The 51,962-nt window shown below is 36.4% G+C and carries 35 protein-coding genes and 3 pseudogenes (1 of these 38 running past the window's edge); 31 read left to right on the top strand and 7 right to left on the bottom strand.

All coding sequences use genetic code 11. The features are described from left to right. Nucleotides 1-83: 83 nt before the first annotated feature. Both ACHZEU_RS11490 and ACHZEU_RS11485 read left to right on the top strand, forming a co-directional pair. Nucleotides 84-1,214, top strand: coding sequence for a LuxR C-terminal-related transcriptional regulator (locus tag ACHZEU_RS11490; protein WP_048393322.1), 1,131 nt, complete (start codon nucleotides 84-86; stop codon nucleotides 1,212-1,214). A 303-nt stretch (nucleotides 1,215-1,517) separates the two neighbouring features. Beyond that, nucleotides 1,518-2,066, top strand: a complete 549-nt coding sequence (locus tag ACHZEU_RS11485; RefSeq protein ID WP_404804550.1) for an RNA polymerase sigma factor — start codon at nucleotides 1,518-1,520, stop codon at nucleotides 2,064-2,066. Between the two features lie 106 nt (nucleotides 2,067-2,172). On the opposite strand, the gene ACHZEU_RS11480 is transcribed toward ACHZEU_RS11485, so the two are convergent. The 5 genes from ACHZEU_RS11480 to ACHZEU_RS11460 all read right to left on the bottom strand — a co-directional run bounded on the left by ACHZEU_RS11480 (nucleotide 2,173) and on the right by ACHZEU_RS11460 (nucleotide 6,515). Then, nucleotides 2,173-2,619, bottom strand: a complete 447-nt coding sequence (locus ACHZEU_RS11480) for a MarR family winged helix-turn-helix transcriptional regulator (protein WP_009371643.1) — start codon at nucleotides 2,617-2,619, stop codon at nucleotides 2,173-2,175. Between the two features lie 23 nt (nucleotides 2,620-2,642). Continuing rightward, complete coding sequence (gene spx / locus ACHZEU_RS11475; RefSeq protein ID WP_004225558.1) at nucleotides 2,643-3,047, bottom strand: transcriptional regulator Spx; 405 nt, start codon at nucleotides 3,045-3,047, stop codon at nucleotides 2,643-2,645. 437 nt (nucleotides 3,048-3,484) lie between these two features. Then, nucleotides 3,485-5,056, bottom strand: coding sequence for an ABC-F family ATP-binding cassette domain-containing protein (locus tag ACHZEU_RS11470; RefSeq protein WP_404804549.1), 1,572 nt, complete (start codon nucleotides 5,054-5,056; stop codon nucleotides 3,485-3,487). Nucleotides 5,057-5,090: 34 nt separating this feature from the next. Then, complete coding sequence (locus tag ACHZEU_RS11465) at nucleotides 5,091-5,276, bottom strand: SE1832 family protein (RefSeq protein WP_004225556.1); 186 nt, start codon at nucleotides 5,274-5,276, stop codon at nucleotides 5,091-5,093. 126 nt (nucleotides 5,277-5,402) lie between these two features. Continuing rightward, nucleotides 5,403-6,515, bottom strand: coding sequence for a PseG/SpsG family protein (locus ACHZEU_RS11460; protein ID WP_404804548.1), 1,113 nt, complete (start codon nucleotides 6,513-6,515; stop codon nucleotides 5,403-5,405). 318 nt (nucleotides 6,516-6,833) lie between these two features. Here ACHZEU_RS11460 and ACHZEU_RS11455 point away from each other — a divergent pair, with 318 nt between their 5' ends. The 5 genes from ACHZEU_RS11455 (at nucleotide 6,834) to ACHZEU_RS11435 (ending at nucleotide 14,223) form a co-directional block, all read left to right on the top strand. After that, the gene (locus ACHZEU_RS11455; RefSeq protein ID WP_048393330.1) at nucleotides 6,834-7,664 is read left to right on the top strand and encodes an oxidoreductase; all 831 of its coding nucleotides are present in this window, start codon (nucleotides 6,834-6,836) and stop codon (nucleotides 7,662-7,664) included. A gap of 128 nt (nucleotides 7,665-7,792) precedes the next feature. Next, the gene (locus ACHZEU_RS11450) at nucleotides 7,793-8,347 is read left to right on the top strand and encodes an NADPH-dependent FMN reductase (RefSeq protein ID WP_054549088.1); all 555 of its coding nucleotides are present in this window, start codon (nucleotides 7,793-7,795) and stop codon (nucleotides 8,345-8,347) included. A 112-nt stretch (nucleotides 8,348-8,459) separates the two neighbouring features. Beyond that, a complete protein-coding gene (locus tag ACHZEU_RS11445) occupies nucleotides 8,460-12,242 on the top strand; it encodes a DEAD/DEAH box helicase (RefSeq protein ID WP_404804547.1) in 3,783 nt (1,260 codons plus the stop codon). Nucleotide 12,243: 1 nt separating this feature from the next. Then, nucleotides 12,244-12,996, top strand: a complete 753-nt coding sequence (locus tag ACHZEU_RS11440) for a hypothetical protein (protein ID WP_279493779.1) — start codon at nucleotides 12,244-12,246, stop codon at nucleotides 12,994-12,996. A 156-nt stretch (nucleotides 12,997-13,152) separates the two neighbouring features. Next, nucleotides 13,153-14,223: a glycosyltransferase family 2 protein gene (locus ACHZEU_RS11435; protein WP_259949339.1), complete on the top strand. Its 1,071-nt coding sequence runs from the start codon at nucleotides 13,153-13,155 to the stop codon at nucleotides 14,221-14,223. Between the two features lie 265 nt (nucleotides 14,224-14,488). Here ACHZEU_RS11435 and ACHZEU_RS11430 read toward each other — a convergent pair whose 3' ends face one another. Next, complete coding sequence (locus tag ACHZEU_RS11430; RefSeq protein WP_257961666.1) at nucleotides 14,489-15,430, bottom strand: NAD-dependent epimerase/dehydratase family protein; 942 nt, start codon at nucleotides 15,428-15,430, stop codon at nucleotides 14,489-14,491. 386 nt (nucleotides 15,431-15,816) lie between these two features. Between ACHZEU_RS11430 and ACHZEU_RS11425 the strand changes: the two genes are divergently transcribed. The 5 genes from ACHZEU_RS11425 to ACHZEU_RS11405 all read left to right on the top strand — a co-directional run bounded on the left by ACHZEU_RS11425 (nucleotide 15,817) and on the right by ACHZEU_RS11405 (nucleotide 30,126). Beyond that, nucleotides 15,817-21,306, top strand: a complete 5,490-nt coding sequence (locus ACHZEU_RS11425) for a type I polyketide synthase (RefSeq protein WP_279493780.1) — start codon at nucleotides 15,817-15,819, stop codon at nucleotides 21,304-21,306. 2 nt (nucleotides 21,307-21,308) lie between these two features. Further along, entirely contained in the window at nucleotides 21,309-27,800 is a 6,492-nt protein-coding gene (locus ACHZEU_RS11420) for a non-ribosomal peptide synthetase (RefSeq protein WP_279493781.1), read from the top strand. A gap of 102 nt (nucleotides 27,801-27,902) precedes the next feature. After that, nucleotides 27,903-28,658 carry a thioesterase II family protein gene (locus ACHZEU_RS11415; protein ID WP_257961663.1) on the top strand — a complete coding sequence of 252 codons (756 nt, stop codon included), beginning with the start codon at nucleotides 27,903-27,905 and terminating at the stop codon, nucleotides 28,656-28,658. A gap of 3 nt (nucleotides 28,659-28,661) precedes the next feature. Then, nucleotides 28,662-29,357: a 4'-phosphopantetheinyl transferase superfamily protein gene (locus tag ACHZEU_RS11410; RefSeq protein ID WP_279493782.1), complete on the top strand. Its 696-nt coding sequence runs from the start codon at nucleotides 28,662-28,664 to the stop codon at nucleotides 29,355-29,357. Between the two features lie 109 nt (nucleotides 29,358-29,466). Beyond that, nucleotides 29,467-30,126: a DUF2306 domain-containing protein gene (locus ACHZEU_RS11405; RefSeq protein ID WP_257961661.1), complete on the top strand. Its 660-nt coding sequence runs from the start codon at nucleotides 29,467-29,469 to the stop codon at nucleotides 30,124-30,126. 252 nt (nucleotides 30,127-30,378) lie between these two features. Here the strand turns inward: ACHZEU_RS11405 and ACHZEU_RS11400 are convergent, their stop codons facing one another. Continuing rightward, nucleotides 30,379-32,571: a DNA topoisomerase III gene (locus ACHZEU_RS11400; protein WP_404804546.1), complete on the bottom strand. Its 2,193-nt coding sequence runs from the start codon at nucleotides 32,569-32,571 to the stop codon at nucleotides 30,379-30,381. Nucleotides 32,572-32,805: 234 nt separating this feature from the next. On the opposite strand from ACHZEU_RS11400, the gene ACHZEU_RS11395 reads away from it, so the two are divergent. From ACHZEU_RS11395 to ACHZEU_RS11305, 19 genes and pseudogenes are all read left to right on the top strand, one after another. Further along, nucleotides 32,806-33,675: a MurR/RpiR family transcriptional regulator gene (locus tag ACHZEU_RS11395; protein WP_404804545.1), complete on the top strand. Its 870-nt coding sequence runs from the start codon at nucleotides 32,806-32,808 to the stop codon at nucleotides 33,673-33,675. A 5-nt stretch (nucleotides 33,676-33,680) separates the two neighbouring features. Then, a complete protein-coding gene (locus tag ACHZEU_RS11390) occupies nucleotides 33,681-34,796 on the top strand; it encodes a M20 peptidase aminoacylase family protein (RefSeq protein WP_404804544.1) in 1,116 nt (371 codons plus the stop codon). A 23-nt stretch (nucleotides 34,797-34,819) separates the two neighbouring features. Further along, nucleotides 34,820-35,632: a GNAT family N-acetyltransferase gene (locus ACHZEU_RS11385; RefSeq protein ID WP_404804543.1), complete on the top strand. Its 813-nt coding sequence runs from the start codon at nucleotides 34,820-34,822 to the stop codon at nucleotides 35,630-35,632. A gap of 1 nt (nucleotide 35,633) precedes the next feature. Continuing rightward, on the top strand, nucleotides 35,634-36,740 hold the full coding sequence (menC, locus tag ACHZEU_RS11380) for an o-succinylbenzoate synthase (RefSeq protein WP_326141429.1): 1,107 nt from the start codon (nucleotides 35,634-35,636) through the stop codon (nucleotides 36,738-36,740). 39 nt (nucleotides 36,741-36,779) lie between these two features. Beyond that, nucleotides 36,780-37,832, top strand: a complete 1,053-nt coding sequence (locus tag ACHZEU_RS11375) for a hypothetical protein (protein WP_404804542.1) — start codon at nucleotides 36,780-36,782, stop codon at nucleotides 37,830-37,832. Nucleotides 37,833-38,137: 305 nt separating this feature from the next. Beyond that, complete coding sequence (locus tag ACHZEU_RS11370) at nucleotides 38,138-38,755, top strand: TetR/AcrR family transcriptional regulator (RefSeq protein ID WP_036078131.1); 618 nt, start codon at nucleotides 38,138-38,140, stop codon at nucleotides 38,753-38,755. A gap of 120 nt (nucleotides 38,756-38,875) precedes the next feature. After that, nucleotides 38,876-40,018, top strand: coding sequence for an acyl-CoA dehydrogenase family protein (locus ACHZEU_RS11365; RefSeq protein ID WP_404804541.1), 1,143 nt, complete (start codon nucleotides 38,876-38,878; stop codon nucleotides 40,016-40,018). 43 nt (nucleotides 40,019-40,061) lie between these two features. After that, nucleotides 40,062-41,696 (top strand): annotated as a pseudogene (locus ACHZEU_RS11360) (AMP-binding protein). Between the two features lie 15 nt (nucleotides 41,697-41,711). Continuing rightward, a complete protein-coding gene (locus ACHZEU_RS11355; protein ID WP_048393349.1) occupies nucleotides 41,712-43,070 on the top strand; it encodes an acetyl/propionyl/methylcrotonyl-CoA carboxylase subunit alpha in 1,359 nt (452 codons plus the stop codon). 67 nt (nucleotides 43,071-43,137) lie between these two features. After that, nucleotides 43,138-43,350 (top strand): acetyl-CoA carboxylase biotin carboxyl carrier protein subunit, encoded by a 213-nt coding sequence (locus ACHZEU_RS11350; protein ID WP_004225532.1) that lies wholly within the window; start codon nucleotides 43,138-43,140, stop codon nucleotides 43,348-43,350. A gap of 14 nt (nucleotides 43,351-43,364) precedes the next feature. Next, the gene (locus ACHZEU_RS11345) at nucleotides 43,365-44,282 is read left to right on the top strand and encodes a hydroxymethylglutaryl-CoA lyase (protein ID WP_404804540.1); all 918 of its coding nucleotides are present in this window, start codon (nucleotides 43,365-43,367) and stop codon (nucleotides 44,280-44,282) included. Next, nucleotides 44,279-45,061, top strand: a pseudogene (locus ACHZEU_RS11340) (enoyl-CoA hydratase). Before ACHZEU_RS11345 ends, ACHZEU_RS11340 begins: the two are co-directional and overlap by 4 nt. 53 nt (nucleotides 45,062-45,114) lie before the next feature. Further along, a complete protein-coding gene (locus ACHZEU_RS11335) occupies nucleotides 45,115-46,653 on the top strand; it encodes an acyl-CoA carboxylase subunit beta (protein ID WP_404804539.1) in 1,539 nt (512 codons plus the stop codon). Nucleotides 46,654-46,698: 45 nt separating this feature from the next. After that, entirely contained in the window at nucleotides 46,699-47,352 is a 654-nt protein-coding gene (locus tag ACHZEU_RS11330; RefSeq protein ID WP_404804538.1) for a VanZ family protein, read from the top strand. A 344-nt stretch (nucleotides 47,353-47,696) separates the two neighbouring features. Then, a complete protein-coding gene (locus tag ACHZEU_RS11325) occupies nucleotides 47,697-48,404 on the top strand; it encodes a hypothetical protein (protein ID WP_404804537.1) in 708 nt (235 codons plus the stop codon). 24 nt (nucleotides 48,405-48,428) lie between these two features. Beyond that, entirely contained in the window at nucleotides 48,429-48,923 is a 495-nt protein-coding gene (gene ybaK, locus ACHZEU_RS11320; protein WP_404804536.1) for a Cys-tRNA(Pro) deacylase, read from the top strand. 119 nt (nucleotides 48,924-49,042) lie between these two features. Continuing rightward, nucleotides 49,043-49,678, top strand: a complete 636-nt coding sequence (locus tag ACHZEU_RS11315; protein WP_054549099.1) for a YitT family protein — start codon at nucleotides 49,043-49,045, stop codon at nucleotides 49,676-49,678. Between the two features lie 101 nt (nucleotides 49,679-49,779). Then, entirely contained in the window at nucleotides 49,780-50,856 is a 1,077-nt protein-coding gene (locus ACHZEU_RS11310; RefSeq protein ID WP_112117226.1) for a nucleotide kinase, read from the top strand. A 58-nt stretch (nucleotides 50,857-50,914) separates the two neighbouring features. Further along, a pseudogene (locus tag ACHZEU_RS11305) lies at nucleotides 50,915-51,962 on the top strand (glycine C-acetyltransferase) (it continues 152 nt past the right edge of the window).

Here is a 51,962-nt window from a genome sequence, read left to right as displayed (position 1 = left end):
ATCCTATAAGATGCTGTATAATATAGTGAGTGAATATCCTCCATTTATAGGGGTATTTTTAGTGTGAAGGAGAAGAATTTCCTATGACGCATCCATTTCAATCAATTGAAGAAGTAACACTTCAAGAGTTTGTGTTGTTTATTAAAATCCATCATCAGCAAATTGAAGAGAATACAATTATTTACCTTAATCTAGAACCTTCTATAACTGGGGCAGATCGAAAAAGAACAGCAATGCTATTAGATTCATTTTTGCGTTTAATGACACATGCAAATATCGATGAATTAAATAATGATGAGAAGAGTTTTTTCAACACATGGCTTCAATCACAGTTGTCCATTATTGATAGGAAGAGCTTTAATTTATTTCAATTAATATTTGAGAAATCGTTGATTACTTTTATGATTCAACAGAAGAGTAGTCGAACGAACGCCATCTTCATGTATGTATTATCGACATTTACGTTACTTGTAGAGCTTTATTATGACTGTGAGGGAGATAACCAAACTAGTAACATAGCTAGCGAAAATCAGAAAATTAGGCACTTACAATTATTAGATAGGCTTGATAAATTGCTTATTAGTTCCTCAGGTTATCAGGATTTAGCGCTGATTTTAAAAAAATGTGAAGAGTATTTTAGTTATAAAAGATGTGTATTTTACGCATATGTCCCATGGTCCAATCAATTTTATGGAGTTATTGGCGCAGAGCTGCCTAAGGTGCAAAGCATGAAAGGGGAGTTGACTGGGGAAAACACGATACTTAGTTCAAGAAAGCCCATTTATTTAAAAAATCCTAAAAATTACGTGAAAGAAGAGCATATCCAATTATTTAATTTATCCTCGATTATTTTTATTCCCATTTTGCGTCAAGAGCAATTATTTGGATGGCTAACATTTGATCAGCTAGGGGAGGAGTTTGATTGTACAAAGGAAGAATTAACACTCCTTGAGGAAGTAGGGAAGCGTTTAGGTTTATTTTTATCACGTAAGGGCGAGAAGGTAGAAAAGAATACAGTGCTTCATTTAACTGAAAGGGAATCGATGATACTTGGCCTGCTTGCCGAAGGATATGATAATAAAAAAATTGCTGGTTTATTATTTTTAAGTGAGCATACTGTCAGGGATTATGTAAGCAGTCTTATGACAAAGCTCAAAGCAAAGAATCGAACACAGGTCGTTGCCTCAGCCTTTCGTCTAGGACTGTTAAGCTAAAACACCAATGCACTTCTATTAGGAGTGCATTTTTTGTTTCTTCAAATGACAATAAATTACTAATTAATATTCTGACAATAAATACTATTAAAAATATAGTTTAAATAATAGGTAACTATTGTCATCAAAAGCTTTTTTGGAGGGAAAGCAGTATAGTAGTAAAACAATTTTTACGAATATTACAAGTGAAAGCGATTAAGCTTACACGATTGTAATGAAATTGAAAGCCAATGCGATAGAGTGTAATACATTATTTTGCGAGAATGTGTATAGAAGCAAGAACAAGAAGCGGAGGCATACACAATGAATGAAAAATTAGAAGGCGTATACGAGGAATACAATCGTTATATATATCATTTATGTTTAAAACTAACTCGCAATAATATAGAAGCTGAAGATTTAATGCAAGAAGTTTGGGTTAAGGTTGTACGCTATGAAGATAGCGTGGCCGAAGTAGAGCATATTAAAGCTTGGCTGACAACTATTACAATGAATACATTTAGAGATCGCTATCGTAAAAAAGTACGACGTAGCAAATATATGATGAACCAACCTGAAACATTAGACGTGCCGATTCTAGATTTGGTTCCCAATAACGATATTTCTACAGAAGAAAAAATTGAAAAGGACATTGTAACAAAACTAGTCCAGGATAAAATGGAGCAATTAGATGCTATTTATAGAAAGACTTTATGGTATTTCTACATAGACCAATACTCACTTGCAGAAATCTCTACAATTATGAAAGTTTCCATTGGTACTGTGAAATCTCGTTTATTCCGTSCAAWGGCTCGATTAAWAGAAATGCTCATGTCAGMTACAGCTATTKTGGAATMTGTVCTACCAGCGTAATAAWGCARAWKGGTYGCACATCACAGTACTTAGACGGAAGTATTTGGTCGACTAATCAAAAAAGATGCATTCGCAAACAGTTGCAAATGCATCTTTTTATTGTGCTTTAATCTGGTCGATTTGTCTCCACATCCAATAAACATTTAGAGAAAATAGTTCGTAAGGTTTGCAGTTCCTCCGCTGTTAGCATACCAAACATATTATTAATGATTTCGCTCACTTGTTGACGAGATTCTTTTAATATGTTTTCACCGTCAGCCGTAATGACTAGTTGAGAAGCACGGCGGTCTGTGGCATGCTGTGTTTTTTCAATAAAGCCACCATTTATCAGCTTGGTTGTTAAAACAGTGACACCACCAGTAGTTACTTTTAACCGCTCAGCAATAGCAGAAGGGCGTTTTGGGCCCTCCTGCGATAAGTAGTCTAAAATTAAAATATGGGATTTTGAAAAGCCGAGTACATTATGATTATTCCACTCGTTTGCCCACTTACGCTCAATAGATGAAACGACTTCAAACAACGAGGTAATGGCTTTTTGTTTTTCTTGGTCCATAGAAGGTCATCTCCAAAACTGTTTTAACTTTCTTGTGCCAATCTTGTCATCGCATTTAATTCGTAAGCACGTACTTTACGTGGGATAAAACGACGGATGTCCATCTCATTGTAACCAACTTGAATACGTTTTTCATCTATTATAATAGGGCTACGCAACATTCTTGGGTGTGCCTGAATGATAGCAAATAGCTCTTGAATAGAAAGTTGGTCGATGTCGATATTTAAGTTTTTAAAGTCATTTGAGTTTGTTGCAATGATTTCATCTGTGCCATCTTCAGTCATACTTAGAATTTCTTTGAATTCTGCAAGTGTAAGTGGGTGAGATGTAATACGTTTTTCTTTATATTCTATGTTGTGATCTTTTAACCATTTAAGTGCTTTTCTGGATGAAGAACAGCTCGCTTGTGAGTAAATTGTAACTGTCATTCTTCATTCCTCGCTTTCTTTTTTAGATTATATTTTACAAATAGCATATTAGTAAGTTAATAGTTTACATATATATCTTACTAGTAAGCTATATATAAATCAATAGTTAATTGAAAAAATTTCTCAATCGAATTATTATTTTTTCAGTTATCTGCAAATATACGAAGATAAGCGTAAAAAGTTTCGTTTATTCAGCTTACAATGATGTAAGTTATGTTAACTCTATAGAAAATGTCTTTTTAAGCTATAAAATCGATGTTGAATTGATAGGGACTACTAGAATTCTAAGTTGTCTCGTAGGAGAGAGTTAGATGGAAGTAGGGGTAAAATTGTTAGTCCACTGATTATAGTATGTTTAAATGAGGCTATTTATACATAGAACTTAAAAAAATTTAAAAGAGCAGCCCCATAACATGTTGGAGCTGCCCTTGAAATAATTAGTCTTGGCCTTGTTGTCCAGAAGTAAACCAATCTTGAACATTCCAGACTTTTGTTACGAGTCCTTCATAGAAATCAGGTTCGTGACTTACTAGCACAATGGTACCTTTAAATTCTTTCATGGCACGTTTTAATTCATTTTTTGCATCTACATCTAAATGGTTTGTCGGTTCATCGAAGAGAAGCCAGTTAGCTTCCTCCATCATTAATTTACATAAACGCACTTTAGCTTGCTCGCCACCAGATAAAGAATTAAGCGGACGTGTAATATGGTCAGTTTTTAGGCCAGCTCTTGCTAAAGCTGCACGTACTTGGGCTTGTTCCATAGAAGGGAATGCATTCCAAACATCATCAATTGGCGTGATTTTCTCAGCTTTTACTTCCTGTTCAAAATAGGAAGGATATAGGTAGTCACCACGGACTACTTTCCCACCAAGCGCATTAATTTTWCCTAACATTGTTTTTAATAATGTGGATTTAACAACACCATTCATACCGACTAAAGCAATTTTTTCTCCTCGTTCAATCGCAAAAGAAAGTGGATGAAGTAATGGCTTGTCTTTATCGTAACCAATCACTAAGTTCTCAGCCTCTACAACATAGCGGCTAGATGAACGGGCTTCTTTAAAACCGAATTCTGGTTTTACAGCTGTTTCTGGGCGATCAATTCGCTCTAAACGATCAAGTTGCTTAGCGCGTGATTTTGCACGACCAGTAGTGGAGTAACGAGCCTTGTTTTTGGCTATAAAATCTTCTTGCTTCTTGATGAACTCCTGTTGCTTTTCATAGGCTTCAATATGCTGACGTTTATTGATTTCAGCAAGTTCAAGGAATTTTTCGTATGTTGCAGTATAACGAGTTAATTTAGAAAATTCCAATTGGAAGATGACATCCACTGTTTCGTTCATAAATTCTGTATCATGTGAGATTAGAAGGAAAGCATATGGATAGTTCTTTAAATAAATTTTCAACCAAGTAATATGTTCCTCATCAAGATAGTTCGTCGGCTCATCTAATAAAAGTACTTTTGGCTTTTCTAATAAAAGCTTAGCGAGTAGTACTTTTGTGCGTTGTCCACCAGAAAGAGCAGCTACATCACGTTCTAAGCCAATGGCATCCAAGCCAAGTCCACGTGCCACCTCTTCAATTTTCATATCTAATGAATAAAAATCTCCTGCATCTAATGCATCCTGCACTTCTGCCATTTGTTCTAAAAGTACTTCTAATTCTTCAGGCGTTGCGTCTGCCATCTTGCCCGTAATTTCATTCAGTTCTTCTTCTTTTTTATATAATGGTAAAAAGGCATCGCGTAACACTTCACGCATTGTTCTACCAGCCGTTAGTACGGTATGCTGGTCTAGATAACCATAGTGTGTACCAGGCAGCCACTCAACTTTTCCTGTATCGTGGATCGTTTGACCTGTAATGATGCCCATTAATGTAGACTTACCGACACCATTAGCCCCTACAAGTCCAATATGATCACCTTCCACTAAGCGAAACGATACATCTTTAAAGAGTGTACGATCACCGAAAGAATGACCTAAATTATCTACTGTTAATATTGCCATATCTGTTCCTCCAACTATCTTTCTTGTTTACATTTTATAGTTCTGCAAGCTGCTTGTTAAGTTCTGCTAATTGAGCTTCCATATTCGCAAGACGTTGCTCTGCCTTAGCTACCTGATCGTTGTGTCCAGTAGACTCCAACTTTTCTATATCACCTTGTAAATTCATATAGTCCATTTTTAACTCTCTAATTTGGTATTCAATATCACTTTTTGTTGGCATGAAGACTACTCCTTTTGAGAATATTTTTATAGTGAATGCGTGTAAAAGCGATGGAGGTTTTAAGAATCCCCCACCGCTTATTCTTTAAAATCAATCGGGTACTTGTTGAATTTATTTATGTCCCAACTACTGTAAGAGCTGTTGGAGTGAAAAATTCTTATATATTGTATCATAATCATCTTCGACGTAGCACTCAGTAGAAGCGATATTATGACGAGCGTAAGCAAAATCTAAGAGTAAAGCTTGAAGTGTTTCATTATTACCAGCAAGATTGAGTTGTCGCTGTTTTCTCACTGCTCGTTCACTGCGAGCTTCGTGTAAAAGAAATTCCATGACAGCATTTTGGATTTGTGATTGCTTCATTTTACGACCAAGTCCTAGATGGATAAAGCCATTATGCTCACGAGGAAAAGCATGTAAAAGCTCAGCTTCAGTTTGCGCAAGTGTAATGCATGGCACGCCATAAGAGGCAATTTTATAAGGTGTATAGTTAGCATTACAAATAATGACATCTGCTTTAGGTAGTAGTTTGAGGAGTGCATCTTTATCTCGAAGAATAGCAGTATTGCGACGACTAAGTACCATCATTTGCAAGTCATCCGTTGCATGGCGATAGCTGTCGTCAATCATAACTGTAATTTGTAGTGGTATTTGTAGCTGAGTTAGGTGTCGAAGTGTTCGATACGTTAAATTATGCTCGTCCCCATCCTCGAAAGCGACAACGATATGAGGCGGATTTTCAGGTGTTTTACTATCAGGTATATTATCGAAATGTTGATAGGCATCTGGCAAGGCAAAAACAAAGCTTCCACCAATATAATGCGATGGTAAATAATCTTTCACTTCTTGATAGAGTGCTAGTAATACACAATCACAGGCTTGGCCACCTTCACCAAAATCATCAAAATGAATAATTGTTTTGCAGAAAKGTCGTAATTCCTCTACTTGCCAGCCTTCAGAATTTCGCCCATCTCTAACAATTAAATCAGGTTGAAGTCCTTTGATTTGCTTAGGTAATTCGTTAAAGTGATCAAATAGAATAGGAGTAACTCCTTCATTCATTAAAATTTGGATTCCGTCATTTGAAGGAGTCTTTACAAAGATAAAAACCTTCTCATTCGAAAGTAGTTTAGCTAATGTTGAAACCCGTTCAAAAGGATACAGCCCTTTATCAATACAGCTTTCAATAATGAAAACAATCGTTTTTTTTGGTTCAATTGCGTGTGTTTCGTTTTGCAAATGTATCCCATCCTTTCCTCTGTCTCTTTAAATTATGGCGAAGAAAGAGCAAGTATGTGTAAAATTTAGGATTTGATCATGATTGTCTCTAGCGGTATCTTCTAAAATAGCTATCTTTAATCAGTTTTAATCATCAAAAAAATGGTCGATATATATAGTAAGGCGAATTGTAGGAATATACATAACAATTGGAAGTTCTTTATCTTGGTTCGAAAAATCCCTCTACAAATGGAGATGATGGGATGTTTTGTTTAACTCCGATGTGTCAAGATAAGCGTAATTGATATACTATCAATAAGTAGAAGGACGGGAGAAAAAATGAGTATGCGTGCAGCGATTGTTGTAGGGGCGACTGGTTTAACCGGCTCCGCTCTAGTTGAACAATTATGTGAACATGATGAGTATATTTCAGTAACAGTTATTGCACGAAGAAAGCTAACTTATACGCATCCAAAGTTAGAAGTGAAAATTCGTGATTTTGATAGAATAGAAGAAAACGATATAGGATTTGCTCATGAATTGTATTGTTGCTTAGGTACAACCATTAAAAAGGCAGGCTCTCGTGAAATGTTTGAAAAGGTAGATTTTGAATACCCGTTAGCAATTGCCTCTTTAGCAAAAAAACGGGGAATCCCTCATTTTCTTGTGATTACTGCAATGGGAGCTAATGAAAATTCTCCATTTTACTATAATCGAGTTAAAGGTAAACTTGAGCGTGATTTAGAGGAACTAGGCTTACAAAGGCTTTCCATTATTCGCCCATCACTCTTAGTAGGGAACCGTGATGAATTTCGATTAGGAGAAAAGGCAGGAGAAAAATTATTAAAGCTTGCACAGCCTTTATTAATTGGACCTTTAAAACGTTCTAGAGCAATTGAAGCCACACAAGTGGCAAAGGCTATGATTATCATTGCCCTATATGGTAAACAACAGCCAGTCACTATTTATCCATCAGATGAGTTAGCAACATTAGAGTATCCGGAAGTACCAGAAGAGGACATTTCAAGAGAGATATTATTTAATTGGGATAAGCTGAATGAAGGCGAGAAAGTTAATCGTGAGGTTGTCATTAATCGAGATAAATATAAGCTTGAGGAAACGGTCATTGATAAGGAAGTCCATTTCCGACAACGTGATCAGGATAATTAATTTAGGGATTAAATTTGTCGTTCCGTCTAAAGACTGAATTTATATCAATTGTCATGACAATCCTTTCCGAGCCACTTTTCATTTGTTACAATATTATTGTAGAAGATGAATGTGGAGGCAAAGTAAAGATGAAAATTTTACTCGTAGATGGCACGATGTTTGGTCGTAAAACTGGTGCTATTTTAGAGCAAGTAGAGCAATATATTAAAGAATTAGATGCTAGTTTCGAGTTAGAAATGATGCATTTTAGTCAATATAAGCATCAAATTGTGGATGGTTCTCCATTAAATGATGATATGAAAAAAATGATTCAACAATTTGAGGAGGCAGATGCTTACATTATTGCAACGCCTATTTTCCAAGCGTCTATTCCAGGCGTTTTGAAAAATGCCTTTGACTTCTTACACCCTAAAACAATGCGCTATAAGCCCGTATCCATTGTTGCAAATGGAGGCACATATCAGCATCACCTTGTAGTCGAAAATCAGCTAAAACCTATTTTAGACTACTTCCGAGCGCTTGTTACGCCAAATTATGTGTATACACATACATCACATTTCGATGCAAATAATACTATTGTAGATGCAGACGTTCATAGTCGTTTACGTGAATTAGCTCGTGTATTTGTTCAATACTGTGAAATGAGCAAGAACTTGCCCAAAGAAACAATTGACCAACATTAAGATAGCCCTTGTACGGTGGTAAGAAATCACTGTGCAGGGGATTTTTCTTTGTAAGTATTGTTTTAGTATGTGATAAAATAAAACTTTAGTGACTCAGGAAGGAKGGCTGCTCATGCAGGACATCGCTTTACTAGAAAAACAACGCTGTAATCTTATTTTGACCAATAAGGCGAAGGAAGCGGTAGAGGAATGCTCAGCAAACGAGCATGCCTTTTTTGCGTTACAAAGATCTTTTACCGTCTATATTGAAAAACGAAAAGCAAAAACAGTTGGTGAAACCTTTTTATCCATCTATTTTAATGCGGAGGACAATGAAAAATTAAGCGATATTCTTACTGAGAAAACGGTTATTATGGATTGTGTGCTAAAGGTGGAAGGATTGCTGGCAACCAATATTCGATTTGTCCATATGCGTGGACCTATTAACACAAATCGTCGCTTAGCAGCCGCATTACAATTTGTGACGAAGCCTAATAATGGAGCAGGTATTCCACTTGAGCTTCACACCAAAATAAGACAGCTACCGATTGCAGAGGAACGTACAGAGTATGTAAAAAAACGTATAGCCAGCTGGGAAGGCTATTTAAAAATACAAGAACGAGATGCAACCTTTGATGATATTCATACAGAATTTAAGCAAAGCTATTTCAATGAAGATTTTACACGCTTAACCATTGTATGTCCCTACATAAAGAGTAAAAAATGGAAAAAGCTAGAGGGGTTAAGTGTTAGCATTCAAGGAATTCGAGGCGAGATAGGACAGGTTATTAAGGCTAATGCAGGAAAGCAAACGGTAGAAATTGATGTAAAGCCTTTTATACAGGATTTGGCTCGCAAGGACCAGCTGAATCTTCGTTCCAAACAAGCGAGCTTTAGTAATTTTGCAACATTAAGCCAAATTCGACGACTACGTAATGGTTTTACAAAGCTAGAAAAGGGTGAGGCAGTAAACCCTAATTTAGAAACCATACTGTTTGAGCGGCGTCCTGTAGTTCGGGCATCTAAGCTACGCGAAGATATTGAGTTTCATAATAATTTAAATGAATATCAACGACGAGCCGTTTTAGGTGCACTATCTKTWGAGGATTTGTATGTCATTCAGGGTCCACCTGGTACGGGGAAAACAACTGTCATTTCAGAGATTTGTCAGCAAAATGTTAAAGCAGGCTTAAAAACACTTGTTGCCTCACAGTCTAATTTAGCTKWAGATAATGCATTAGGACGCTTACTGTCCAATCAAGAAATTCGAATTTTACGCTATGGTAGAACGGAAAGTATTGAGGAAGAGGGTAAAAAATTCATAGAGGAAAATGTTGCGCTTCAATGGCGTGAGCAGACACTTGCTGCGATTGAAGAAGCAATTACAATATTTCCAGAACTTCAGCAAGAGCTAGAAGCAAACCTTGTAAAAGCAAAAGATGAGCTAGAGAAATTAGAGCTATGGCTAGAGCAATTAACACAGGAAATTGCTGCAAAAGAGCAGGCAGCTATGGAAGAACCCATTTTACAGCAAGAGATTCAAGCATTAAAAAAAGAATTGAAGGCTGTTAAAACAGAGCAACAAACATGTGAGACTCAAAAAGAGCATTATGAAAAACAGCTCGCACAAATTGAGCCAATTGTACAGCAGCTTGAACAGACACTTGCTGATTACCCTTCAGTCGAGCAACTACAGCGTACGATTGAGGAAACTACTGAAAAAGTGAAACATCTAGAGGCTGCTGCTCAATATAAAGAACTACAAGAACAAAAGCACCAGTTAACACAGCAATTTGAAGAGATACAGCAGAAATATGAAATCGAAAGTAATCGTCTAGTAATCATGAAGGAAGCGCAAAAATATATATACACCTTAACCTCATTTGAGCTTATTCAGCGTTTTTTACAACATTATCAAATTCGCCCTTCTCATGTACTTTCGCAACAAATAGGTCGCTTGCAGCATTTAGAGGATGCGAAAGATTTAGAGGCATGGTCAACGATTAATGCTCGTTTACAAAAGGCAATTGTGAAGCTAGAGGCTTTGGTTACGCATGAAGTCAAGGAGCGTGCCCTTGCTAAAAGTAGACTACAACCAGTACAATCGTTTTCTTTGCAAAACCTTACTGGTGTATTTGCACAATTAAACACGGCTTTTCAAGATGGTCAAGCACCAGCAAGTGATGTTATTGAAAGTTATTTGCTCGGGCTATATATGCGTCGTGATTTTGTTTGGCAAAAGGGAATAGCACTAAAGCAACAGCAAGAGCATAAAGATCAGGAATACGAAACTTTTCGTAAAAATCTAGTAACTTTAATTCATCAGGAGTGTGCAATAACTAGCTTCGATGTGCAAAGTTACCAGCGGCAGCTCCAACCATTTATACAGCATACTGAGCGGTTACAACAATTAGCAAACGCCTTTCAAATTACTGAAGAACCAGAAGAATCTGTAGAATATTTAAAAATTCTTGCCTCACAAGCTAGAGAGTCTCTTCTACAAGCAAAGCAGCAACTGGAGGCAGTGGAACAGGCTAAAGTACAACTCATTCCTAAACAAGCCTCTTTACAGACTGTCCAAACAAACTTGCAGGAAGTAGAACAGCAGCTAACGCTTATAGAAGAACAAATAAAAGATATTAATATAGCAGGATTGAAGAAAGAAAAGCAACTAGCTACCTATACAAAGCTCTTACAATCTATGCCAGAACGAACGGCTGAAGAGGTGAAAGAAGCTATTCAAACTGCAAAGCAAGCAATCGAAGCATTCCAACGTCAGGAAAAACAGCTACCTCTTCACAAAAAACTACAAGAACAATGGCGTGAAAAATTACAAAACGCAACAGAATATGATTTAGATGAAATTCGAAAATTGTATGTGCGTCATGCGAACGTTATTGGTACAACATGCGTAGCTTCTGCCAGTAAGGAGTTTATGGAAAATTATCCGACCTTTGATGTGGTTATTATTGATGAAGTTTCAAAGGCAACACCACCAGAATTGCTCTTACCAATGCTAAAGGGGAAGAAAGTTATTTTAGTAGGTGATCATCATCAGCTACCACCATTACTTGGGGATGATACGCTGGAGGAAACATTAAAGGCAATGCTAGAAGAAAATCCAAACTTTGAAGGCGCACAGGAATTAAAAAATCTGTTGCGTGAATCATTATTTGAGCGTTTATTTAATAATTTGCCACCAACACATAAGCAAATGCTAGCATTGCAATACCGCATGCATGAGAAAATCATGCAAAGTATCACACCGTTTTATGCGGAAGAAGAAAATGGCTTGCAATGTGGTTTACCAGATTCGGATGCAGCAAGAGATCATGGCTTAGAAGGGCAGTTTATAAAACGTGATGACCATTTACTGTGGATTGATATTCCAACAGAAAAACCTTATTTAGAGGAGCAAGTAAAAGGGGGAACGAGTCGTTTTAATGAAGGAGAATTGCTCACAATTAGACGTATTTTACTAGATCTCAATGAAGCTGTGAAGGCAGCAAAAGAAGCAGGCCGTATGCCGCAGGATGCTCAAAAAAGCGTTGGTGTCATCAGTTTCTATGGTGAGCAGGTAAAGAAAATTAATCGCCTTCTTCAGCAAGAATTACAGCTACCACATCTGCAATTTAGAACAGGGACTGTTGATAAATTCCAAGGGATGGAAATGGATGTCATTTTAGTGAGCATGGTTCGTAATACACCTAAAGGCGGGGATATTGGCTTTGCCAGAGATTATCGTCGATTAAATGTCGCGCTATCTCGTGCCCGTGAGTTACTACTGCTTGTTGGAAGTGCAGAAATGTTTGCAAAACGTGCAAAACATCAAGAGACAAGAGAGATGTATGCGAATTTGTTAAAAACAGTAAAATCCTACGATGGCTTACGTAATCATGAAGGATTGGTGATATAGATTGTCAAAATTACAACAACGACTAATGCGTGAGCTTCAGCAGAATCGTAATATTAAGATTGTCAAAACGGCTGAATGGTGTATTCCCATTCGAACAGTTGATGTGACCTATGAGCCTGTTCGTCGTTCAACAATGGATGTCTTAATGACAATGCTTCTGCTTAGTATTCAAGAGGCGGATTTTAGCAACGCACAGGAATTGAGCGAGTTATTGCTTGTAGACCCGTTATTTATTGAAGACTTGGTTTCTTTAATGATTCGAGTAAACCTTGTGAGGAATGAAGATGATTTCTATAGGCTAACTGAAAAAGGACAGAGGCAGCTAGAAAGAGGTATTTTTGAAGAAGAACTAGAGAAAGAAACCTCCACGCTTTACTTTAGTCCTTGCCATCAATCGTTTCTCACAGTCGATACGAATAATGATGAATATGATGAATTGCCAGAGCTTTATCGTTATATTGACAAAGAGGCAGAACAACAGGAACAATTTGAGGAGTCCATGGTGATTGCAGCTTTACAGGAAGCGGATGAAGAAGAGGAAGGTAGCTCTCAGAAAGTCATCGCAAAAATTGTTCAAACAGAAGCTCAACAAATTAATGATAGCCCATGTTTAGAGTTTGTTCTTTATGATAAGGAACAGGATATAGTATTTGTACGAGTATGGAATACATTACTCAATCAATGGGATCATCATTTAGAGCAACAGCTTACAGACAAAGAACAATTAACATGGCGTGAGCAATATTTATCTTGATTCAATAGGATTTCAATTGCTAGAAAAAACGAACGTAAATCGCGTTCGTTTTTTTTGTTTTACATTATAAATTTACAGAGTTAGGTGATAATCGAAAAATTTTTTCGATAAAATACTACATTAGCATAAATTAAACCATTGCTAAGGAGGGGACAGATGTTAACGATTAGTTTATGTATGATTGTTAGAAATGCACAATGTACGATTGAAAGATGCTTAGATTCGGTTCAGCACCTCGTGGATGAGATTAATATTATTGATACTGGTTCAACTGATCGTACAAAAGAGATTGTTCAAAATTTTACCTCTCGAATTTATGACTTTTCCTGGTGTAATCATTTTGCCAAAGCACGAAATTTTTCCTTTCAGCAGGCAACAAAAGACTATATTTTATGGCTTGATGCTGATGATATTATGACAAAGGAAAATCAGCACAAGTTCAGCCAACTAAAGCAAACATTATTTCCTTCTATTGATGCTGTAACAATGGATTATTATTTGACGCTTGATTGTGATGGGGAAGTGGAGTGTAGTGAACGAAAGTTTCGTCTAGTAAAAAGGGCGAATCATTTTCAATGGGAGGGTGCTGTTCATGAGAATTTAAAGGTGTCAGGGCAGCTCTTTCATAGTGATATCGCTGTCACACATTTACCGTTAACGAAAGATATTCATCGCAATATAAATATTTATGAGGGATTAATAAAGAATGGACATTCTCTTTCAGCAATTGAGAATTTTCATTATGCCAATGAACTAAAATTGCATCACCGTTACCTAGAAGCTATTAATCAATACAACCTATTTTTGGATAGCAACTTAGGCACTACAGATAATCGCATTGAGGCTTGTTTACATGTAGGGGAATGCTATCGACGTTTACATGATGATCAACAAGCACAGCAAGCTGTTTTGCAATCTTTCTTATATGATCGACCAAAGCCAGAAGCATGTTGCCGAATGGGCCAATTTTTTATGGAGCAATTAAAACATAAAGAGGCTATTTACTGGTACTCTCAAGCCTTGCAACAAGCTCCTGCCGATACAATGACTATCCAAAAGCGTGCTTATTCAACATGGATTCCTCATTTACAATTAAGCCTTTTATACAGGGAGTTACGGTTATTTGAAAATGCCTATCAGCATAATCTAGAGGCACAAAAATGGAAACCGAATCATCAGGAAATAATCAATAATGGGAAATATTTACTTAGTCAATTAAAGATATAAATCTTTCTTATGGAAAAGGTACATCAATAAACAAGACATAAATAGCTTGGCCAATTAACACAGAGACACCTACAACAACCGTCATAAAAATTACATTACGTGGCCTAAAATTTTTTGCTTCCATTAAAAACCTCCCTCGATATAGAATATTCAGTCAATTCAAGATATGTAAAAGAAGTTTGAGTATGAATCCTACGTAAATATTTTTTTGAAGAATTAGTCAATAAAAAAACTAGCGGATGAAAACCGCTAGTTCTGCTGAAAATTACTCATACTTTGTTTTATACCACTCGACAGTTTGGTAAATTGCCTCCTCCTGAGGTGTATTAGAAAACGAAAATTTTCTCTGAAATTTTTCTGAATCTACAACAAAATCATGTAAATGTTGATACATTAATTCTTTAAGTTCTCTCATGTCTGAGTTAAATATTCCTGCTATATTAACAATGAATTTTCCAGCAACCCTAAACTTAGCTGTAGTTCCCAGCTCTTCTGCAATTTTTTGTACTATTAATCTTGTTGTAGTAGGTTCATTGGTTGGTATATGCCAAATTTCACCAAATGCTTCTTCATTTTCCCCCAATATTATAAGTCCTTTAGCAAAATCTCGTATAAAAATATAAGAGTGTTTTGCATCAGGATTACCTAAAACATCTGCTGGCTTGCCGAGCATTAAATTTTTTATTACCTGCTCACCTAAGGCAGATGTTTTGACACGTGGTCCAAAAAAATCCGTACCTCTTCCAATAGTTGCTTTTACTTTACCCGCTTTATGAGCATTCATTAATTTTGTTGCTACCTCAGCTCTTACTTTAGTTTTTTTACCAATAGTATTATATGGATCATTTTCATGTAGAGATTTGTTTTGTGGACCGTATGCATAGAGATTATCTGCATAGACTATTTTGATATTATGGATTGACGCTGCCTCAATGATATTACTCATCATAAGTGGGAATAAGTCAGACCAAGATGAATAGGGAAGACCTAGGCAATGATAAATGACTGAAATTTTGTAAGAATTACAAATATCTATTACACTTTCAAGTTTAGTAGCATCTCCTTTTATGATTTTTACAGATTGTGGAGCATTTGCTTTTCCACTCCTGTTTACTAAGAGCACTTTTTTGTTTTCTTGAATAAGTTGATCCATAATTGCTAGTCCCAGTGGACCCGTCCCAAAAATCGCATGATACTCTTCGCTCATTAAATTACCTCCAAAAATATATTTGCTTCAATAAATTATTAACTAAATAGCAATAATAAGAATTTTATTCTTAATTTGTAATTTTATCAATGTTTTCCTATTTATACCTAATTATAATTTAACTAATTATTACAATAAGATGAAATATATAAAAATTCTAAAATATTTTTTGTAAATATGTTATATTATAGAAAAAATTCTAAAAATACCATAAGTTGTAAATTAAATATTTTATCCCTTAAATTGAATTTTATCAATAACTTTCTTCTTATAACTAAGTTTTAAATAAGTAAAATATTACAAATTATTGAAAAATGAATAATCAGGAAAAATAAAATTTACAATATGTTATATTTTTTCTATAAAATTACAAAGGAGATGGGTGCATGAGCGAAAAAAATGAACCAATTGCTATTATTGGGATGGGATGTAGATTTCCCGGAGGCAGTAATAATCCAGAGCAGTTTTGGAATAACATCAAAAATGGGAAGGACTCTATTACGGAGATTCCAAAGGATAGATGGAGTATTAATCGTTATTATGATACTTATAACAAAAAAAGAGGTAAAACTAGAGCTAAATGGGGAGGATTTCTCGATAAAGTTGCAGAGTTTGATGCTGAGTTTTTTGGAATATCGCCAAGAGAGGCTAGCTTATTAGACCCCCAACAACGTTTGTTGTTAGAAGTGACACATGAAGCAATTGAGGATGCTGGGTTACCAACTGAAAATTTAGCCGGAAGAAACGTAGGCGTTTTTATAGGAGCATTTACTCTAGATTGGAAATTGTTGCAATTTACAGAAAGTAACCGACGCGGAATTGATTCACATTCTGCCACAGGTTCAATGATGACATTATTATCTAACCGCATATCCTACGCATTTGATTTGAAAGGACCCTCACTTTCTGTTGACACAGCATGTTCCGCTTCCTTAGTAGCTTTACATCTTGCTTGTCAAAGCATATTGCAAAATGAATCTTCAATGGCTATAGTCGGCGGTGTAAATGTTATGTTAAAGCCAGAATATTTTATCGCTGAATCAAAAGCAGGAATGCTTTCACCAGATGGTCGTTCAAAAACCTATGATAGTCGTGCAAATGGGTATGTTCGTGGGGAAGGCGCAGGAGTAATTATTTTGAAACCACTTTCTCAAGCTATTGCAGATGGAGATCATATACATTCACTTATTCGTGCATCAGGAAGTAATCAAGACGGTCATACATCGAGTATTACAGTACCTAATGGTCAAGCCCAAGAAGATTTAATGAGAAATACATATGAAAAAAACAATATTTCACCTTCTAGCATTCAGTATATTGAAGCCCATGGTACAGGAACACCAGTTGGGGATCCAATCGAGGCCAAAGCAATTGGAAATGTCTTTTCAAAAGGACGTATAGATGGTGAAAAAATGTTAATAGGTTCTGTCAAAACAAATATAGGCCATACAGAAGCAGCAGCTGGCATAGCAGGTGTTATTAAGACTGTTATGAGTATGAAAAATAACTTAATTCCAAAACATCTCCATTTAAATAAAGTCAATCCAGATATTGATTTTGAAAAATTAGGCTTAACCATTCCAAAAGAAAACACACCTTGGCCAGAAACAAAAGGTCCTAAAAGAGCAGCAGTAAATTCTTTTGGATTTGGTGGAACGAATGCACATGTATTAATTGAAGAATATATCCCTGAACAAAATAATCTCTATGAAAATGATCAACTTGAGAAAAATTTATTAATACCGTTATCCGCTAAAAATAAAAATGCATTGCATGATTTTGCAAGTCAATTAAAAGCATCTCTTGATAGCAATCAAACTTCATTGAAAAGTTTAAGATATACATTAGCTTGTAGAAGGGATCATTATTCGCATAGGTTGTCAATTATTGCTAAATCGATTAAAGATTTAAAAAATAAACTTAATGCCTATATATCCGATGAATCAGATTCCTGTATATATGAAGGGGTTGTAACTAATAAATCTCCATTAGTATTTGTATTTACAGGTATGGGACCACAATGGTGGGGGATGGGCCATGAGTTGTATCAGAAAGAAGAAATATTTAAAAACACAATTGATAATATTGATCAAATTTTTCAAAACTTATCTGGTTGGTCTTTACGCGATGAAATGATGAAAAATGAAAGAGATTCATTAATGTCACAAACAAAGATTTCTCAACCCGCAAATTTTGCCATTCAAGTGGCCCTTTATGAATTATGGAAATCAAAAGGGGTTCTACCTGCTGCAATTATTGGCCATAGTGCTGGAGAGGCAGCTGCTGCATTTGTATCAGGCATCTTAAGCCTAGAAGATGCTGTTAAAGTTATCTACACAAGAAGTAGGTTGCAACAGCTATTAACTGGAGAAGGGAAAATGTTAGCGGTTGGCATGTCAGAAGAGACTATCCAACCCTATATTAAAAATTATGAGGATGTTGTATCTGTCGCTGCTATTAATAGTCCCACTTCAATAACACTTGTAGGAGATGAGAGTGCGCTAGGTGAGATTTTTGAATTATTAGATGCTAATAAAGTTTTCAGTAAATATTTACAAGTAGATGTACCTTATCATAGTCATTACATGGAGAGTATTAAAGAAGAATTATTACATTCTTTAAAAGACATCCGCACTCATAAACCAGTAATTCCAATCTATTCTACTGTTGATGGGGGAAAATGTAATGAAACATATTTCGATGCTGAATACTGGTGGAAAAATATTAGATTACCAGTTCGGTTTGCTGAAGGCTGTATAGAACTTATTAAAAATGATTTCTGCTCGTTCCTTGAAATAGGTCCTCATCCTGTTCTGACTTCGTCCATTTATGAATGTTTAAAACAATGTGGAGTTGATGGGCATGTTCATTCTTCTCTTAGAAGGAAAGAATCAGAAACTCAATATGTTAATCAAACCTATATGCAACTGTATGTCAACGGAATTGAATTAGATTGGGGAATAATGGATGGTTCTAATGCTTTTTCTACTAAGGTCCCATCGTATCCTTGGCAAAAAGAGTATTATTGGGCAGAAACAGAACCAGCGATGCGAGATAGATTAGGAAATAGTGAAACACATCCAATATTAGGTGAACGGATAGATACCTTAAATTATATCTGGAAAAACGAGTTAAATATTAATAATTCACCATTTATTGGTGATCATAAGATTCAAGGTACAATTGTTTTCCCAGGTGCTGGGTATGTAGATATGGCTTTATCCGCTGTAAGAGAGATATATGGAAAGGATGATGTGACATTAAGTGTGGAGAATGTTCAATTCAAAAAAGCGCTATTTTTAACACACGAAAAGGATGTTGAAATGAATCTCACATACAATGACAAAAAAGGTGAGTTTCAAATCTTTAGTCGTGGTTATGAAGAAGAAACTCCTTGGGATCTTAACGCTACAGGGGTTGTTTATCCAATTTCTACAACAACAAGGAAGATAGAAATTGAGGCTTTAAAAAAACGAATTACAGATGCAGTTAGCAAACAAGCATGTTATCAACATTTTAAAACATTAGGCTTAGAGTATGGTGAACAATTCCAAGGAATAGAACAGTTATGGAGAAATCAAAGTGAAAATGAATCTTTCGGTCGCATTCAAATAAAAGCAGAACTTTTAAAAGATATTAACGATTATACTATTCATCCTGCAGTGTTGGATTTGTGCTTTCAAGTAATGGCTGCAGCCTTGCCATTCGAGCAAACCCCTACCGTATATATGCCTATTGAAATCGGGAAAGGTAAAGTATATCACTCTCTAACTAAAGATATGTGGATATACGCAAAAATAAGTGAAAAATCTGAAGGTAATCTAATTGGTGATATTTATTTAGTAAATGAACAGGGTGAAGTAATTTTAGAAATTAATCAATGTAAAGCAGTTTCTTTACGAGATGCAAATCATTCATCATCCGATCAACAAAGAATTTATGAATTACAGTGGAAGGAATCGAAACTGAAGAAAGAAGAGAAGAAAGTAGCTATAGGTGAAGAATATTGGCTTATTTTTGCTGATAAAGGGGGAGTTGGATATAGAATAGCTTCTTTACTAGAAAAGGTAGGTGAGAAGGTTAAACTAGTACATTATTCTTTAGAAAACGCACAATCCACTACAGTTATTGATGCTAAAGATCAAGATTCATATAAAAAATTATTGGATACATATAATTGTAAACGGATCCTTCATTTATGGAGTCTTGATTTATTAGACAATGAAGCATTAGATTTGAATCTTTTAGAAAGAGCAGAGACATTAACGACAAACTCAGTTTTATTGTTATTAAGAGCTCTCTCAGATAGTAAAGTAACCAACAAAGAAGGACTAATCTGGCTGATTACTAGGGGGGCGCAACAGATAGTAGATAATGATTTAGTAAACGTTTCCCAATCCAGTATATGGGGTATGGCGCGAGTTATTGGTCACCAAGAATTCTACCATCTCTTTGGAGGAATAATAGATATAGATATTCATGATTATGATGAGGATTCAAAAAACATTTTAAATGAAATCTTATATGAAGATAACGAGGATCAAATTGCTTACAGAGATGGGAAAAGGTTTGTAGCTAGATTGGAAAAGAATCTTTTTAGTGAAAGTCACCCAAAGCCTTTCCCTGTTGTTTTTAATCCATCAGTAACGTATTTAATTACAGGAGGACTTGGTTCTTTAGGAATCGTTACAGCAAAATGGATGATTTCGAAGGGGGCACGCCACTTTATTCTTATGGGGAGAACTCAACTTCCGAATAGAGAAAGTTGGGGGGAGATAGACAGTAATAATCCTCATTATACAAAAATTAATTCTATTATTGAGTTGGAACGATTAGGGGCAACTATTCATGTATCATCTGTTGATATTACTAATAAAGAACAATTGACTGAATATATGGATAAATTCTATAAAATGGGCCTACCAGAGGTCAAAGGTGTAATTCATTCAGCAGGTACTGCAAAGCCGCAGTTAATGAAAGACATGGGAGTGGAGGAATTTAATAGTATTCTACGACCGAAAATCTGGGGTGCATGGAATATACACGAGTATTTTAATGATAAGGAATTAGAATTTTTAATATTGTATTCTTCAGTTGCTTCACTTGTTGTTTCTCCAGGTCAAAGTAATTATTCAGCAGCCAATGCCTTTCTCGATGCACTATCTTATTATAGAAATTCTATTGGAAAACGTACTATTAGTGTCAACTGGGGACCTTGGAAAGAAGTAGGGATGGCTACAAAATTGGATTTAAATACCTTCTTTACTGACAGAGGTTTATATCCAATGATTCCAGACGAGGGATTAAAGTGCTTAGAAATGATTCTAAGTCAATCAAAATCTCAATTAGCAGTGTTAGGTGCAGATTGGGATAAAATCGCAAAAAGAAATTATCCAGTCGAGTATACACCACTGATGATTTCTAATTTAATCGATTCAGCCTCAACTACAAAAACAATGGATTCGAAACAGACAGAGAGTATTTTAGCAAAAATTCACAGTTTAGAAGAAGATAGTGATAAGTTAAGTGCCATTCAAGAATATTTGCTAGACACTGTATCGACTGTTTTAAGGATGAGTAAAAAGAAATTAAACCTTTCGCAATCTTTAACAAGTTGGGGGTTAGACTCTATGATATCCATTGAATTAAAGAATTTTATCGAACGCGACTTAAATGTAGAAATGGCTGTTGTAGATTTATTAAAAGGAATTAATATTTTAGATTTATCCGAACAGATTCTTATAACCATCTTTGAATCAATTCAGTTAAAAGAGGATGTTGAACTTTCTGAGCTTATAAGTGAGATGGAATCGTATTCACAAACGGAAATAGAGGCAGTCTTAAAAGAAATTTCAGCAGGTGAAGAAGGAGAATAGGTGTGACGAATAGATTATTGGATAATATATCTAAGTTATCAGAAGAGAAAAAAGAGTTAATAAAAAAAGAGTTACAAAAAAAACTAAATAAAGAAAAGAAAAAGATTGTTCCGGGGGAAAGAGAGAAAACTTCTTTCCCTCTATCTTCAAGTCAACAAAGGCTATATTTTCTAGAAAATCTTGATTATGGAAATCCTTTTTATAATATTCCTGGTTGCTTAAGATTCAAAGGCTCATTAAATCCAAAAGTTTTGGAAGAAGCACTTAATCTAATAAACCAGAGACATGATATTCTACGTATGCATTTTTGGGCCGACGAAAATGGAGAAGGATACCAAAAAATTAATAATCAATTAAATCGGATAAATTTAGAGTTGAACAACGTACAAGGCTTTTCTAATGATCAGATTCAACAACGTATTACTGATATTCTTCAACAGCCATTTTATTTAGAACAGGGTCCCTTATGGAGCACTACTCTTTTACAAATAGAAGAACAGGAATTTCTACTTATTTTATCCTTCCATCATATTATTTTTGATGGTTGGTCACTTGAAAACTTTATCAAACAGCTATTAACAACTTATAAACAGTTAGAGGAAGGAAATATAATACAAGCCGTTGATAGTAAGGTACTTCAATATACTGATTATGTTGAGTGGGAAAAATCCTATATGACGGAAGAAAAAAGGGAAAAGCAGTTAGTATTTTGGCGGAAGGAATTAGAAGGGTGTACAGAATTACTTAATCTGCCTTTAGATTATAAACGGCCAAGGGAACAGCATCATAAGGGAGATTTATACTCGTTAGAGATGCCTAGAGATATCTACAATCAGTTAGCCGGTGTATGTAAAAAGAACGATACAACATTATTTATGATAACTCTTGCAGCATTTAAAGTCCTGCTTAGTCGTTATACAAACCAGAACGATATAACTGTAGGATTCCCCATCTCATGCCGGGATCAATCAGAGATAGAAGACTTGATTGGTTTATTTGTGAACACTTTACCTATTAGAACAAAATTATCAGACCAATTAACTTTTACAGATTTATTAAAGCAAGTAAAATCTAATTCCTTAAAGGTTTTTGAAAATAAATATGTTTCATTTGATTCCGTCGTAGAATGTATACGACCGACTAGAGAGCTAAGTTACAATCCAATATTTCAAGTGCTATTCTCTTATCAAAATGCCATTCCTTCCATACAATTAGAAAATCTAACTGTTGATTTCGAACATGTAAATCCAGGAACATCCAAATTTGATTTATCATTAGATATTTTCGAAGGAAGTGGGGATGTTCTACCTAAAATTGTATTTGAGTATAATACAGAATTATTCGAAAGAGATACAATCGAAAGGATGGCATCTCATTATTTACATTTATTGGGTCAAATCTCGGAAAATCCAGAACAGAATATCTTTCATTTAAATTTAATGTCAGAAAAAGAAAAAGAAGAACTAGTTGCATTAGGAAGTGGTCCAAAAATACCTTTTAACGCTTCTAATACTGTAATGACATTGTTTGAGAAGGTTGTTCAAGAAAACAAGGATCATATTGCTCTTTCTTACAAAGATCGTTCAGTAACATACGATGAATTAAATAAGGAAGTAAACCGTTTATCTAACTATTTGAATATAAAGGGTGTCAAAAAAAATGTTTTGGTTGGAATATCAGTTGATAAATCAATCGAAATGGTTACTAGTATTTTGGCAGTATTAAAATTAGGGGCGACTTATATTCCTATAGATCCTCAGTATCCTATTGAAAGGCAAGAATTTATTATAAAAGATAGCGGTATCAAAGTCCTTATTACTTCTTATAACTTCAATCCAGATGTATCTCTGGGTTTAAATGAAGTTATTGTTCTAAACAACACAATTAAAGAAAAATTGAGCGAAATGAATGAAAATTATCAAGGGGAAGAAATCGATTTAGATGACACTGCTTATATCATCTATACTTCGGGGACTACTGGACAGCCTAAAGGAGCGATTATTTCTCATGGAAATCTTCTTAATGCTTACTATGGCTGGGAAAAAGCATATGCTTTGAATAATGGAATAAAAAATCATTTACAAATGGCGAGCTTTTCCTTTGATGTTTGCACTGGAGATATCATTCGTGCGCTTTTATCTGGTGCAAAACTTGTTTTATGTCCTCCAGAGTATTTGACAAACTCAAGAGAATTATATGAATTAATTGTAAAGGAAAAAATTGATTTTGCAGAATTTGTCCCAGCAGTTTTCCGTCATCTTATTCAGTATTGCGAGGATAGCAAACAAAAACTAGACCAAATAAAAATTATAGTTCTTGGCTCTGATATTTGGTATATGAACGAATATAAATATTTTCGATTATATTTGAATGCAGAAACAAGATTAATCAACTCATATGGCTTAACGGAAGATACAATCGATACATCTTATTTTGAATGGAATGGGGAGTATTTACCTGAAGTATCTACTGTTCCCATTGGAAAGCCCCTTGCTAATAAACAAATGTTTATTTTAGACTCTAAGCGACACATCGTACCCTATGGTGTAGTTGGGGAACTATACGTCGGTGGGAGAGGAGTCGCTAAAGGTTATAAGAATCGAAAAGAATTATCAAACGAAAGATTTATCTATCATTCACTAGGGAAAGAGAACTCATTTATTTATAAAACAGGAGATTTAGCTAGATTTTTACCTGATGGGAATGTTGAACTTGTTGGTAGAATGGACAGTCAAGTAAAAATTAGAGGTTTTCGTGTTGAGCTCAATGAGGTGAGCTCTGTTCTTCTAAAGCTTGCTCATTTAAAAGAAGGTATTGTAGTTGATGTTGGTGAAAATGATGAAAAACAACTAATCGCCTATTATGTAGAAAGTGAAAAAGAAGTTTCAACAAAAGAAATAAGAGCCCATATGAAAAAGTATGTACCTGATTATATGGTTCCAAATCAATTTATTAAAATCGATCATATTCCACTCAATGCTAATGGAAAAGTTAATCGCAAATTGTTACCACTTCCTGATTTAGAAAAGTATATATCCTCCTATATCTCGGGAAGAACCTTAGTTGAAAGTATGTTACAAGACATTTGGGAACAAACATTTAAACAACCAAGAATTGGAGTTAATGATAATTTCTTTGAGTTAGGCGGCCACTCGCTTATGGCGATGCAAATCACTAGTCAAATTCGTAAAGCTTTTCATATAAATGTCCCACTAAAGGCAATATTTGAAAATGCAACTATATCAAAATTAGCTAAATACATTTCAAAGCTTGAGGGGGAGGAGCAGAATGAAGAATATGATCTTCCTGAATATCAACCTAGAAAGGAAGATAAGTATAAGCCTTTCCCATTAACTGATGTACAGCAAGCGTATTGGGTAGGCAGACAGGAAATATTTGAGTTAGGAAATGTTACAACACATAGCTATGATGAGTTAGAAGCTGAAGATTTAAGGATTGAGGCTTTTGAGCAAGCATGGAATCAATTAATTAACCGTCATGAAATGCTGCGGACGATTATTACAGAAGATGGGTACCAACAAACTTTAAAAGAGGTTCCGTATTATAATATTAAAGTACAAGATTTAGAGAATTTAAATGAGGAACAGTGTGCTAGTGGTTTACAAGAGGTAAGAAATGAAATGTCTCATCAACAATTATGTGTGACTGAATGGCCAACCTTCGACCTTCGGATCACAAAGTTACCTCAAAATAAAGCACGAATTCATTTTTCAACAGATGCCCTTTTTTGGGATGTCTGGAGCTTTGTCAATTTAGTTAGAGAGTTGGTTGTTCTATACGAAGGTAAGTCAGAGATGCTACCTGTATTAGATTTTTCATTTAGAGATTATGTATTTGCCGAACAAGAAATTATTAAGAATTCCCCAAAATATAAAGAAGCAAGAGAGTATTGGTACAAAAAAGTCAAATCATTGCCTCCTGCTCCTGATTTCCCAATAGCAAGAAATCCACGTTCAATTCATAATCCAAAGTTTACTCGATATCATCGAGTCTTAGAAAGGGAACGGTGGGAAGTATTAAAGAAAAAAGCGAGTAGTTATGGAATTACTGTTACTGCTTTATTATTAGCCATACATGCAGAAGTATTTGCTGCTTGGAGTAAGGAATCTGCATTTTCATTGAATTTGACGTTTTTAAGCAGGCATGCCGTTCATCCGCAAGTTACAGACATTGTAGGAGAATTCACTTCATTAACGCTATTAGCAATTAATCAACAAATGGATATTACATTTATTGAAAGGGCTCGAAAAATTCAAAAAGATTTATGGATAGATTTAGAGCATAATTATATTTCTGGAGTGGAAGTACTTAGAGCTATGACAAGTGTCCAAGGAGAAGCAACCCAAGCAAAGATGCCTGTTGTATTTACCTCGGCACTTGTGGTCCCAGTGCCTGATCAAGAAGATACACCGATTCCATTTAAGCCTGTAAGTGAAGATGGAATTACACAAACATCCCAAGTATGGCTCGATTGTGGTGTTTGGGAAGATACTAAACGATTGCTGTGCAATTGGGATGTTGTAGAAGAAGTATATCCTGATGGGTTTATTAAAGAAATGTTTGAATCTTATTGGTCGTTTGTTGAGAAGTTAGCTATAGAAGATGAAATCTGGGAACAAACTGTAATTTCTTTAATTCCGAATAATCAGAAAGAATTAAGAGCCCTAATAAATGATACAGAACAAGATTGGGAAAAGGAACTCCTGCATACAAGCTTTGAGAGGCAAGCATTACAGTACCCAAATGCAATTGCAGTTGAGACCACTAATCGTAACTTTACGTATCATGAGTTAAATAAAAAATCAAATTCTCTTGGTAATTATTTAATTGATTTAGGAGCAAAGAAAAATCAGGTTATCGGTATTTTCATGGATAAAGGATGGGAACAGGCCATTGGTGGATTATCCATACTTAAAGCAAATGCCGCCTATTTACCGATAAATCCAGAATTACCTAAAGAAAGGATCGATTATTTAATTCAAAAGGCAGATGTTAAGATTGTTCTAACTCAATCATGGTTGGATTTAAACATTGAAGAAAATCATTCAATACATTTAGTTGAAGTGGATACCTTTGATTTCTCTTCGTATAGTGAGGATACGATTCCAGCAAGAGTTAATCCTGATGATTTAGCCTATGTAATTTTTACATCTGGTTCTACTGGTGATCCAAAGGGCGTTATGATTTCTCATCAGTCAGCAATGAATACAATTTTAGATATTAATGACCGTTTTTCTATAGGTGCACAAGATAAAGTTTTAGCGTTATCTAGTTTTACATTTGATCTATCTGTATATGATTTCTTTGGAATGTTAGCAACAGGGGGGACAATTGTAATTCCGGACAAGGAGAAAGTTTTAGATCCTATCCATTGGTTTGAATTAATAAATGAAAAACAAATTACTATTTGGAATTCAGTACCACAGTTTATGTCGTTATTAGTAGAGTATGTCTATAGTAATACATTGAGTCTTCCAAAAACTCTTCGATTAATTATGTTAAGTGGAGATTGGATCCCACTATCTTTACCAGATCAAATAAAGGATTTATCGAAAAATACTAATCTACAAGTTATTTCATTAGGTGGTGCTACAGAAGCGTCAATTTGGTCTATTCTGTACCCTATAGAAACTATTGAGACAGATTGGAAGAGTATTCCTTATGGTAAGCCGATGAAAAACCAGAAGGTATATGTTTTAAATAAATTTTTAGAGCATTGTCCTATTTGGGGGTATGGAGATATTTATATCAGCGGTCTAGGGGTTGCGAAAGGTTATTGGAAAGATGAAGAGAAAACCCGAAATAGTTTTATTATTCATCCACGAACTGGAGAACGGATTTATAAAACAGGAGATATCGGGCGATATCTACCGGACGGTAATATTGAACTGCTAGGTCGCGAAGATAATCAAGTAAAAATCCAAGGTCATAGAGTAGAGCTTGGAGAAATTGAAGCAAACTTGATCAAACATTCAAAGATTGATAAATGTACTATATTAGCTTGCAATAAGGAGGATAATAAAAGCCTTATTGCATTCTATATAACCGAGTACGATATTGAAACTGAGGACTTATACCGTTTCCTTGAAAACAAGATAGCAAGTTATATGATTCCGTCTCAATTTATCCGTATTAAGTCAATTCCACTAACACCTAATGGAAAAGTAGATTATAAAGTATTGAATTCACTTATAAATGAGACAACTCATTTGGTGCAAAAGTGGGAGCCTCCAGTTACAGAAATGCAACGACTAATTGCTAAATTATGGTCTGAAATTTTAAAAGTTGAAGTGGGGAAAATAGGGATAAATAACACTTTCTTTGAAATAGGTGGGGATTCGATGCAGGCAATACGAATGATGACCAAACTGCAAAAAGAATTGTCCATTGAACTATCATTAAGGGATTTTTATCAAGATCCAAGCGTTCGTTCTTTAGCTGATTATATCGAACCTAAATTAATACATGTATAAAATCAAACGACTTTCAAAATTAGAAATAAAGATTTGAAATAAGGTACTGCTCTTTTCGTAGTTTTAAGAGCAGTACTCCTATCAGAGTAAGGAGTGAACCAATTGCAAAATAAATGGGTAATAATAGATGAGAAAAAAACAGAGGCACGATTGAGGTTGTTTTGTTTTCCTTATGCTGGTGGTGGATCTAATATTTATAAAAGATGGAATGAATATTTACCGGATGATATTGAATTGGCTTGTATAGAATTGCCAGGAAGAGGGAGACGAATCAACGAACCATCTATTCGTCAAAAAGATATTTTGGTGGGATCGTTAAAAAAAGCGATTATTCCTTATTTAGAGGAAAAACCGTTTTGTTTCTTTGGTCATAGTATGGGGGCTTTAATTGCCTATGAATTGATTCAGTCTTTAAATAAAGATGAAGGACTGTTGCCAAAGTACTTCTTCCCTTCAGCTCATCGAGCACCCCATCTTAATAGAAGTACTAATAAAAAGACGTATGATTTATCAGATAAAGAACTTATTCATAGATTAAGAGAACTAGATGGAACGCCAGAGACGATACTGAATAATAAAGAATTATTAAATTTAGTACTCCCAATTATGAGAGCTGATCTTCAAATTTGTGAAACTTACCAATTTTCTAATGATAATGATATAATTCCTGTTCCTATTACAGCTTTTTCAGGGATTAATGATAAAAATGTTACAGTTCAGTCCATTGAGGAATGGGGTTCACTGACAAATAGAAGCTTTGAAATAATTAAGATGGAAGGGAATCACTTCTTTATCCATCAGTTTGAACAATTAATTGTGCAACAAATAGTAGAGAAATTAGAATTATCTTTGGTATAAACAATGAGTATTGATTTATATCTAGTAAAAGTATTGGATTCCTTAGATGATAAAACATTAAATAGAGCTACGTGTTTTCTTCCTTTTGCCATAAAAGAGAAAATAAAATCATTCTATCATAAAGAAGATAAGGTCAGAAGCTTACTAGGGTATATGATGTTAAAAAAAATTCTAAAATATGATCAGTATTCCAATGCTATTAGTTTTACGAAATATGGAAAACCGTTTATTAGGGATCAAGAATACTTTCATTTTAATATTTCTCATTCGAGAAATTGGGTAGTATTAGCAGTTTCTAAAGAAGAGGTAGGTGTAGATGTTGAATATGTAAAGCCTGTTTGTTTAGAAACAATGGAAGGTGCTCTCACAAAGAAAGAGTATGAGAAATTAAAATCTCTTTCTAATCATGAAGCAATAAAGTATTTTTATATGATTTGGACCATAAAGGAAAGTTATTTAAAAATGATTGGCAAAGGTCTAAGTTTATCACCTAATCGTTTACAAACAAATGTTTATGCTAAAAAACCAACGATTATGTTAGATGGAAAACAACAAAATGTAAATATTCAAACCTTTCAAATTGAAAGTAGTTATCAAATTTCTCTATGCGTAAGAGAAGGGGGAAATATACAAATAGAGACATTAGATGCTAAAAAATTACTAAAGGATTTGATTAAAAAAGAGGAAAAATATAAATAAAGTTAAATGTGCAACTCTAAAAGTTTATTTTTACTAATAGTACATACAAATCGTTAGAAGTAATAAACATTATTTGGGTTATCCTAAAAGAGGAAGGTGGTCTTAATTTTTGACAGAACCTAGTAAAATAAAAATACTTTTTAAGTGGCTTGTGTTTGTATTAGGTTTTAGCATCGTCATATATGCTATTATTCAGTATGGGATTATAGGTTTGGTTAACTCTGGATTTTATTTTGTTAAAGTGTTTTATTATAAGGAGAAACTTTCTTATATATGGGATACAATGATTCTTATTCATATTATTGGGTCTTCTATTTCGTTACTGATTGGTCCCTTTTTATTTATTAAAAAGCTACGGAGAAAAAAAGTGACTGTCCATAGATACTTGGGTTACACGTATGTAGCGGGAATTCTAATTGGAGGAATATCAGGTTTCTATACAGCTTTATATTCAACAGGAGGGATTATTTCGCATTTTGGTTTTGGTATCCTCGCAATTTTATGGATTTACACAGGTTTGATGGTAACTTACTTTGCTATCAAAGGTGAGAAATACTTGCACAGAGCTTGGGCAATTAGAAGTTATAGTTTAACATTTGTAGCTGTTACATTACGTTTATGGCTTGGTTTATTTGCTCTCATATTTGGTGGTGAAGCATATGCATCCTATTATGTAGTAATTTCATGGTTATGCTGGGTCCCGAACTTAATTATAGCTTGGTTTTATACAGCTCCATTAATCAAAATGGGAAAAATATATGCTAAATAATATCTGATTAGTTTCCACGAATAATTAGGCTAATAAAGTAAAAATATAAGAGTGAATGCTTAGGCTGTTCACTCTATTTTTTCTTATTCGAGGAAGTTTTTAGATTTACCTTATAATGTTTTTAATTAAGAGGCTACAACTTTTTACATACATATACTGTTTTTGTGATTACACATTATTCAAACACACACAATTGATCATTTTGTAGATATTCGATCAATTGTGTGCTTTTGTTTAAGACAGGATATTTAATTAATCGAACTTTAACCCCTTCAATGCTTCAGCAAGTGCATTGTTCACAGGCTCAGCTTCGTTGTTTTGCTGCTTTAAGTACTTTTGTACGGAGCGCTTGTCGACCTTGCCTCCGCCTTCTTTTTTGCGTCTTGCTTCAAAGGCTGATAATTTTTCGCGATAGCCACATTTACAAACGAAAATTTGACCATCACCTTCTCCGCGAAGCTCTAATTTTTTATGACATTGTGGACAACGTGCATTTGTGGTACGTGAGACATTTTTCCGATGACCACATTCGCGATCTTGGCAGACAAGCATTTTTCCTTTCTTGCCATTCACTTCAAGCATTGGTTTACCGCAATCAGGACATGATTTGGTAGAGATATTATCATGCTTATACTTTTTGTCACTACCCTTAATCTCTGTAACAATTTCCTTTGTGTAATTTTTCATCTCGCTAATAAATACATCTTTTTTTAGCTTGCCCTTTGCAATAAGTTCAAGCTTTTGCTCCCAATCTGCTGTCAGGGCAGGGGATTTTAATTCCTCTGGCACTAGGTCGAGTAGTTGACGACCTTTAGAGGTAATATAAATATCTTTGCCACCACGCTTTTCTATTAAGAAGGAATTGAAAAGCTTTTCAATAATATCTGCACGTGTAGCGACTGTGCCAAGACCGCCCGTAGATTTTAATGTATCGGCTAATTTTTTATCATTCGTTGCCATATATTTTGTTGGGTTTTCCATGGCTGATAAAAGAGTAGCTTCATTAAATCGAGCAGGTGGCTTTGTTTGACCAGAAGTTTGGGCAATAAGCTTTACTTTTAATATATCGCCCTTATCAATGCGTGGTAGTATTTGTTCCTTTACGTCATCTGCTGTGTCCTCATCATCAAAGCGATGCTCATAAACTTCCTTCCAGCCAGATKATAAAATCGTTTTTCCACGAGCAATAAAGCTTTCATCGCCAATTTTTGCACGCAGTGTTAGTTGTTBATATTCAAAAGCMGGCAGTADAACAGCTAGGAAACGCTTTAMAACAAGATCATAAATTTTACGTTCCTTATCTGTGAAAGCTGAATAATTTACATAGCCCTCTGTTGGAATAATCGCATGATGATCTGATACTTTACTATCATCGACAAAGGCCTTTGTTGGCTTGATTGGTTTAGTAAGCAGTTTATTGGCGATGGAGCGATATTCACCAATACCACAGGCCTTTAAGCGTTCTGGTAGTGTAGCAACGATATCCTGTGAAATAAAGCGAGAATCCGTACGTGGATAAGTTAACACTTTATATTGCTCATAGAGTTTTTGCATGATATTCAATGTTTCTTTCGCTGAGTAGCCGAAGATTTTATTGGCATCTCGCTGCAATTCAGTTAAATCATAAAGACCAGGTGCAAATGATTTTTTAGGTTTCTTTTCAATGTCCGCAACGATGGCATTGTTATTTCCTATTTTTTTCACCAGTGTATTGATTTTATCTTTATCAAAGCTACGACTATTACCATTTTGGTCTTGCCATGTAAGCTTTAAGTTATCAGTTGTTTGCGCTTCAATACCATAATAAGTTTGTGCCTTAAAGTTTTTAATTTCATCTTCACGTGCAGCAATTATTGCTACTGTTGGTGTTTGTACACGTCCGCAATTCAACTGTGCGTTAAAGCGGGTAGTTAAAGCACGAGTAGCATTAAGCCCGATATACCAATCTGCCTCTGAGCGAGCTACAGCAGAGGCATAGAGATTATCATATGCATTGCCTGGCTTTAGATTGGCAAACCCATCTTTTATTGCCTTATCTGTAACAGAGGAAATCCATAAGCGTTTCAAAGGTTTTTTTATTTTCACTTTATCAAGTATCCAGCGTGCTACTAATTCACCTTCACGTCCAGCATCTGTAGCAATGATGATTTCATTAACATCATTACGTGTAAGCTGACTTTTGACCGCATTAAATTGCTTTCCAGTTTGCTTTATAACCGTTAATTTTAAGCGTTCAGGTAACATGGGGAGATCTTCAAGATTCCATGTTTTATATTTCACATCATAGCTTTCTGGGTCAGCCAGTGTTACAAGATGTCCAAGCGCCCAAGTCACAATATATTTATCTCCTTCAAGGAAGCCATTTCCTTTTTTATTACACTTCAGCACACGTGCAATATCACGTGCTACAGAAGGTTTTTCAGCAATTACTAAGCTCTTTGCCATTGTTAACACCCTTTCATAGTTCCATGGTTTTAAATATAGCATAGGTTGAGTGGGTTCGCAGTTTAACTGAAGCGAATTTATTAAATGTCGGAGGATGATTTAGGCAGGTAACAGTTAAGAAAGTATAAAATTCAGAAAAAATATTGAATTCCGAAAATTATTATGTTAGTCTAGGGTACATGAAAATGAAGTAATGGCTTCATAGTATAAATAAAAAAAGGATGAGCTTCTTTTATGAGAGATCAAACAATTCAGCAAATGATTCAAGAGAAATATCAAGAGTTGTCTAAAAGTCAACAAAAGGTAGCTACATTCATATTAAAAAATTTACAGACAGTAGGAATCCACTCTGCTTCATATGTAGGGGAAAAGGCCGGAGTAAGTGAAACGACAGTTATCCGTTTTTGTTACGCATTAGGCTTATCTGGTTATGCACAATTGCAACGTCAGGTAACCATGCATTTATTTAATGAAGGGAATGCAAGTAGTTTGCAGAATTATTTGCAATCGAAGCAAGCTCTTTTTGAAAATCCACGTTTTTATGTAAAGACGATGGAAAAGGATGCATCTCGCATTTTAAATATGGCTAAAAACATTAACGAGGAAGACTTTAATCGAGCTTCAGTATTGCTACATGAGAAGAAAAAAATATATATTGCAGGGAATGGCTCTTCCCATTTAGCTGCACAGTGGCTTCATTTTACATTAAATCTTTTGCGACCGAATGTTGTTTTATTAAATTTTGAAACAAGTGAGGTCATACGTGCTATTCMMGWGATTGRTGAAAATAGTGTAGTAATTATTTTATCATTCCACCGTTACTTTAAAGAGCCGATCCAATTTGCAGCCGAATTACAAGAAAAAAAATGTGAGATTATTGGCATAACCGATTCTCAAATTGCACCTATTACTCAATATGCAACTATCACCTTTGTGAATGAACAACAACAAGAAGTTTCAACAATTGATGCTATGCCAGCACTCATAGCATTTTTAAATACACTAATAGCAGGAATGACTGCTCAAGATCATGACTATTATGAAAATCAGCGCGTAAAATATGACGATTTTCAAAATAGCTTTTTAGCAAACCGATGGAGTTGACTAATATGAACCAAATTTTACAAGAGTTACAGCCACTTCTTACAGATATTTTTAAACATTTACATGAACATCCAGAAGTTAGTTGGCAAGAGCACAATACAACTCAATATATAGCAAATTTATTAAGAGAGGCCCAAATGGAGCCACACCTTTTTGAAGATATGACAGGACTTTATGTTGATATAGGGGAGGGAACACCTAGAGTAGGGTTCCGCACTGATATAGATGCACTTTGGCAGGAGGTTAATGGTGTCTTTCAAGCTAACCATTCTTGTGGACATGATGGTCATATGACGATGGCTATTGGAACTGCATTGCTGTTAAAGGACATGGAGCATTTACTGTCAGGTGCTGTACGCATACTATTTCAGCCTGCTGAGGAAAAGGCCCAAGGAGCACGCGCATTTGTCGAAAAAGGTATTATAGATGATTTAGATTATTTATTTGGTGTTCATGTTCGCCCATTAAAGGAATTACAGGATGSGTCATATGCGCCAGCGTTATACCACGGAGCAGCAAAGCTTTTTACAGGGACCATTATTGGGGAAGAGGCACATGGCTCACGACCAGAACTTGGCGTTAATGCAATTGAGGTTGGAGCAGCTATTGTCGAAGGTCTTCAAAAAATTTGGACTGATCCAACTATCTCTGCCTCTGTCAAAATGACACAGTTTAATGCGGGAGGCACCTCTACAAATATTATTCCTGGTAAAGCAACCTTTAGCATTGATGCAAGGGCCCAAACAAATGAAGTGATGCAGGTAATCACAGAGGGGGTGGAGCGTGTAAAAGCCTCTGTTGAAGCGATGTATGGTGCCAAGATTACCTTACAGGTAGATGCTCATGTAGTGGCAGCATTGGTGAATGATGAAGCCTTACAACATATGAAGGCAGCTATTATTGATGTAGTTGGGGAAAAGGCTTGCGCTCCATCAGTTGTTACACCAGGAGGGGAGGATTTTCATTTTTATACCTATGAACGTCCGAAGCTTAAAGCTACAATGCTTGGATTAGGCTGTGGGGTTACTCCTGGCTTACATCATCCGCAAATGACCTTTAATCAAGACCGGCTGTTAGTAGGAGTAAATATTATTACAAGGGCTATTTTGAGAGCATTATAAAGATATAGAAAGAAGAGATAGCTATGATAGAGATAAGAGAAATCAAAACAATAGAACAACTTGAGCAGGTTCAGCAATTAGAGTTGAATGTATGGGGAATGTCTGCTATTCCTCTCCATCAAACGCTGACAGCAGTGAAAAATGGGGGCATCGTTGTAGGTGCCTATCAAGAAGATAAATTAGTCGGATTTAGTTATGGTTTTGCGGGTTTTCGAGAAGGAAAAAGCTATCTATGCTCTCATATGCTAGGGATTGATGAAAAATATCGATCACTAGGCATAGGAGAAAAGTTAAAGTACGAACAGCGAGCTATTGCTATTGAACGTGGCTATGACTTAATGGTATGGACATTTGACCCTCTTGAAACCCGAAATGCTTATCTTAATTTATCTAAATTAAAGGGTATTTGCTATACCTATATAGAAAATTGCTACGGTGAAATGCAGGATGATTTCAATAAAGGGCTACCCTCTGATCGATTTGAGGTGAGCTGGCATTTAACTTCAGATTATGTGGTGAACGACATTACAATAGAAGTAGCGGATGCAAAACCAGTGGCAAGCTGTGAACTTACAAAGCAGGGCTTATTATGCTTAAAAATGACTGAAAATTTTGAATTTGTAGAAGAGTTGTATACGCTACCTGTTCCTAAGGACTTTCAAGCCTTAAAAGCACAAAATCCTAGCTTAGCATTGGATTGGCGTTTCAAAACAAGAACTATACTAAAGCAACTATTTTCAGCAGGGTATGCAGCAATTTCACTGCAACAACGAGAATGCTATAACGAATATGTTTTAGTGAAAAAAGCAGCTTTAAATTTGGAAGGGGCATTTTAATATGAAAATTACAGAAATCACAATACGACAATTGAAGATGAAATTAAAAGCACCGTTTACAACAAGCTTTGGCACGTTTGATGAGAGGAACTTTTTAGTCCTCGAGGCAAAAGATGAGACAGGCTTAATCGGTTGGGGAGAATCAGTTGCCTTTCATTCACCTTGGTACAATGAAGAAACACTTCAAACAAACTGGCATATGCTTGAAGACTTCCTCATTCCTCTTGTTTTAAATAAAGAGATTCATCACCCAGCTGAAGTGAGTCAATTATTTGAGCCGATTCGCAAAAATAATATGGCGAAATCGACAATAGAAGGAGCTATTTGGGATATATATGCACAGCAAACTGGTCAATCCCTAGCAACAGCACTTGGTGGTAAAAAGGATAAAATTGAAGTAGGTATTAGTATCGGCATACAAAATTCAATCGAGGAGTTAGTTACATTAGTTGACGGCTATGTAAAGGAAGGCTATAAGCGCATGAAAATCAAAATAAAACCGGGCTGGGATATAGAGGTTATGCGTACATTAAGGGAAACATTTCCTGATGTAGCCTTTATGGCTGATGCTAATTCAGCCTATCGTCTAGAGGATACTGAAACATTGAAACAACTTGATGCATTTAACTTAACAATGATTGAGCAACCATTGGCTTCAGATGACATTATCGACCATGCTTCATTACAAAAATTAATGGAAACACCAATTTGTTTGGACGAAAGTATCCATTCGTTAGAAGATGCACGAAAGGCTATAGAACTAGGGAGCACCAAAATTATAAACATAAAAATTGGTCGTGTTGGTGGCCTAACAGAAGCAAAAAAAATACATGATTATTGTGAGACACATAACATCCCAGTATGGTGTGGCGGCATGTTAGAATCTGGTATTGGTCGTGCGCACAATGTAGCTTTAACAACGTTGTCAAATTTTATATTACCGGGAGATACTGCTGGCTCTAATCGATATTGGGAAAAGGATATTATCGAACCAGAAGTAGTTGTAAAAGATGGTTATATTGAAGTACCACAACAAGTAGGAATTGGTTATGAAATAAATAGGGAAACGGTTAATTCCTTCACAGTCGCACAGAAAACATATCAATAAATAGACTTAAATTTCTTATATTAGAATAGTAGGTGGGCTATGAAAAAAAGTTGGCAGATAGGTGGAGCATTTGTAGGCTTAATTGTTGGAGCAGGGTTTGCATCGGGTCAGGAAATAATGCAGTACTTTACTAGCTTTGGCTTGTACAGTATGGTAGGTGCCATTGTTGCTACCCTTGCCTTCGCATTTTTAGGAATGAGTTTAGCTCAATTAGGAACAGATTTACAAACAACATCACATAAAGAGGTGATCTATCATATAGGAGGGCGATATGTTGGGATTATTTTAGATATCGTTATCACGTTTTTCTTATTTGGCGTTGCTGTTGTCATGTTTGCTGGATCAGGCTCAACATTTCATCAGATGTTTGGCATCAATCCAGTAGTTGGTAGTATTTTTATGGTTGTTATAACTWTACTAACCTTACTATTAAATGTTAATAATACTATTAATTTAATAGCATTGGTTACCCCTTATTTAATGGGTATCATTTTTATTATTTTGATTTATTCTATCTTTACGATGGATATATCCATTGCAGAGCAAAATACTTTAACGAAAGCACAATCATCTGCAGCATCTAATTGGTTAATGGGAGCATTACTTTATGTTTCCTATAATATCGCTGCTGGTGCAGCAATGTTAATTGTAATGGGTGGAACAGTAAAGGACCGCAAAGTTGCTGGCAGAGGTGGACTACTTGGCGGTTTAATGCTTGGTATCTTAATTGTATTAATCAATATAGCCATGTTTGCTAAAATAAATGTTATTGATGGAGTAGCAATGCCAACATTAGAATTAGCAAAACAAATTCACCCTATAGTAGGTGTCTTAATGTCTATTGCTTTATTAGGCATGATGTACAATACTGCGGTGGGGATGTTCTATTCATTTACAGTTCGATTTATTGCGCCAGACCATCAATATTTTAAAGTAGCTATTGTAGTTATAGGATTAATAGGTTTTGCTGCAAGCCTAGTAGGATTTACTACATTAGTTGGTAAAGTCTATTCAACAATGGGCTACTTAGGTTTCGCCTTAATTGTTGCTGTTATTATTTCGTGGCTACGTAAACTACCAAAAACTTTATAAAGTAAAAATTTCCCTTTTATGAACGTGAGGGAAATTTTTTGTTTTTTTTGTGATGAAAGCAAGATATATATCATACAGTTAATTTGTGTTTGCAAAATCTATCCATGCTGTTTTAAGTAAAAATTATGCTCGAAACTATAGAAAAAAGCTATTCGGTGCTAGACACCAATTTTTGAGAATGTTATATTTGTATTGTCATAGTATTTTTATAATTAGGAAAAAATAGAATACTCTAAGGGTTGAGGGGTTTTTCCTGATTATAAGGAGTGATGAAGTATAGAGCTAGATGAAGGATGATAGGGCCTATGGTAAAGAAAACGTTAAAACAAAGAATTGTAGACGCTTCAGTTGAATTATTTCAACAAGATGGTTATCACAATGTAACCGTGGATCGTATTGTGGAATATATTGGGGCATCAAAGGGTGGATTTTATCATAATTTTAAATCAAAAGATGAACTGTTGTATGAAATTCATGATGTCTTTATTTCATATGTCATTCAACAATCGCAAGCTGCATATGACAAATTCGATACACCTATCACACGTTTGTGTGCCATGCTGCAAACACTGACACAAGTATTTGATATGTATCAAGCACATATTACGATTTTTTATGAAGAAAGTCGTTCACTCTCAGATGAATATAGTGACATCATCCATAAAAAGCGAGATCACTATCGTGATATTTTACAAAGAGTGATAGCAGAGGGTCAGGAAGCAAAGGTTTTTCGTACCGAATTACCTTGTACAATTGTAACAATGGCAATTGTCGGGATGATTAACTGGACGTACAAATGGTTTAAGCAATCAGGACCATTAACGATGGAGCAAATCACAGATGTTTTTACCGATATGGTATTACGGGCAATTGTGACAGAGCAAGCCATGGGAGAAGCGAAGCAATTTATAATAAAGGGGTAGCCAGTAGGAAACACTGGTTTTATTATTTGTTTTTACAAACCGACTAGTCGGTATTTCACTGTAAGCAATTGTTCTTGAGCTACATCTACTATGGCAAATTCAACAATAGGGGGATTAGGGATGAATTTTGAATTAACAAAAGAGCAAGAAATGATTCGAGACATGGTGCGTGATTTTGCTGAGAAGGAGATTAAACCGTATGCTCGTGAGGTTGATGAGACATCAACAATGAGAATAGAGAGCTTTAAGAAAATGGCAGAACTAGGCTTATTGGGTATCCCGTTTCCTGAGGAATATGGTGGATCAGGTGGTGATACGGTGTCCTACGCTTTAGCTGTAGAGGAGATTGGTCGAGCATGTGGGGGCACAGKGTTAAGCTATGCAGCTGCTGTTAGCTTAGGAGCCTCACCAATTTAMAACTTCGGCACAGAGGAGCAAAAGCAAGAGTGGCTAGTTCCRTTAGCTAAGGGTGAGACATWAGGATCATTCGGTTTAACAGAGCCAAATGCAGGTTCAGATGCAGGGGGCACACGTACTACAGCTGTTATTGATGGTGATGACTACATTATTAATGGAGAGAAATGCTGGATCACTAATGCAGGATATGCTCGACAAATTATTGTAACGGCGGTAACAGGTAAACGTGAGGATGGTAAAAAGATTATTTCTTCTATTATTGTGCCAACAAACACACCAGGCGTAACAATCAACTGTAATTATGACAAAATGGGTGTACGTGGCTCCAATACATGTGAAATTGTGTTAGAAAATGTCCGTGTCCCAAGAACAAATCTATTAGGGGATGAAAAACGTGGCTTTAGCCAGTTTTTAAATACATTGGATGGTGGTCGTATTTCCATCGCTGCTCTTTCTGTTGGAATTGCCCMGGSWSCTTATGAAAAGGCACTAAAATTCGCGAAGGAACGTGAGCAATTTGGTGCACCTATTTCGAAGCTACAAGCGATCCAATTTAAATTAGCGGATATGGCGATGGAAATAGAGCTTGCTCGTACGYTAGTACATAAAGCGGCATGGTTAAAAGATCAAAAGAAGCCATTTGGCAAAGAAGCTGCGATGGCTAAACTATTTGCTTCTGAAATGGGCTTCCGTACATGTAATCAAGCAATCCAAATTCATGGTGGTTCTGGATATATGAAAGAATATGATGTAGAACGTCATTTACGTGACATTAAATTAATGGAAATCGGTGAAGGAACATCTGAAATTCAACGTCTTGTTATTTCTCGTCTAATTGGCTGTTAATCATCATCAGTTAAGTTAAATAGCATAAATAAGGGGGATCTTCATGGCAGAACTTGTGTATCAAACTATTGGTCAATTGCTAGATGAACAATCAAAAAAGTACCCGCAGAATGAAGCATTAGTCTATGCTGACAGAAATTTACGCATGACTTATGAACAGHTAAATCGTCAAGCACGATACGTAGCGAGAGGTTTAATGGCTCTAGGAATTGAAAAGGGAGACCATATCGCAGTATGGACGACGAATGTTCCTGAGTGGGTACAGCTTCAATTTGGTACAGGGAAGATGGGTGCTCCAATTGTAACGGTAAATACGAATTACCGTGCGAGTGAGTTGGAGTATTTATTGAAGCAATCTGATGCTAAAACGMKYWRTWTMAKWGAWAAWTATCGAGACCATTCTTTTATCAATACACTGCAAGAGTTATGTCCAGAGCTTGAACATTGTGAACCAGGTAATTTGCAATCAAAGCGACTACCTTTATTAAAAAATGTTATTTTAATCGGTGAAACCAAATACCCCGGCGTACTTAATTGGTCAGACGTTTTAACTGCTGCCGAGCAAGTAACCGAGGAACAGTTAGATCAGAGAGAGCAGTCTCTTCATTATGATGATGTCATTAATATTCAATATACTTCTGGTACAACAGGCTTTCCTAAGGGAGTCATGCTAACGCATTTTAACTTAGTCAACAATGCTGTTAACATTGCAGAATGTATGCGTTTAACGGCAGAGGATCGTCTATGTATCCCAGTCCCTTTCTTCCATTGCTTTGGTTGTGTCATAGGAACATTAGCCATTACAACAAGTGGTGGAACAATGGTACCAGTACAGGAGTTCTCACCTGAAGAGGTACTAAGAACCGTTCAACAAGAGAAATGCACTGCATTACATGGCGTGCCAACGATGTTCATTAGTGAACTGAATTTATCGAATTTTGCATCTTTCGATCTTTCAACTTTACGTACAGGAGTCATGGCAGGATCAAACTGTCCAATTGAGGTTATGAAAGCGGTCATTGAGAAGATGGGCATGAAAGATATAACAATATGCTACGGTCAAACAGAATCATCACCTGTTATTACACAGACAAGAACGGATGACCCGCTAGTGTTAAAGGTGGAGACGGTTGGCCGCGCTTTACCTAACCTAGAAGTAAAGATTGTTGTTCCTGGAACTACCGAGGAAGCTCCGACAAATGAACAGGGAGAGCTGTGTACAAGGGGCTATCATGTGATGAAGGGCTATTATAAAAACCAGGAGGAAACAGATCTGGCGATTGACGAGGATGGTTGGTTGCATACAGGTGATTTAGCAACGATGGATGAAGCAGGTTATGTTCGTGTAACAGGTCGTTTAAAGGATATGATTATCCGTGGTGGCGAAAACCTATATCCTCGTGAAATTGAGGAGTTCCTTTATACACATCCGAAAATTTCAGATGTTCAGGTTGCAGGTGTCCCTGATCCTGTTTATGGCGAGGAGGCGGCAGCTTGGATTGTTTTAAAAGAAGGAGAGCAGGCCACAACGGAAGAAATCCGAGATTATTGTCGGGATAAAATTTCAAGACATAAAATTCCACGACATATTTTCTTTATTGATAACTATCCAATGACTGCATCTGGAAAAGTTCAAAAATATAAATTACGAGAAGATTTCGTTATGACCGTAAAGTAAGGAGGGGCAGTGAATATGTTCAACAAGGTATTAATTGCAAATCGTGGGGAGATTGCTAGACGTGTGATCAGAACATGCAAGCGCCTAAATATTCATACGGTTGCTATCTATTCAGAGGCAGATGCTGAAAGCTTACATGTGAAAGATGCAGATGAGGCTTTCTGTGTAGGGAAGTCACCTGTTGCACAGAGCTATTTAAACATCGACCGCATTCTTGAAATTGCACTAGAAAGTGGGGCAGAGGCTATTCATCCTGGCTATGGTTTACTATCAGAGAATGCAAATTTTGCGAAACGTTGTACAGAGGCAGGTTTAGTGTTTATCGGGCCAAGTGCTGATGTGATCGCTTCAATGGGCAGTAAATTAGAGGCTCGTAAAACAATGAAAGCTGCTAGTGTACCGATTGTAGAGGGTGTAGAAGCGCCAGTGAAGGATGTAGAAGAAGCCACTGCCATAGCGGAGCGTTTAGGCTATCCAATTATGTTAAAGGCATCGGCAGGCGGAGGCGGTATCGGTATGCAGCTAGTTGAAAATGCTGAGGAACTAGCCAAAGCTTTCGAGGGCAATCAAAAGCGTGCACAATCATTCTTTGGTGATGGCACGATGTATATGGAGCGATTCATTGCTAACCCTCACCATGTCGAAGTGCAAATTATTGCTGATCATCAAGGTAATGTCGTTCCATTATTTGAACGAGAATGCTCTATTCAACGAAGAAATCAAAAAGTAGTAGAAGAAGCACCATCACCGTTTATCTCACAAGAGACAAGAGAAAAAATGCTAGAAGCGTCAGTTAAGGCGGCGAAGCATATTGGTTATGTCAATGCTGGAACAATCGAATACTTGGTTGATGAAGATCAAAACTTTTATTTTTTAGAAATGAATACAAGACTACAGGTAGAGCATCCCGTTACGGAGGAAATTACGAAGCTTGATTTAGTAGAAGAGCAATTAAAAATTGCGGCAAAACAACCTCTTACGTTTACTAGAGAAAGTATTACTAAAGAAGGGCACGCAATTGAAGTACGCATATACGCTGAAAATCCTTCGACATTTTTCCCGTCTCCAGGTACCATTACGACTCTTGAATTACCGACAGGTGAAGGCATTCGACATGAGTGTGGTGTAGAGTCTGGTTCAGTGGTAACACCATTCTATGATCCAATGATTAGTAAATTGGTGGTGTGGGGGGAAACAAGAGAAATTGCCTGTGAAAGATTAGCACAAGCGCTAAAGGCGTATAAAGTGGAGGGGATTCAAACGAATATCCCGATGCTGTTAAAAACCGTCACACATGAGCAATTTTTAAAAGGCTATACGACGACAAAATTTGTAGAGCAATATTATTTACCGCAATTAGCAGAAACAAAATAACAATTATCATGTATTCGTGCTTCTATAGAGGGACGAATACATGATAAAAAAATAGGAGTGAATGATTATGGCAACAGTAAAAGCAAGCATGGCAGGGACAGTATGGAAAATCGTCGTAACAGAGGGCGAGAAAGTGACAGCAGGTCAAGATGTAGCTATTTTAGAATCGATGAAAATGGAAATTCCAATTGCAGCAGAAGAGGATGGCGTAGTGACGAAAATCATTGCCAATGAGGGAGACTTCATTAACGTTGATGATGATATTTTAGAAATTGAATAAGAGGAGGCTTGTTTATGCAGCTACCTAAGCAAGTCGCAATCAAAGAAGTTGGTCCCCGTGATGGCTTACAAAATGAAAAAACGCATATTTCAACAGCTGATAAAGTGCAATTAGTAAATTTATTAGGTCAAACAGGATTAAATTATATTGAAGTGACATCTTTTGTGCATCCCAAATGGATTCCTCAATTGGCAGATGCAGTCGAGGTTCTGCAAGCCATTAAAAGACATAAGGATATTACCTATGCGGCACTTGTACCCAATATGAGGGGCTTAGAACGCGCATTACAGGCTGAAGTAGATGAAGTAAGTATTTTTATGTCTGCTAGTGAAAGCCATAACCAAAGTAATATTAATAAAACCATAWYKYYWACGTGTGAAGGGTTTGNGNTAGTTGTAGTAGGAGCTCAGGCTGCAAAAAAACATGTTCGAGGTTATATCTCAACGGTTATTGGTTGTCCCTATGAGGGGTATATACACCCTGACAAGGTATTACGAGTAACGGAAAAATTATTGGAGATGGGTGTGACTGAAATATCGCTTGGTGACACAATTGGTGTTGGTGTACCGACGCAGGTTGAGTTTCTTTTAGAGGAATTGCTAAAAAGGTATCCTGCTGAAAAATTTGCCATGCATTTTCATGATACACGTGGGACAGCATTAGCCAATATTATGAAATCCTTAGAGATGGGTATTACCAAGTTTGATAGTGCGCTTGGTGGGCTAGGGGGCTGCCCATATGCGAAAGGTGCCTCAGGTAATGTAGCCACAGAAGATTTATTGTATTTATTCGATGAGATGGGCATTGAAACAGGCGTAGATCGACAAAAGGTGCTAGAGGCAGCACTCTTTATTGAAGAGAAGTTAGGCAAAGCGGTTGCATCAAAGCAAATGGCTATTGTCCGCAATGAAAGGAGTGCAAATCAAGGATGACACAACTCGTTCGATTTGAATTACTAGAGGGTAGTATTGGACTTATTACTCTTTCAAGACCAGAAGCTGCTAACGCTATGTCGGTTCAATTACTGCATGAGCTGTCTGCCACACTTGATCAAATCAATGGTGATCCAGCAGTGCGTGTAGTCCTTCTAACAGGTGCAGGCGAAAAGGCATTTTGTGCAGGTGCTGATTTAAAGGAACGTAAAGGAATGTCTGATCGACAAGTGAAGCAGATCGTGCAGCTGATTGGTGCCACTGTGGCAAAAGTTGAAACGCTTGCACAGCCTGTCATTGCTGTCTTAAATGGTGTTGCCTTTGGTGGAGGCTTGGAGTTGGCACTAGCTTGTGATTTACGAATTGCGGCTACACATGTAAAGCTTGGCTTAACAGAAACATCACTCGGTATTATTCCAGGAGCTGGGGGAACACAGCGGCTTCCACGTCTAATTGGTCTTGGTAAAGCAAAGGAATTAATTTATACAGCACGTAGGCTCAGTGCTAAAGAAGCTGAAAATTATGGCATTATCGAGTATGTTTATGAAGGACATGAGGTATTAGATAAGGCACAACAGCTTGCACTGGAAATGGCAAAAAATGCACCACTCTCTCTAGTGCAGGCCAAAGTTGCGATCAATCAAGGTGTTGAGGTAGATTTAGCTACCGGTTTAAAAATTGAATCACTTGCATATAGTGCACTGATCCCAACAGAAGACCGATTAGAGGGCTTDHTDRVBTTVCAAGAGAAGCGAGCGCCACAATAWTCAGGGAAATAAAACGCCAAGAAATAATTTTGGTGTAATCGATTGGGCAAAGGGAGGAAATAAACATGAGCAATATCTCGACAGAAAATACACCACCTACAATGAAAGATAAAATTTTAGCAGGTGGATTACCAAAATATCATGACAAAAATGCACAACAAGGCAAGCTATTTGTACGTGAGCGTCTTGAACTATTACTTGATGATGGTCTTCAATCAGAGGATGGACTCTATGCGAACTGTTTAGCAGGGGATTTACCAGCAGATGGCGTTATCACTGGTATTGGTAAAATCCATGGTCGCACAGTTTGTGTGCTAGCGAACGATTCAACGATTAAAGCTGGTTCTTGGGGAAAACGCACGGTTGAAAAAATGATTCGCATTCAAGAAACCGCTGAAAAGTTGAATTGTCCATTACTTTATTTAGTGGATTCTGCGGGTGCGCGTATTACAGATCAGCTTGAAATGTTCCCGGGACGCCGAGGTGCAGGACGCATTTTCTACAATCAAGTCAAACTGTCAGGAAAAGTTCCGCAAATTTGCTTATTATTTGGTCCTTCCGCAGCGGGTGGCGCCTATATTCCTGCATTTTGCGATATCGTGGTGATGGTAGAAGGGAATGCTTCTATGTATTTAGGATCTCCTCGAATGGCCGAAATGGTTATCGGTGAAAAAGTAGATTTAGAAACAATGGGTGGCGCAAAAATGCACTGTTCCGTTTCTGGTTGTGGAGATGTGCTTGTTAAATCCGAACAGGAGGCTATTACTTATGCGCGCAAATATTTAGGATATTTCCCGAATAACTATGCAGAGCGTAGCAAGGTAGAGGCTCCTAAACCACCAGCTTCATTTGATAAATCTATTGAAGAATTAATTCCTCAAAATCAAAATGTACCATTTGATATGTATAAGCTAATTGATCGTATTATTGATGAAGATTCGTTTTGTGAGGTTAAGAAATTATTTGCACCAGAATTAATTACAGGCCTTGCACGAATTAATGGACAATCCGTTGGGATCATCGCTAACCAACCACGTGTTAAGGGAGGCGTGCTATTCCACGATTCTGCTGATAAAGCGGCGAAATTTATTTCACTTTGTGATGCATTCAATATCCCACTGTTATTCCTAGCAGACGTTCCAGGCTTTATGATTGGTACTCAGGTAGAAAAAGCAGGAATCATCCGTCATGGTGCTAAAATGATTTTTGCCATGAGTGAGGCAACTGTTCCTAAGCTAACGGTCATTGTGCGTAAAGCGTATGGTGCAGGATTATATGCAATGGCTGGCCCTGCGTTTGAACCAGACTGCTGTATTGCCTTATCAAATGCACAAATTGCCGTAATGGGACCAGAAGCTGCTGTCAATGCCGTCTATGCCAATAAAATTGCAGAACTTCCAAAAGAAGAGCAAGCAAGCTTCATTGCCGAGAAACGTAAAGAATATCAAGAGGAAATTGATGTGTATCGCTTAGCTTCAGAGCTTATCATTGATGATGTGATTGAGCCTAATGAGCTGCGTAAGGTACTAGAAAATCGCTTAGAACTTTATATGTCAAAATACTTATTATTCTCACAACGTAAGCATGGGGTAAACCCAGYTTAAACATACTTATTATAAGGCTGTCTCTGCTGGTAGGAGACAGCCTTTTTGGATGATAATTTTTTCAGCTACTTGCAAGCTATAGTTGAGCATATTAAAATATGGGAAGGAATAAAAGGGAAGTGGGTGTTAAGCTTGTCTAAAAACAACATAGCGGATGTTCAAAATAATGCCAAGCTCCCATTACCATATCGGGATGTCATTGATACATATCATTTGCCGCTAAAGATCGCAGGTTGGATTTTATTTAGTATCTATTCATTTATGGCTTTTTATAAATTGGTTATTGATCGCTTAGTAGATGTAGTCGTCATTTTATTAAGGGGAGATTATTCTATAGGTGACTTAGGATTGTTTGATTATAGTAGCTGGCGATTAACTACTAATTTTATTCCCTTCGAAACGATTCTCCGTTATATAAACTACTCTCAATATTTTAATTGGGAAATTATAATCGTTAACTTACTTGGCAACTTATTAATTTTTACTCCAATGGGCTTTTTACTGCCATTACTATCGAAGAAATTCCGAAAAGCATGGGTTATTATTTGTTTAGGCTTTATTTCTAGTCTTGCTGTTGAAACCGTTCAATTTATTTTTACCGTTGGTTCTGCGGATATTGATGATTTAATTTTGAATACAATTGGTGCATGGCTTGGTTACTTAGCCTATAAAGGGATATTGATTAGACCCAAAAATTAAGAAAAGCAGTCCAGTATGAAGGGCTGTTTTTTTACGTTGATTAACACTATTTGTGTAGTGTATATGGTAATGAATTTTATTGAAAAGGGTATGAAGCTAATAAATGAATATGAAAATATTAGTTGTATGAGATTCTTTATACCTATTTAAAAAAATAATTAGTATCTCTTTAGGTCNTTACGAGTGGGTAAGGCTTGACGGGAAAAGTGGGGTATAAGGGACTGAGTGTACAGAAACTTATAAAATGGTATAGATAGAGTGTGAGGAAGAATGTTCATATCTATTMACTTATTAGCATATGTAGATAGAAGGGCGAGGTGAAAACTATGAAAATATCAAATTTAATGGAACAAGAAAGAATTTCATCCCAGCATAATCGTAAAAAAATACTTCAGCGTAAAGAGGCAGGAGATGCCTATAGAAAAAATGCGATGTATTTTCAGCCAAAGAAAAACCCATTATTGATTGAACTTGAAAATTTATTATTAGGACGTACTGACCAAGATTTGTATGACCAGCAGCAAGAAGAGTCAAAAGAAGTAACTCCTCAGCAGAAAGCCATTATGGAAGATTTACAGCAAACWGAAAWGAATGTACGKGCACATGAGCAAACCTATAAAGTAGGAATGAATGATAACGYTSATSSSTCGAATATWTCCGATTMRGAACTAGGKGACACACTGCACATTTTAGAGCAGGTACGTAATGCAGCATTGTCATCAGCAGAGCCTTCTCCTCAAGATTTACGTGTGGCGCAAAGCGTTGATGCTCAAATACAGCATATGTTAAATAATTCAAATGTTGACGAGGTTGCCACAAATGAAAGCGAACCATCTTTTGTACGTGACATCATTGAAGTGAAGGTTCCTGAACGTTACTCGAAGGAATTGAAATTGGACCCATTTGCAGATACAATTTTCGGTAAGAACTATGAGACTGCATTCAAGTTAAGAGCATTTAAACAGGCATCGGAAAGATATGCGGCTCACGTTCAAATGACGAAAAATGGCTADCGTMCAGASAAGGATTCTATGTTCTCTTTGATAGCCTGATGCTGTAGATADGAGATTGTTGACATGGCAAAGGCAAAGCACGCGAAAACGAATGCGATGCGTTTATTAGAACAACAAAAAATTCATTTTGATGTGATAGAATATGAAACAGGGGACGGTCAAGTTGATGGTGTTTCTGTAGCTGAGAAAATAGGACAGCCTGTTGCTCGGGTATTTAAAACATTAGTAGCAAAAGCAAGTGCACAAAGGTTATTTGTATTTGTTATTCCAGTAGCTGAAGAGCTGGACTTAAAAGCAGCCGCGAAGGTAGTTGGGGAAAAGAAAATTGAAATGTTAGCGGTAAAAGATCTACTTAGCCATACTGGTTATGTTCGTGGTGGATGTTCACCAGTAGGGATGAAGAAGTTATATCCAACGGTCATCGATGCATCTGCTCAAGGACAAGGTAGTATAATCGTTAGTGCTGGGAAAATTGGTATGCAAATTCATGTACAAATAGAAGATTTGAAGAATATAACAAAGGCACAACTTGCCACAATTACAACTACCCATGAGTGAGAGAATGGGTAGTTTTTTATGTGGTAAGATAAACGGTTTAGTTTAAGCACTATAGCTTAATTTTGGTTGAAAGTATGATACAGTATTAGCAATATTATTCATAGAGAGAAGGATAAGGAATGCGTAGAATAATGGGGTGGCGTTGGACCTTTTTTATTGGTGGCTTAATGGTGATGTCACTTGGCATCACGATGTCGATAAAGGGGAAAATTGTTGGCACAAGCCCATGGGATGTTTTACATATAGGTCTATTTCAAAATTTTGGGTTAAGTATTGGCACATGGTCTATTGTAACAGGACTCTTTATAGTTGCTTCAACATCCATCGTATTGCGTCAATGGCCAAAGTTAGGTACTTGGCTCAATATGCTGTTAATTGGCTCTTTTATTGATGTATTTAATTGGATGTTGCCCTCAACGGATGTATATGGCTTACAAATTACATATTTTATTATTGGCTTATTTGTTTTGAGCTTTGGCTGTGGAATGTATATTGCACCGAATATGGGCGCAGGACCAAGGGATACCTTAATGATGATACTTGTCGAAAAGTTTGGTGGATCTATTAAAACAGCAAGAATGGGAATTGAAGTACTTGTAACCATTATTGGCTGGCTTCTAGGAGGACCAGTTGGAGTAGGGACGGTATTGATTGCCTTAACTTCAGGCTATATTGTGCAATATTCATTACCGTATTGTCGTAAAATATTGATGAAATGTATTGGAAATATGGAGGGCATGAAGCCATTCTATTAAACCAAGAAGCTACTTAGATCTATAAAGGATAGAAGTAGCTTCTCATTTTTTTTAGCGTTCTTTCATATAATGCAGGGCATAAGCTAAAGGAGGAACGACATTTGAACGGAAATGTAACGTATTATTTTGGACACGCATTGACTGGCCAAGGTGTGAAGCATTTATATAAAGAAATGATGGAAGAGGCGTCTCTCGTTTATTTTTTGCAAGGGCCTGCCACATTTAAAGGTTCAGAACTGTTAAAAGAACTAGGATACTTCTATGTGAAACAGGGCTTTGCTGTCGAGTGGTTTAAGCATGCTTTATTAGAGGAGGTTGTTGAGGCCGTTTATATAAAAGGCTGTAACAGACTTTTTGTATGGGCATCTGAGTGGAATATCGAGCCAACTTTACTCGGTACAAAGCATCGTGTCATGTCTTTCTATGAATGCTTAGAAGACATACAGCTTAAAAAGGTTGGAGAACAGCTTGCAGAGGCGATGCAAGAGCGTGCAACATGGCGTGAAAAATGCATAGCGAAACTGGATCAAGCAATCAAGCTACATGATGACTGGGAGGTTATCACACAAAGCTGTATGAACTGGCAGGCATTAAATGAACAGGTGGAAAATTTAAAGTCGGAAGTGTTCCAATCTATTATTCTGAATAAAACAGGTATGCGGACACATCGTTTACTGGGAACGCTAACTCCTAGAGGTGCGGAAAATACAGTGGATAGTATCACCAAAAGTATCACGACTCGCTTCATGATTAAAGGTAAGCCAGGTACAGGCAAATCTTCACTAATGAAAAGCTTAGCCGATGAAGCAAATGCAAGAGGGCTTGATGCACAAATTGTTTGGTGTGGCTTAGATGCGGGATCTGTAGATATGGTCATTATCCCAGAGCTTAATTTCTGTATTTTTGATAGCACAGAGCCTCATATCTTTGATCCAGAGGATGGTAGGTTAGGGGATAAGATATTTGATATTGGTCAACATTGTGAGCTGTCAGAGGAAGCAGAAACTGCGATCGAGGCAGTGCGAGCACAATACAAAGAAGCTATACAGGATGCGATGGGCCATTCCAAACGATATGCAGAAGCTGAATATACCGTTCGTCGTTTATTAGATAATTGTCTATCGGCTTCTTTATGGCGCGAAAAAACAGCGCCACTATTCGAAAGATTAACAAAGTAATGTAGCTAATGGCTTGCATGTGCTAAACTAGGAGCGAGAACAGTTTTCCTAGGAAAGGATGATACGCTTGTCAAAAGTATTGAATGCATTTTTAGATGAAAACCTACAAGCCTTACATGAACAAGGCTTATACAATGAAATCGATCCAGTAGAGGGAGCAAATGGCCCAATTATTCAGGTCCGTGGCAAAAATCTTGTTAACTTATCCTCTAACAACTATCTTGGTTTAGCAACAAATGAAGAATTAAAGCGTATTGCCAAAGAGACAATTGATAAATACGGTGTTGGAGCAGGTGCTGTTCGCACAATCAACGGGACACTTGACTTGCACGTAAAATTAGAAGAAAAGCTTGCTGAATTTAAAGGAACAGAAGCGGCTATTTCTTATCAATCTGGATTTAATTGTAATATGGCAGCTATTTCGGCTGTAATGGATAAAAATGATGCCATTCTATCTGATCAATTAAACCATGCCTCTATTATTGATGGATGTCGCTTATCAAAGGCAAAAATCATCGCGTTTAATCACTCTGATATGGAGGATTTACGTGCAAAGGCAAAGGCAGCAAAGGAATCAGGTTTATACAATAAAATCATGGTTATCACAGATGGTGTCTTCTCAATGGATGGTGATATTGCTAAATTACCTGAAATTGTGGAAATAGCTAAAGAGTTTGATTTAATCACGTATGTGGATGATGCACATGGTTCGGGTGTAACAGGTAAAGGAAAAGGAACTGTGAAGCATTTTGGATTAGAAAAAGAAATTGATTTCCAAATTGGTACATTATCAAAAGCCATTGGTGTAGTAGGTGGCTATGTAGCAGGTAAGAAAAATTTAATTGATTGGCTAAAAGTTCGCTCACGCCCATTCCTATTCTCAACAGCATTACCACCAGGTGATGTAGCCGCTATTACAGCAGCCGTGCAAATGCTGATTGATTCAACAGAGCTACACGATAAGCTGTGGGATAATGGTAATTATTTAAAAGCGGGGCTTGAGAAGCTTGGCTTTAATATTGGTGCGTCTGAGACACCAATTACACCATGCATCATTGGGGMTGAAAAATTAACACAGGAATTTTCAAAASKYWKATKTGAAGAAG

The sequence above is a fragment of the Lysinibacillus sp. S1 genome (genome assembly GCF_044986265.1).
In the GTDB taxonomy this organism is placed as follows: domain Bacteria; phylum Bacillota; class Bacilli; order Bacillales_A; family Planococcaceae; genus Lysinibacillus; species Lysinibacillus capsici.
This window is presented reverse-complemented; position numbering and strand designations above follow the sequence as displayed.

What these genes read in the sequence shown, in the direction of transcription:
- ACHZEU_RS11490 (WP_048393322.1), top strand. Translation starts at nt 84, where the DNA reads ATGACGCATCCATTTCAATCAATTGAAGAAGTAACACTTCAAGAGTTT.
- ACHZEU_RS11480 (WP_009371643.1), bottom strand. Translation starts at nt 2,619, where the DNA reads ATGGACCAAGAAAAACAAAAAGCCATTACCTCGTTGTTTGAAGTCGTT.
- spx (WP_004225558.1), bottom strand. Translation starts at nt 3,047, where the DNA reads ATGACAGTTACAATTTACTCACAAGCGAGCTGTTCTTCATCCAGAAAA.
- ACHZEU_RS11465 (WP_004225556.1), bottom strand. Translation starts at nt 5,276, where the DNA reads ATGCCAACAAAAAGTGATATTGAATACCAAATTAGAGAGTTAAAAATG.
- ACHZEU_RS11455 (WP_048393330.1), top strand. Translation starts at nt 6,834, where the DNA reads ATGAGTATGCGTGCAGCGATTGTTGTAGGGGCGACTGGTTTAACCGGC.
- ACHZEU_RS11450 (WP_054549088.1), top strand. Translation starts at nt 7,793, where the DNA reads ATGAAAATTTTACTCGTAGATGGCACGATGTTTGGTCGTAAAACTGGT.
- ACHZEU_RS11435 (WP_259949339.1), top strand. Translation starts at nt 13,153, where the DNA reads ATGTTAACGATTAGTTTATGTATGATTGTTAGAAATGCACAATGTACG.
- ACHZEU_RS11430 (WP_257961666.1), bottom strand. Translation starts at nt 15,430, where the DNA reads ATGAGCGAAGAGTATCATGCGATTTTTGGGACGGGTCCACTGGGACTA.
- ACHZEU_RS11425 (WP_279493780.1), top strand. Translation starts at nt 15,817, where the DNA reads ATGAGCGAAAAAAATGAACCAATTGCTATTATTGGGATGGGATGTAGA.
- ACHZEU_RS11410 (WP_279493782.1), top strand. Translation starts at nt 28,662, where the DNA reads ATGAGTATTGATTTATATCTAGTAAAAGTATTGGATTCCTTAGATGAT.
- ACHZEU_RS11385 (WP_404804543.1), top strand. Translation starts at nt 34,820, where the DNA reads ATGATAGAGATAAGAGAAATCAAAACAATAGAACAACTTGAGCAGGTT.
- menC (WP_326141429.1), top strand. Translation starts at nt 35,634, where the DNA reads ATGAAAATTACAGAAATCACAATACGACAATTGAAGATGAAATTAAAA.
- ACHZEU_RS11370 (WP_036078131.1), top strand. Translation starts at nt 38,138, where the DNA reads ATGGTAAAGAAAACGTTAAAACAAAGAATTGTAGACGCTTCAGTTGAA.
- ACHZEU_RS11355 (WP_048393349.1), top strand. Translation starts at nt 41,712, where the DNA reads ATGTTCAACAAGGTATTAATTGCAAATCGTGGGGAGATTGCTAGACGT.
- ACHZEU_RS11350 (WP_004225532.1), top strand. Translation starts at nt 43,138, where the DNA reads ATGGCAACAGTAAAAGCAAGCATGGCAGGGACAGTATGGAAAATCGTC.
- ybaK (WP_404804536.1), top strand. Translation starts at nt 48,429, where the DNA reads ATGGCAAAGGCAAAGCACGCGAAAACGAATGCGATGCGTTTATTAGAA.
- ACHZEU_RS11315 (WP_054549099.1), top strand. Translation starts at nt 49,043, where the DNA reads ATGCGTAGAATAATGGGGTGGCGTTGGACCTTTTTTATTGGTGGCTTA.